This window comes from Streptomyces rubellomurinus, assembly GCF_000961885.1.
GTDB lineage: Bacteria > Actinomycetota > Actinomycetes > Streptomycetales > Streptomycetaceae > Kitasatospora > Kitasatospora rubellomurina.
This window is the reverse complement of the sequence record NZ_JZKH01000074.1, coordinates 1-42,418: the sequence shown is the minus strand read 5'-3', so window position 1 is coordinate 42,418 and position 42,418 is coordinate 1. Positions and strand designations below refer to the sequence as shown.

Below are 42,418 nucleotides of genomic sequence, written 5' to 3'. Positions count from 1 at the left end.
GGGCGGCGGGGGCGACGTCGGCGGGGGTGTCGCCGCCGGGGTCGTGCGTGGGGGCGTGCGTGGGGGCGCAGTGGGGTGCGTTGTGACCGGTCACAGAGAACACCGTCCAGGTCTGGGGAACACCCAAGGGCCGGGCCGGAGGGGCGACCGCATGATGGAGCCACTCGGGTTACCTGTTGGTAACAAACTTCCGCTGTGGAGGCAACAGTTGAGAACCCCACTTCTCCGCTTCTCCCCGACTCACCTGCGCCGGAGAGCCCGTGGCGCCCGGCGCGGTGCACTCGGCGGTACGGTCGGCGGCGCCCTCGGCGCGGCCGTGCTGGCCGGGGCGCTGCTGCTCGGCGCGGTGGCCGCCCCGGCCGGTGCGGCCACCGGGACCGCATCCGCCACGGCCGTGGCCGACGCCGGACTTCCGCCGGACGGGGACTCGGTGGCCTCGCCGCCCGGCGCCAACGACTGGAGCTGCCGCCCGACCGCCGCGCATCCCAACCCGGTGGTCCTGGTGCACGGCACCTTCGCCAACCGCTACGAGAACTGGCTGGCGCTGTCCCCGCTGCTCAAGGGGCTCGGCTACTGCGTCTTCGCCCTCGACTACGGGACCGTCCCGGGCATCACCTCGAGCGGCAGCGGCCTGCTGCTCCCGATCGGCGGGCTCAAGGCGGTGCCCGAGTCGGCGGCCCAACTCGCCCACTTCGTCGACCTGGTGCGCAGCGCGACCGGCGCGGCCAAGGTCGACATCGTCGGGCACTCGCAGGGCGGCATGCTGCCGAACTACTACCTGAAGTTCCTCGGCGGTGCGACCAAGGTCGGCACGCTGGTCGGCCTGGCCCCGTCCAACCACGGCACGACGCTCGACGGCATCACCAAGCTCGCGCCGTACTTCCCCGGGGTCGCCGACCTGATCTACACCGCCTGCCAGGCCTGCCGTGACCAGGCGGTCGGATCGGACTTCAACCGGGCGATGGCCTCCCGGCCCGACACCGTGCCGGGCGTGCGCTACACCGTGATCTCCACCGTGTACGACGAGGTGGTCACCCCGTGGCGGACGCAGTTCCTGAGCGGTCCGAACGTGGACAACGTGGTGCTGCAGGACCACTGCCCGGTCACGGTGGTCGAGCACGTGGCGATCGCCTTCTCGCCCACGGCGCTGCACCTCGTCACCAACGCCCTGGACCCGGCGAACGCCACGCCGGTGCTCTGCGGCTGAGCGGCCCGCGCCGCCCGCGCCGCCCCCGCCGTCCGCCGTCCAGGCGGCGGCGGGGGCGGCGCTGCGCCCGGCGGGGTCAGCGGCTCAGCTCGCGGTCGGGTGGAAGGCCACGACGGCCACGGCTCCCGCCCCGCTCCCGCCGTCCACCGGGAGCCGGAGCTCGTACCGGCCCGGCGCGTCAACCAACGCGGCGTCGTAGCGGGCGAGTTCGAGGCCGTCGAGGTGGGCGGCGCCGGCGAGGCAGACCAGCAGGACGGTCCCGGACGGCGGGACGTCGACGGTGGCGGACGTGGTGCGGACCACCTCGACGGTCGCTTCGACCCGCCCGCGCCGCGTCATCACGTTGAAGTCCACCACCGGTCCGCCCAGCAGTCGGCAGTCCGTGGTGGCGTCCCCCGGGAAGGCGAACGGGCGCAGCGGAGTGTCGACCGGCTGCTCGGTGCCGTCCACGGTGAGCACCATCCCGGCGCCCTCGACCAGGGTGATCACCCGGTCGATGCCCGGGAACACGGAGAACGGCCCGGCCGAGGCGACGTCCGCGAGGCTGACCCGCCAGTCGAAGCCGTCCAGCCCGGCCCCGGCCGGGAACCCGGCGACCTCCCTGGTCACCCCGCCCCCGTTGAGCCACGGGGAGGCCGGGCGCTCGCTCGCCCGCAGTACCTGGATGCGTCCGGAGGTCGTCATGGGGCCGCATCCTGCCACAGCCGGACGATCGACAGCGAACAACTGACAGATGATGAAAGTTGTTATCTGTTTGTTGTTGTCTGTTCGCCGTCGGTTGTCCGCTGTGATCCGTCGGCCCTCAGCAGTCGGCCGTCACCCCCTTCACCCGGCGCCGTCCGGTCGCGAGCCCGTCGCCGGGCCGCCACCGCGCCGCCGCCCCACCGCCAGCGGCAGCAGGGCCGCCGCCGAGGCGGCGACCGCGACCGTGGTCAGGGCGAGCGGCAGCCCGACCGCGTCGGCGAGGAAGCCGATCACCACCGGGCCGATCAGCATCCCGCCGTACCCGAGGGTCGAGGCGAGCGCGACGCCCTGAGGGCCGCCCGCCGCGCCGGCCCGGGCGATGGCGAGCGGGAAGAGGTTGGCGAGGCCGAGGCCGACCAGGACGAACCCGCCGATGGCCGGCGCCGCCGCCGGGGCGAGCGCGGCGAGCAGCATCCCGGCCGCCGCCAGCAGTCCGCCGAGCAGCATCAGCCGGGTCTGGCCGAGCCTGATGGACAGCCAGGTGCCGCCGACCCGCCCGCTGGTCATCGCGAAGGCGTACGCCGCGTACCCGGCGGCGGCCGTCCCGGCGCCCGTGTGCACGTCGTCGGTGAGGTGCAGCGTGGTCCAGTCGGCGATCGCGCCCTCGCCGTACGCGGTGCACAGCGCGGTGAGCCCGAGCAGCAGGACCAGCAGCCGGACGTGCCCCGCCCCCGTGCGCCCCGGGCGGCGGCCGCCACCCGGCTCCGCCGCACCGTTGTCCGGCGCGACCATCGGCGCGGCCGGGCTGCGCAGCAGGGCGGCGCCCGCGCCGGCGGTGACCGCCAGCCCCAGTGCCCCGCCGAGCGCGAGCGCCCAGGCGGTGGTCAGCCGGTCGGCGAGCAGCCCGCCGAGGCCCGCGCCGAGCAGTCCGCCGAGGCTGTACCCGGCGTGGAAGCTGGGCATGACGGGCCGGCGCAGCTGTGCGACCAGGTCGACGGCGGCGCTGTTCATGGCGACGTTGGCGCCGCCGTACCCGGCGCCGAAGAGCAGTAGCGCCGCGCCGAGCGAGGTGACGGAGTGGGCGTGCGCGGGCAGGGCGACGGCGAGGCTGAGGAGGGTGAGCGAGCCGACCGTCACCGGGCGCGAGCCGTATCGTAGGCAGAGCCGTCCGACGGCGGGCATGGTCAGGACGGCGCCGATGGACAGGCAGAGCAGGGCGAGCCCGAGGGCGCTGTGCGAGGCGTGGACCTGGCTGCGGACGTCGGGGATGCGCACGACCCAGGCGGCGAAGAGGAAGCCGTCGACGGCGAAGATCGCGGTGAGCGCGAGGCGCGCGGTGCTCCAGGGGCTGTCCGTCGCCGGGGGTGTGCTGCGAGACTGGGTCGGGGTCCGGTCGGGGCGGGAGAGGGGCCGGGGGAACGAGCAGATTTTGTTTCGAAGCGGCACAAAGTCACAATAGGGGCGTGCAGCTCTCACCTTCAAGCCCTCGGCCCGGCACCGGGAACGGCTCCGACGCGCAGCGCGACGCCCACCGCCGCGCGGCTCCCGACCGCGGCCGGACGCTGCTCGGCCCCGCGCTCTCGCTCATCCACACCGGCCAGGCGCCGACCCGCTCGGCACTGACCCGCGCACTGGACGTCACCCGGGCCACCGCCGGCGCCGTCACCGCCGAGCTGGAGGCGCTCGGCCTGATCACCGTCGACTCCCGCCCGGCCGGCGGCGGCCGCGGCCGGCCCTCGCACCGGCTGGCGATCGACCCGCAGGGCCCGGTCGTGGTCGCCGGGCAGATCCACGCGGACGGGCTGAGCGTCACCCTGGCCGGCCTCGGCGGGCTGCTCGACCCGCCCGTCCACCTGCCGCTGCCCGCCGCCACCGACCCGGTGCGGATGCTGCGCGCGGTCGCCCAGGCGGGCGCCGAGCTGACCCGCGCGACCGACCGCCGCTGCCTCGGCGCGGCCCTCGCGCTGCCCAACCCGGTCACCGAGCCGGACGGCACCGCGCTCGCCGCCCTGCACTTCGCCTGGCCGAGCGGCACGCCCGTCGCGGACCTGTACGACGTCGAGGTCGGCCGCGCGGACCACGGCCCGAACGCCCTGCACCCGCTGCCCGCCGCCATCGCCAACGACGCCAACCTGGCAGCGCTCGCCGAGTACCGGCACGGCGCCGGCCGCGGCGCCCGGCACCTGCTGCTGGTCACCTCGGGCCACCGCGGCGTCGGCGGCGCGCTGGTGATCGACGGTCACCTGCACACCGGCAGCGCCGGCCTCGCCCTGGAGGTCGGCCACCTGACCGTCGACCCGCAGGGCCGCCCCTGCAATTGCGGCAACCGGGGCTGCCTCAACTCCGAGACCGACCCGGACGCGCTGTTCGCCGCCGCCGGCCTCACCCTGGAGCCGGGGCGCCCGCTGCTCGACCAGGCGCGCGACCTCTGCCGGGCCGCCGCCACCGACGAACGGGCGCGGGCGGCGGTCGAGCACGTCATCGACCGGCTCGGCCTCGGCCTCGCCGGGGTCGCCAACATCCTCAACCCGGACCGGGTGGTCCTCAGCGGGCTCCACCTCGACCTGCTGGAGGCCGCGCCCGAGCGGCTGCGCGCGGTGGTCGCCGAGCGATGCCTGTGGGGGCGCAGCGGCCGGGTGCCGATCGTCGGCGCGGAGCTCGCGCACGGTGCGCTGGCCGGGGCGGCGGAGCTCGGCTGGGGGCCGTACCTGGCGGACCCGCAGTCGGTGCAGGCGTAGCGGGCGCCGGGCGGGTGCGGGGTGCGTCTCCCCGGCCCGCCCCCGGGCCCGCCCCCAGGCCCTGCCGGCGAGGTAATAAGCGGAAGCTGGGACTTCGAAAAAGGTCACTTATCGTGACTCTCCTATACTCGTAGTGAGCAAAAGGGGGGTTTCGACGAGGGAGAGCGACCATGAGCACCCAGCCGGGCGGCCAGCAGGACACGGACGGCGCGGTCGGAACGGACTCGGCGGGTGCGGTCGGAGGCACCGAGCCGACCGTCGACGTCGACCGCACGGACCCGCAGTACCGGGCCTGGCTCAAGGAGGCGGTGCGCAAGGTCCAGGCCGACGCCAACCGCTCCGCCGACACCCACCTGCTGCGCTTCCCGCTGCCGCCCGAGTGGGGCATCGACCTCTACCTCAAGGACGAGTCCACCCACCCGACCGGCTCCCTCAAGCACCGCCTGGCCCGTTCGCTGTTCCTGTACGGGCTCTGCAACGGCTGGATCCGCCCCGGCAAGCCCGTCATCGAAGCCTCCAGCGGCTCCACCGCCGTCTCCGAGGCGTACTTCGCGCAGCTGATCGGCGTGCCGTTCATCGCCGTCATGGCCAAGAGCACCAGCCAGGCGAAGATCGACCTGATCCAGTTCCACGGCGGCGAGTGCCACCTCGTCGAGCGCTCCGACGAGGTGTACGAGGCCTCCGCCCGGCTCGCCGAGGAGACCGGCGGGCACTACATGGACCAGTTCACCTACGCCGAGCGGGCCACCGACTGGCGCGGCAACAACAACATCGCCGAGTCGGTCTTCGCCCAGCTGCGCCTGGAGCCGCACCCGGAGCCGGCCTGGATCGTCGCCACCGCCGGGACGGGCGGCACCTCGGCGACCATCGCCCGGTACGTGCACTACATGCAGTACGACACCCGGATCTGCGTGGCGGACCCGGAGAACTCCTGCTTCTTCGACGGCTGGGTGAACCACGACCCGGACGCGGTCTGCGAGAGCGGGTCGCGGATCGAGGGCATCGGCCGGCCCCGGATGGAGCCGAGCTTCGTGCCCGGCGCGATCGACCGGATGATGAAGGTTCCTGACGCCGCCTCGATCGCGGCCGTGCGACTGCTGGAGGACGTGCTCGGGAAGAAGGCGGGCGCCTCCACCGGGACGGGCCTGTGGGGCGCGCTGCGGATCGTCGCCGAGATGCGGGCGGCGGGCCGGACGGGCAGCGTGGTCAGCCTGATCTGCGACCCGGGGGACCGCTACCTCGACAAGTACTACTCGGACGACTGGCTGGCCGGCGAGCGGATCGACATCGCGCCGTACCGGGCGGCCCTGGAGTCGTTCCTGGTGGGTGGCGCCTTCGCGGACTGACGCCGGCCCGGCCGGCCGGCCGCCGGGCTGCTGCTCACCGGGTGCGGCAGCCCGGCGGCTCCCGTTCTCTTTCCTGTCGGCGCTAGGAACGGGAACGACGACAGGTCGGTTCGCCGCTCGATTGTCTAGCGGTGCTAGGGTCTGGATATGTCGATTCATCAGCGCCGCGAGCGCGAACGCGCCGAGCGGCACCAACTGATCATCAGGACCGCCCGGGAGCTGGCCGAGGCCGAGGGCTGGGACGCGGTGACGACGCGCCGGCTGGCGGAGCGGATCGAGTACAGCCAGCCCGTCCTCTACAGCCACTTCGCGGGCAAGACCGAGATCGTCGCGGCCGTCGCGGTGGAGGGGTTCGCGGAACTGGCCGCGGGCCTGCGGACGGTGGTCGCCGCGGCGGACGGCCCGGCGGGGGCGTTCGCCGCGGCGGCGCGGGAGTACCTGGCCTTCGGCCTCGCCAACCCGGCGCTCTACGACGCGATGTTCACCCTCGTCACGGACCTGCCGTTCGGCCGGCCCGAAGCGCCCGCGTCGCTGCACGAGGCCTTCGAGGTGCTGGCGGGAACCTTCGCGGAGGCGGCGGGGGAGGAGGACCCGGTGGTGTTCACGGAGGTGGGGTGGGCGGCCCTGCACGGGCTGGTGACCCTGGCGCGCGGTGGCCGGCTGCAGTCGGACCTGGCGGAGCAGCGGGTGGACCTGCTGGTGCGGCGCCTGCTGGGGTAGCGGCCGGCCGGGGCGGCGGGCGACGGATGGCGGCTGACAGGTAACGACGAACAGCTAACAGATTCTGAAAGCTGAAAGTTGAAAGCTGTTATCTGTTATTTGTTCGCTGAAATCTGTTCGCCGTCATCCCTCGGCCCGCCGCCCGACCCCCGCCGTCAGTCATCGGACCGACGCCGGATCACCACCCGGCCGAACACGATGCCGATCCCGCCTCAACGCGCCCGCACAGCCAGCGAGTTCCGGGTGCCGCTGGCCGGTGCGAGCGGCTGGTCAGGGCAGCGGCGCGGTCGGCAGGTCGGCGGGGACGAGGAGCTGCAGTTCCTCGGTGGACGGGTCGGCGAGGTGCGCGACCCGGACGGCGTGGCGCTCGACCATGGTCTCGAACACCTGGCGCGCAGTGCGCCCGTTGCCGAAGTTGGGCCCGCGCTCCAGCCCGGCGAAGTGGCCGAGCAGGGCGCTCTCGGTCTCCTCGGAGAGCGCGTACTCGTGCTCCGCGCACTGCGCCCGGGCGATCTCCAGGAGTTCGTCCGCCGTGTAGTCGGGGAAGCTGATGGTGCGTGAGAAGCGGGACGAGACACCGGGGTTGGCGGAGAGGAAGCGCTCCATCTCGGCGGTGTAGCCGGCCACGATGACGACCACCTCGTCCCGGTGGTCCTCCATCAGCTTGACCAGGGTGTCGATGGCCTCGCGCCCGAAGTCCCGTGCGCCGTCCTCCGGTGCGAGCGCGTACGCCTCGTCGATGAAGAGCACCCCGCCGCGTGCCCGGTCGAAGGCGGCGGCGGTGCGGATCGCGGTGGAGCCGATGTGCTCGCCGACCAGGTCGACCCGGGCGACCTCCACCAGGTGTCCGCGCTGGAGCACTCCGAGCGAGGCGAGGATCTCGCCGTAGAGCCGGGCGACGGTGGTCTTCCCGGTGCCGGGGGCGCCGGTGAAGACCAGGTGCCGGCGCAGCGAGGGCGCCTTGAGGCCGGCCTGTCGGCGCCGCCGCCCGACCGAGATGAGGTCGATGAGGGTGCGCACCTCCTGCTTCACGGTGGCGAGCCCGACCAGCGCGTCGAGTTCGGCGAGCGCCTCCTCGGCGGGCCGGCAGTCCGGGATCGGTCCGATCGCCGCGGTCGCCGACGCACTGCCGCCGACGGCACCGACGCCGGTGGAAGCGGTTGCGGTGGCCAACGCGGCTGCGGCGGTGGTGAGTTGGGGAGACCGGGGCGCCGGCAGGTCCGAACCGCCCGCCCCCGCCCCGAAGCCCGTACCCGCGCTGGCCCCGAACCCCGCCCCCAGCCCCGGGGCCGTCCCGAAGGCCGCCCCGACGTCGTCCGAGGTACACCCCTCAGCGACCGGCCCGGGTTCGGAGAACTCGAACCCGGCCCGCTCGTTCTGCTCGGCCCGGCACCGGGTGAGCTGCGTGCGGCATCCGTCGATGATGTGGAACCCGAAGCCCTTGCCGTGCGAGACCCGGCAGTCCTCGAAGGTGCCCCGGCCCTGCGCCGAGACGTACACCCCGGCGTCGGTGCTGGCCCGGACGGTGCAGTCGCGCAGCACCGGGTCGGCGCCCTTGGTGACGATCACCCCGGTGGCGACGTCCGAGATCTCGCAGTCGGTGAGCAGCCCGCCGCTGCCGTGGTCGCGGAACCACAGCCCGGTGCCGGCCTCCTGGACCCGGCAGGCGGTGAGGGAGGCCGTCGCGCCGCCGCTCACCGAGACCGCCGAGCTGCGGATCCGGCTGAAGGAGCAGCCGGCGGCGGTGGCGGCGGAGTCGCGGTCGAGGACGAACAGGGCGTCCGGCAGGTCGTGCAGGGAGCAGTCGGTGAGGGTGAGCCGGGCGCCGTCGCTGACCCAGAGCGCCGGGTACTCGCCGGTGGAGCCGTGGATCTGGCAGGACTCGGCGACGGCTTCGGTGCCCTGGTCCCAGACGGAGAGCGCTCCGCGACCGAAGTCCCGGATGGTGCTGTGCGCGAGGTTGAGCCGGGCGCGTCCGCGCAGGTCGGCGCCGTTCTCCGGGACGTCGTGCACCCGGCAGCCGGTGAGCGCGAGTTCGGCTTCGCCGTCGAGGGTGAGCCCGTTGCCGGTGACGCGGTGGATCTCGCAGTCGACCAGCCGTCCGCCCGCGTGGGCGTCGGCCTGGACGCCGCTGCCGCGGATCTCGTAGATCTCGCAGCCGGTCAGTTCGGCCGCGCTGCCCGGGTCGGAGAGCAGCACCCCGGCGCCGGCGGCGTGGTGGATGCGGCAGCGGTCGAGCGCGGCGGTGGCGCCGCCGAGGACGGCGAGCCCGGCCTGTCCGGCGGCGGCGACCTCGCAGTCCTCGAAGGCGGCGGCGGTGCCTTCGCCGCGCAGCCGCAGGCCGAGTCCGGCCGGGTTGGCGACGACGCAGCCGCGCAGGGTGGGCCGGGCGCCGTCGCCGATCTCGACGCCGGTGGCGGAGCGGGTCTCGATCCGGCAGCCGCTGAACGCGGGCGTGGCCTGCGCGCCGGTGACCAGGACGGCGGGGGAGGAGCTGTCGGTGGCCTCGACGACGAGGTCGCGGACGGTCGCGGCGGCGGTGACGGTGAGCGCCACGCCGCCGGCGGGCTCGATCCGGACGGTGCCCGGTCCCTGGGCCGGGACGAGGGTGACCGCCTTGTCGAGCAGCACGTTCTCCCGGAAGGTCCCGGGCCGGACGGTCACGGTGTCGCCCGGTTCGGCGGCCGCGAGCGCCTCCGTGAGGGTGTCGTACTCGCCCGCGCGGCGACGCCAGCGGGATGCGCTGTCCTGGGTGACCCGGACCCTGTGCTCAGCCATGACGGTCTGTCGTCCCCACCTTCGTCACCTCGGTCGTCCCCACCTTCGTCGGACCCACTTTCGTCGGGCCCACCTTCGTCGGGCCGGCGAACGGGCCTGCGATCAGCGGACCGTCCGCGCGGGGGCGTGCCGGGCCGTCCGCCCACCGTAGCGCGCCCGCGCGGGTGCTCCGGCCGCCCGCCGTGGTGCGGGGGCCGGGCGGGCACGGGTGGCACCCGCCGCGGCCACAGGTTCCGACCACTTGCTTCAACGAGCGCGCACAGCCCTGGTTCCGTACCGGTCGGGGTACGGTCGCCGGTTCAGCGCCCGCCGCCGGGCCGACGCGCCCCGTCGCAGGTCGGAGCCGGTCGGCCCGGCCCGCAGCGGCCCGGCCTGCGTCAGCCCGGCCTGCGTCGGCACAGCATGCGTCGGCACGGCACACGCCGGCTCAGCGCGCCTCGGTCACCGGCCACTGCGCCCCGTCCTCCAGCACCTCGACCTCGTCGCCGAGCCGCAGCGTGCCGAGCACGTCGCCCTCGACGCCGGCCGGCCGCTCGGGGATCAGGTTCTGCCCGAACGCCGCCTTGCCGAGCAGCCGGTGGTGCCGGGCCAGGGTGCGCAGCGGCTCCTTGCCGCGTCGTTCGCCGGTCTCCTGGTCGGTGGTGGTGATGACGCAGCGGCCGCAGGGCTTGACGACCTTGAAGGTGAGCTCGCCGATCCGGATCCGGCGCCAGCCGTCCTCGGCCCAGGGCTCGGTGCCGGAGACGACGACGCTGGGGCGGAAGCGCTCCATGGGCAGGGGTTCGTGGCCGTCCGGGTTCTCGGCGGCGATCAGCTCGTTGAGGCGGTCCAGCGAGGCGGTGGTGGTGACCAGCAGCGGGTAGCCGTCGGCCATCGAGACGGTCTCGCCGGGTTCGCTGAAGTCGGGTTCGATCGCTCGGGCGCGCGGGTCGTCGAGGTGGACGAGGCGGTAGTCGCCGAGGTGTTCGGCGATCCAGGCGTGGGCCTTCTCGTCGGCTTCGGCGGCGTGGAAGTGGTCGCCCCAGACCTCGACGTCGGCGAGGGGTGCGCCGGTGGCGACGGTGGGGGCGGCGACCTCGATCCGGGAGCCGTCCGGGGCGGTGAGCTGGAGCGCGCCGCCGGGCAGCAGGTCGGGCCGGATCTGGCCGAGGGCGGTGTTCTCGCGCTGGCTGACGAAGCGTCCGGTCGGGTCGGCGAGCATCCAGCGCCGGTCTCCGGCCAGGCCCCAGGGTTGGACGTCGGCGCTCTGGGGGCTGAGGCGGTACATGGACTTGACGGGGTAGACGTGGAGTCCGGTGAGCTGCATTCCCCCATCCTGCCAGCCGCGTGCCCGCCGCGGGGAAGGGCCCCCTGGCCGCGGGAAGGGCCCCGGCTGCGGTGCGGCCGGCCGGCGGCGCGTTCGGGAGGGCTGCCGAGGCGCGTGGGAGTGCCCCCGTACGCGCACGGACCGCCCGGGTAGCCGTGAGGGGCGTACCGGGCGGTCCGTGGATGACCCGTTTCTCCGTTCGCCCGGCGTTCAGGGGGCGCCGGGTGGTGCTCAGGTGGTGCGGGTTCGGGCCGGTGGGGTCGGCCCTGGGTGTTCGGTCAGCGGCTCAGTAGCCCTGGCCCTGCGACTGGTAGCCGCCCGGCGCCCCGGTGGTGAACTGGCCGGGCTCGGCGTATCCGCCGGGCCGCTGCGGCTGCATCGGGCGGACGGGCGCGACCGGCGCCATGGCCGGGAGGAGCTGGGTGCTGCCCATGGCCTGGTCGCCGCCCGGGCCGGGGAAGCCGGGGCCGGCGGGCTGCGGGCCGCCGAAGCCCTGCGGGGTGCCGAAGCCCTGGGGCTGGCTGCCGGGCTGCGGGTGGCCGAAACCGCCCGGGCCGGCGGGCGGTTGGGCGCCGAAGGTCTGCTGGCCGCCCTGGCCGACGAAGGTGTTCTGGCCGCCGAAGCTCTGGCCGCCGGTCGGCTGGTAGCCGCCCTGGCCGAAGGAGGGCGCGGCGGGCTGCGGCCGCTGGTACGGCTGGGGGGCGCCGTAGCCGGGGAGGGACGGCTGCGGGGCGGCGGCGTACGCCGGCGCGGGCTGCGCGGGGATGTACGCGGTGGCCGGGCCGGCGGCGGGGGCGCTGCTCGGGCCGGGGCCCAGGGCGAGGCGGGCGGGCGGCAGCGCGGGGAGGTTGCTGCCGGCGCTCTCGTACCCGGCGCCGTACCGGTTGTCGTAGGACTGGCCGAGGCCGGATCCGTACCCGGACGACAGCGCCGGCGGCAGGGCGGCCGGCACGTTGATGGGTGCGATCTGGGGGACGCCGCGCTCAGCCACGAGGCTGTCGTAGATCGGCGTGCTGGAGGAGAAGGACGGAGAGGGGTAGCCGACTCCGTCGTAGGAGCGGGGCGAGGTCATGGGGCATACGGTAAGCCCACAATGCGCCTGCTGAGGAGAGCGGGAGGGGGAGCAGTTCGAGTGTTTACACAGTCTTCGCTCGCACAAAGGTTTCGAAAGTAGGAAGAACGGACAAACCGGCAACCAGTTCCGGACAACCCCGACGTAACGTCAGTGATCGAACAGCGCCCGGACGGCATCGCCGGAACCCCGTGGGGTGACCGGGCGGTGGACGGCAGTGGGCCCTCCGGAGAAACTTTTACGGACGGGGCGTGCGCCGGCGCATTCGAGCCCCCGCCGACCTGGCGACGGGGGCTCGTGAATGTTTCGGGGATAAGGTCCCCGTCAGCGCTTCGGAGCCGGCGTCGCACCCCCGGGTGGACCGTCCCTGACCTGCGCCGCAGCGGCGGCCCCGGCGGGGAGGACGTCCCCGGCGGGACGGGCGGCCCCGGCGCGGCCGGTCCCCCGGCCGGGCGTCAGCTGGACTGCAGCGCCTGGGACTGCGCGGGCAGCCCCGGCCGGGCGGCGACCTCCGAGGTGCAGAACGAGCAGCGGCTGGCCGCGGCCGGGATCGGGCTGAGGCACTCCGGGCAGTCGACCTTGGCGGCCGGTGCCGGCTTGTCCTTCTCGAAGCGCGCCTGCAGCTTGCCGACCGGCACCACCACGGCGAAGTAGATCACCGCGGCGACGAGCACGAAGCTGATCAGCGCGTTGACGAAGACGCCGTACGGGAAGTCGGTGCCCCCGATGTCGAAGGTCTTCTGGGTGAAGTCGCCGACCGCGCCGGTGGCGACCCCGATCAGCGGGGTGAGGAAGGCGGTCACGAACCCGGTGACGACGGCGGTGAAGGCCGCGCCGATCACGATGCCGACCGCGAGGTCCACCACGTTTCCGCGCAGCAGGAAGCTGCGGAATCCCTTGAACACCGGATGACTCCAAATCCGTACGGGGGAGGGGGAGATGGGGCGGCTCGGCGCGCGCCCCGGTCGGACATGGTGCCGAGGCCGCCGGGCCGAGGTCCAACCGCGTTCACCCGATCTGCGTAACCGGTCACCCGCCCCCGCCCGGCCGGGCCCCGGCCGCGCGCCCGCCCCGGCGCGTCCCGCCGGGCCGCGTGCGGGCCCTCCGCGTACCTGCCGATCCCGGGCCGCCGGCGGGGTGTCCGGGCGGGCGCGAGCCGGTCCTTGACGGGGCGCGCGGCCGGGCCGTCGGAGGCGCCGCGGCGCGATCGGTGACGTGTCGGGGCGCACGGCGGGCGCAACCGGCGCACGACGGCGGCAGATCGGCGCACACCGGGTGTACGGGCGCGGGCTTACGGGCCACCGTCAGGTTGCGCGAAGGGGCTGTAACGCGCGTTGCGCTGTGCCAAGGTCGGTCCATGCCCGACCATACGGCGGCCGAACCGGCCGGAACCCGCCCCCGCGTGCTGCACCTGATCAGTGACCAACGCCGCGGCGGCGCCCAGAACTTCGCCCGTGACCTCCACCGGGAACTGCGCCGCCGGGGCCAGTCCTCCGCGCTGTGCGCCCTCGCCCCGCACCCCGCCGCCGACGTCCGCGGCGGCGGACCGGACGGGAGCGGCCCGGCGGGCGCCGACCCGAGCGTCGTCGCCGTCGGCGCGGAGCCCGACCGGGCCACGGCCGCAGCCGACCGGGCCCCCGCCGTACCGGGCCCCGCGTCCGCCGCCGTCCTCGGCCCCGGCCGGCTGCGCCCCAGCACCCTGCGCGCGCTGCGCATCGCCGCCCGCTCCGCCGACGTGGTGCTCGCCCACGGCTCGCACACCCTGGCCGCCTGCGCCCTCGCCCTGGCTGGCACCCGCACCCCCTTCGTCTACGTCTCGGTCGGGCACCCCTGCTACTGGACGGCCAACCGGCTGCGCCGGGCGCGCGGCGACGCGCTGCTGCACCGCGCCGCCGCCGTCACGACGCTCACCGAGGAGGCCCGCACCGTCCTGGAGGAGCAGTTCCGGCTGCCTGCGGGCAAGGTCCGGGTGATCCCCAACTCCCGTGCGGCGGAGAGCTATCCGCCCGCGGACGGCCGGGCCGGCCGGCGCGCCGCCCGGCACGCGCTGGGCCTGCCCGCCGACGTCCTGCTGGTCGCCTGGATCGGCGCGATAGCTCCCGAGAAGCGCCTCGACCTCGCCCTCGACGTGCTCGACCGGCTGCCCGACGTCCGGCTCGCCGTCGCCGGCGACGGCCCGCTGCGGGAGACCCTGGCCCGCCACCCGGCCGCCGCCCGCGCCCACTTCCTCGGCCCGCTGCCCGACCCCGTCCCGCTCTACCGGGCCGCCGACGCCCTGCTGCTCACCAGCGACAGCGAGGGCGTGCCCGGCGCGCTGATCGAGGCCGCGCTGGCCGGGGTGCCCGCCGTCGCCACCGACGTCGGCTGGGTCCGCGAGGTGGTCCGGGACGGCGCCACCGGCGCGCTCGTCGCCCCCGGGGACCCGCTCGCGCTGGCCGAGGCCCTGGGCAAGGTGCTGGCCTGCAACCGCGACGGCCTCGGCGCGGCCGCCCGGGCGCACGCGCTGGAGCACTTCGAACTCGGCGCGGTGGTCGACGACTGGCAGCGACTGGTCGCCGAGGTGTGGGCCGGGTGCGAGGCGCCGCGCGGCTGAGCGCCGCGGAGGCCGAGCACCACGCGGCCGGACCCCGCCCGGAGTACGGCCCGGAGTACGGAGAACGGCCGGGCGCTGCGCCGATCGGGCGAATCCCGGCCCGGCCGTACCGTACCGACTCGCCGGTAACGGTTCGTCACCAGCACACTGCCCGGTGTGAACTCGAAGTCGCTGCTGCGCTCCACCGTCCTGCTCGCCGTCGCCGCCGGGATCGTCGCGTCCCCCGTCCAGGCGGGCGCGCTGAGCCGTCAACCCCCTGCCGAGGGCGTCCAGTTCGTCAAGCTCGACCACCCGCAGCCGGTGCGCGAGAGTGCCCGCACCGAGGCCGTCGAGTTCTTCTGGTACGACTGCAGTCACTCCCAGCAGCTCGAACAGCCGCTGGTGGGCTGGGCCGAGCGGCACCGCGCGGACGTCGCGCTGCGCCGCGTCCCGGCGATCTGGCCGGGCGCCGAGGAGGCGAACACCCAGCGCGCCCACGCCCGGCTCTTCTACACCCTCGACCGCCTGGGCCTGGTCGACCAGCTGCAGATCGCCGCCTTCCGCTCCATCCACACCGACCGGGCCGACCTCACCACCGAGGACGCCGCCACCGACTGGGCGGTGCGGCACGGCGTCGACGCGCTGCGCTTCCGCCAGACCTACCGCTCCGTCGAGGTGCGGCAGTCCGTCGACGAGGCCGCCGCCGAGTTCGTCCGCTACGGCATCAACGAGCTGCCCACGGTGGTCGTCCAGGGCGAGTACCGCACCTCGCCGACCAAGGCCGGCAGCGTCGAGGCGATGCCCGAGGTGCTGGACTACCTGGTGCAGCAGGAGCAGCTGCGCAAGCACTGAGCCCCGCCCGCTCCGAGGATGACGATCGGTCAGCTCGCTCCGGCGCACACCCTTGCCTAACCATTCAGATGCTGTTTAATGGTTAGCATGAGCGAGCTGACGATCCCGCACGTCCACCACCGCCACGTCGACCTCGACGGCCTGCGCGTCTTCTACCGCGAGACCGGACCGGCCGAAGCCCCCGTCCTCCTGCTGCTGCACGGCTTCCCCTCCGCCTCGCACCAGTACGCCCGCCTGCTCGACGCGCTCGGCACCCGCTACCGCCTGATAGCCCCCGACTACCCCGGCTTCGGCAACAGCGACAGCCCCGCGCCCGACGCCTTCTCGTACCGCTTCGAGACCCTCGCCGACGTGGTCGAGCGCTTCTGCCTCGCCCTCGGCCTCGACCGCTTCGCCCTGTACGTCTTCGACTTCGGCGCGCCCGTGGGCCTGCGCCTCGCCACCCGCCGGCCGGACTGGATCACCGGCCTGGTGGTGCAGAACGGCAACGCCTACGAGGAGGGACTGTCCGACCGGGCGAGGGAGTTCATCGCCCACAAGCGCGGCGTCCCGGGCGCCGAGGACGTCGCCCGGTCGATCCTCACCCTGGACGTCACCCGGAGCCAGTACGAGGGAGGCACCGGCGACCCGAGTCTGGTCGCCCCGGACGGCTGGACGCTCGACCAGCACTTCCTCGACCTGCCCGGCCGCAAGGACATCCAGGTCGAACTGGCCCTCGACTACTTCTCCAACCTCGAGCTCTACCCGGTCTGGCAGGACTGGATGCGCGCCAACCAGCCGCCCGCGCTGGTGCTCTGGGGGCTGGGCGACCCGTTCTTCACCGAGGCGGGCGCCCGCGCCTACCTGCGTGACCTGCCCGGGGCCGAGCTGCACGTCTTCGACACCGGGCACTTCGCGCTGGAGGAGAAGCTGCCCGAAATCGCCCCGCTGATCGACGACTTCCTCGCCAGGACGCAGAAGTAGCGGGCTCCGAAGGGGAATTCAGTCGCGGCGCAGCAGGTAGGTGACGAAGCCGAGGGCGCCCCGGTAGCCGTGCAGCCACTGCGCCCGGTGCCGGTCCGCGGCCTCCCGGGCGGCCCCGGCGTCGGGGTCCTCCGGGTGCTCCAGCGCCCACTCGGCCAGCGCGCCCGTCCAGCTGAACTCGTAGGCGTCCCACTCCGGTTGGGAGCTCACATGGCCGTCGACCGGAGTCCAGCCGGCCGCGATCACCCGATCGGTGGTGGTCGCGAGGCCGGCGTGGTCCTCCCGGGCCGCCGCCAGGGCGGTCAGTGCGGCCTCGGACGGCTCGCGTTCCCAGAACCCCTCGCCGACCAGCAACCGGCCGCCGGGGGCGAGGAGTTCGCGGGCCGCCGCCAGGGTCGGCAGCAGTCCGCCGAAGGCATGGGTGGCGCCGACGCACAGCACCAGGTCGAACGGCTCGCGGCTGCGGAACTCCCGTGCGTCCAGGTGGTGCAGGCCCAGCCGGCGCTCGACGCCGAGCGCCGTCGCGCTCTCCCGGGCCCGGGTCAGGCCGGCCGCGTCCAGGTCCACGCCGACCGCGCGCCAGTTCGGCTGCGCGGCCAACAGCCGTACCAGCCAGGCGCCTTCGCCGCAGCCGAGGTCCAGCGCGCGGCCACCCCCGGCGCCCGCCGCAGCCCGCTCCAGCAGACGGGCCACCGAGTCGTCCGACAGCGGCGCGGCGATCGGGCGGCGGGCGTGGGCGAGGCGGGAGATCCGTTGGCGGTCCATCCGCGCAGTATGGATCCGATCGGCCGGGCGTGCCAGGGGACGGGCACCGGTCCGACGGGCCGGCGCGGCTACCGGTGGGAGTACGTCCGGCCCTTCCAGGCCGCGCCCCGCCCGCGCCAGTGCTGCAGCGCCGAGTCCACCGTCATCAGCAGGTACAGCCCGGCCGTGAACGGCAGCAGCAGCGCGGCCCGGCTCGGCTGCCCGTAGTAGCGCAGCATCGGCCGGTACGTGCCGGTCATCAGCACCCACGCCGCCGCGCCCGCCGCCGTCACCGGCGCCGACCCCGCCACCACCCCGGCCACCGCCGCGACCGGCGGCACCAGGTAGACCAGCGCCAGCCCCAGCACCGTGCCGAGCAGCAGCAGCGGCGAGTGCCGCAGCTGGGCGTAGGCGCTGCGCGACACCATCCGCCACAGCTGCTCCAGACCCGGGTACGGGCGGACGCTGTCCACCGCGTCGGCCAGCCCCAGCCAGGTCCGCCCGCCGGAGGACTTCACCGCCCGGGCCAGCGACACGTCGTCGATCACCGCGCCCCGGATCGCCGCCACCCCGCCCGCCCGCTCCAGCGCCTCCCGCCGCACCAGCGAGCAGCCGCCCGCCGCGGCCGCCGTCCGGTTGCCCGGACGGTTGCTGCGGCGGAACGGGTACAGCTGGGCGAAGAAGTACACGAACGCGGGCACGATCAGCCGCTCCCAGCCGGTCTCCACCCGCAGCCGGGCCATCTGCGACACCAGGTCGAGCCCGTTGCTCTCGGCCGCGGCCACCAGCTCGGCCAGCGAGTCCGGGCCGTGCGCGATGTCCGCGTCCGTCAGCAGCAGGTACTCGGCGTCCGGGCCGGCCAGCTCCACCCCGTGCCGCAGCGCCCACAGCTTGCCCGTCCAGCCCGGCGGCAGCGGGGGAGGAGTGGTGACGGTCAGCTCCAGGCCGTCCACCGACCGCAGCTCCGCCGCCAGCGCGCCGGTGCCGTCCGAACTGTGGTCGTCCACCAGGATCACCCGCGCCCGCCCCGGGTACTTCTGCGCCAGCAGCGTCGGCAGGCTCAGCGGCAGCACCGCCGCCTCGTCCCGGGCCGGCACCACGACCACCGCCTGCGGCCAGCGGACGGGCGGGCGGCGCGGCGGCAGCCGGACGTCGGTGCGCCAGAACAGGCCGTGGCAGCACGCCAGCCAGAGCCAGACCAGCAGGGACAACGCGGCGATCCACAGCAGGACGGTCACTCCGGCAGTCTGCCGCAGAACGGGCCGGGCCGGGCGGATCGACTAAAGTCTTGCCCCGTGAAGATCGCACTGATGGACTCCGGAATCGGCCTGCTGGCCGCCGCCGCCGCGATCCGGGAGCTGCGCCCGGACGCCGACCTGGTGCTGTCCTCCAACCCCGCCTCCATGCCGTGGGGGCCGCGCACGCCCGAAGAGGTCACCGAACTGGCGCTCGGCTGCTGCCGGGCCGCCGCGGAGCTGGAGCCGGACGCCCTGGTGATCGCCTGCAACACCGCCTCGGTGCACGCGCTCGCCACCGTGCGGGCCGAACTGGAGCCCCGGATCCCGGTCATCGGTACCGTCCCGGCGATCAAGCCGGCCGCCGCGCTCGGCGGCCGGGTCGCCATCTGGGCCACCCCGGCCACCACCGGCAGCGCCTACCAGCGCGGGCTGATCCGCGACTTCGGCGGCACGGCCGAGGTCACCGAGGTCGCCTGCCCGGGCCTGGCCGACGCGATCGAGTACGGCGACGAGGACGCGATCGCCGCCGCCGTCGCCGACGCGGCCGCCCGCACCCCGGGCGGCACGGACGCCCTGGTGCTCGGCTGCACCCACTACGAACTGGTCGCCGACCTCATCCGCACCGCCGTCGCCCCGACCGCCTCCCCGGCGCTCACCCTGCTCGGCTCCGCCGACGCCGTCGCCGCCCAGGCCCTGCGCCGCATCGCCGACCCGGCCACCACCGGCACCGGCACCCTCACCGTCCTCCACGCCGGCGCCCCCGCCACCCTCCCCCCGGTCGCCACCCACTACCCCCAGGGCCGCGCCCTGACCGCCCTGACGGCCTGACCGGTTCCCGCAGGCCGGCTCCCCCTCGCTCCAGCCGCGCGCGAGCTCCTGCGCAGGAAGTCGACGAATTCGACTTCCTGCGCTTCCACGTCTCTACGAGCGGGTGCGCCGCCGGGCGCGGAATGCCGGCTGGCCCGGGGCCCTGGCGTGAGAAGTCGGCGGGCCAGGCTTCCCGTGCTGCCGCGCGTCCCCTGAGGGCCCCTGAGCGGCCTATCTCTGACGTGCGGGCGCCTGAACGGAGGCGTGGAAAGTCGGCGGGCCCGACTTCCTGTGCGATAGCTCGTCCCGCAGAGGTGTCTGAGGGGCGTCCTTCCCGCAGGTGGTGCCCCTGCGGGCAGCCCTGCTCGGGGAAAGGGCGGCTGGCGAGGTGCGGCATCGACCTCCGGCGCTTCCACCTCTGACGTGCGGGCGCCTGAACGGGGGCGTGAGAAGTCGGCGGGTTCGACTTCCTGTGCGGCAGCTCGTCCCGCAGAGGTGTCTGAGGGGCGTCCTTCCCGCAGGTGGTGCCCCTGCGCCCGGAGAAAGGGCGGCTGGCGAGGTGTGGCTCCGCGTGGGAAGTCGGCCGGTTCGACTTCCTGCGCTTCCACCTCTGACGTGCCGGCGGCCCGACTTCCCGTGCGGCAGCTCGCCCCCCGGGGCCCCATGTGTGGCACCCGGGTGGGCCGTGTGTGGGAAGTCGGCTCAGCCGACTTCCCACACACGGCCGCCCCGGGCGGGTGGTCAGGCGACGGCCTGGCGGCGCCAGCGGCGGTAGGCCGGTTCGAGGCCGGAGAGGATGGTGTCGAAGCGGCGGGTGCTGGTGGTGGAGTCGACCTGGAGGCGGCTGATCTGCAGGGGGCTGGTGGGGAGCCGGGGCCCCAGGCGGTGGTCGGAGAGGAACCCGAGCCGGTAGCCGAGTTCCTGCAGGACGGTCTCGGCGCGCGGGTCGTGCCCCCCGTCCGGGTAGGCGAAGGCGATCGGCGGTTCGCCGAGCCACCGGCTGAGGGCCTCGTGGGCGCCGGCGATCTCCGCCCGGACGGTCTCGTCGTCGCAGCGGCCGAGGCACGGGTGCCCCTGGGTGTGGTTGCCGATGGCGACGCCGCCGTCCCGGAGGGCGAGCAGGTCCTGCGGGGTGAGCTGTTCCTGGCTGGGCGGCCGCCGGTCGGCGCTGGCGCGCAGCTCGTGGAGGCTGCGGCGGCGGTCCGGGTCGGGCATGGCCTTGAGCCGGCGGAGCAGCTGGGAGGGGTGGCCGCAGTCGAGGGAGCGGGCGCGGCCGCCGTGGCGGGCGAGGAAGTCGGCCTCGTGCCACCAGAAGGGGCGCTCGGTGCCGATGAGTTCGGAGATGACGAAGGCGGTGGCCGGGATGCCCCGGGCGTCGAGGGCGGGCAGGGCGTGGGTGAGGACGCTCCGGTCGGCGTCGTCGAAGGTGACGAGGACGCTGCGGGGCGGCAACGGCCGGCGTTCGGTGACGGCCTGGAGGACGGAGGCGAGCGAGACCGGGGTGGCGAGTCTTCGGAGCCGGTCGAGCTGGGCTCCGAAGGTCCGGTGGTCGGTCACCCCGTGGTAGGCGAGCACGGCGAGCCGCTGGGCGGCGCGGGCGCGGAACAGCGGCTGGACGGGGGCGAACCGCAGCCATTCGCCCCGTGCGTCCTGCTGGTCCTCGCCGGTGGACGGGCGGTGCGGTCCGGCCGCCCCGCGCGGTCCGGTGCGTGCGCGGCCGACGCCCCCGTGGCGGTCGGCCGCGCAGGTGCCCGCCCCCGGTGGCGGTAGTGCGCGGAGGTTCGGTGCGGGCCGGGTGGGGGCCCGGGAGATCGACGTGGTGGACTGGGACTGCGGCACGGTTCCCCCTCGGTCGCCGAGCGGCGTGGCGGTACCGCCGGAGGACGGAGCCCGGCCTCCGACCCCAGGGTGCGGCGGTTCCGCCCCCTGGGAATTCCGGTTCGCGGTGGGGGGTGTACACCCTTCCCGCGAACGGCTCCCGGATCACTCGATGCCCATGAGACCGCTGCACCGGGTGGATGGTTGTACCGGGGGGACGAGGATTTTTCGTGGACTGATTGTGGAGTCGGAATGCACTCCTCCGCCTGCCGGGCCGGCGGTCGCCCGATTCCTGATCACCCTGCGGCCCCGTCGCGCGGGGTGATCGGCCGCTGACTGCGCGCGTGCTGCCCGCGGCGCCGGGCCGGGGTACCTTGGGCTCATGGCAGATGCGGACCGTGATCCCCTCCACCTGCACGGCGCGACCCGGATGGCCCGTGCGTGGAGCGGCTGCGCCCTGGTGACGCACCGGATTCCGCTGGCGGTGGTGGGTCTGGCCTGCCTGGCGCTGGGCATCGTCGTGGCGGTGGCGGTTCCGGACAGTGACGGGCCGGCGTGGGCGATGGCGGTGGCCGGGTGCCTGGCCGCCGGGGTTCTGCTGCTCGGTCGACTCGCGGTCGGACGGCTGCGCTGCCGCCGCCGCGCGGCGCTTTGACGGGGCGCGGACAAATTCCCGCCGGCCTTCGCCGACACCCATAGGACGAGTGGCCGACAAGGCGACGTCCGGCGCGCCTGGTGCGGAAGATCGAACGAAATTGGTCAGATCGACCGGATTCCGTACTGTCGGCCAATCTTCTTCGCTTCTCTTTCACCATTCCGGGGTACTGAGTACATCTCCTTCTTTCACTGAATGCGCATCTCCCCGGCGGCCGGACGCCGACCGCCCTCGGTAGGCTGCGCCGCATGGCCATCCCCGCGTTCCTCGCCGACCTCCGCGCCCTGGTGGGCACCCGACCGCTCTGGCTGAGCGCCGTCGTCGCCGTCGTCCGGGACGACGACGGCCGGGTGCTGCTCGCCCGCCGGGCCGACGACGGCCGGTGGGCCTCGGTCGGCGGGATCCTGGACCCCGGCGAGCAGCCGGCCGACGGCGTGGTGCGCGAGTGCCTGGAGGAGACCGGCGTGCGGGTGGTGCCCGAGCTGCTCGCCTCGGCCACCGTCACGCCGCAGGTGACCTACCCGAACGGCGATGTGACGCAGTACCTGGTGCTGACCTTCCGCTGCCGCGCGGTCGGCGGCGAGGCGCGGGTGAACGACGACGAGTCGCTGGAGGTCGGGTGGTTCCCGCTGGACGGGCTGCCGCCGATGATCGAGGCCGAGCACGAGCGGCTGCGCCACGCGCTGGAGTGCGCCGGCCCGGCGGTGTTCAGCTGGGAGGGCGTCGAGCGTCCCTGAACGGGCGTTCCCGCGGGCCCGGCTCAGCCCTTGTGCTGCCGGTAGGCCTCCTCGGCCGCGTCCAGCACCGCCGTCAGGTCGCCGCCCGCCGTGGCGGTCGCGGTGGCGGCCACCGCGCCCTCGACGAAGGGCGCGTTCGCGAAGCGGACCGGGAACGGCAGCCCGTGCTCGTCGGCGTCGGCCAGCAGCGCCCGGACGGTGGTGACCGCGCCGCCGAGGTCGGCGAGCACCACCACGCCGTGGCCCTGGTCGACCCGCCGGGTGGCGGCGGCCACCAGCACCGCGCTGATGCCCGGCCCGTCCGCCGGGTCGCCGCCGGTCGCCGCGACCGGGGCGGGGGAGTCGGAACCGGCCAGCGCGAGCGCGAGGGCCCGTACGGCGATGGCCAGATCCCGGCTGTGGGAGACCAGGACGACCCCGACGCGCCCGTGTCCGGCCGGCCGGGCCGGGGTGGGCCGGGGCAGCGGGGTGGGCACGGGTGGCGTTCGGGGCGCCGGGGGGTGGGCGGACGGGGCGTCGGAGATGGGGATGACATCGGCGCGGGTGCCGTCCCGGCGGCTCATCGGCTGCTCCCTTGGGCGATCACGGGCATGTCGCGGGCCTTGCACGGGTGTTCCGTACGGCCGCTGCGCGCGGGGGTCCGGCAGGGCTGTTCCGGGCGGGTGCCGTGCGCGGGATGCCGCGGGGGCCCGGCGGGCCCGCTGCCGGGCGCTCTGGCGCCACTCTGGCAGCTGCGGGGGTCGCGCGCCGGTCGGGACACGCCCTCGAGGGCTCTGCGGGCGCCCTCGGGCGGACGTCGGCCGCCCGCGCGGGGGAGACCTGGGGAACCCGCTGACCGGGGTCGTGGGCTGTGGCTAGGCTGGCCCTCGGAAAGCCGTCGGGAGGAGATCGATCAGTGGCAGTCAACAGCGGCACGGACGTTCAGGCGGGCGGGGCGGAGCCGGAGCTGGCGCCTAGCGGGAAGCCGAAGGTGGACTTCACCGGCGCGGAGTGGCTGTGCAGCAGCCAGGGTGTCGGGGATGTCCAGATCGCGTTCGTGGACGGGTACATCGGGATGCGGGACGGCCGCCAGGAGGACGGGCCGGTCCTGGTCTTCACCCCGGCCGAGTGGCGGGCCTTCGTGCTCGGTGCCCGGGACGGCGAGTTCGACCTGACCTGAGGGGCCCGGCCCGGGGCCTCGCCTGAGGCCTCGTCGGACCGGCAAGTCGGGGAACAGGGAGACCGGGAGACCGGGAAACACCGAGGAAGTGGAGCGGTCCCGTCCAACGGGTCCGCTCCGCAGGTGATTCCGGACACGAACATCACAACTGATGATCGATTGAGCGTGCCCCGTCAGAATTTCTGTTGACTGTTAGACAAACGCAGCTCAGAGTATGAGCACAGGCAGACGCCGTGCCCACCGCCCCCACGCGGCCAGACACGGCGCCTGCTGTGCGGCCCGGCAGCGCTGCCAGGCCATCCTCCCAGTCTTCCCCTGCGCACCGGGGGTGCGTCGGCCGGTCCCGGCCCACGAGGGGCCGGCAGTCGCCGGGAGGCTGGCGCCGAACCCGAGAGCGACTCGGACGCGGCACCTTCGCTCGGGACCCGCACGCCCCCACGCGGCGGCGTCCCGAGCAAGATCCACGGGAGCGACGGGCCGGGGCCCCGCGGATCTGGCTTGTGATGGTGGAACTGTTGGCTTGTGTGTGGTGCTGTGTGCTGCGACGACGAAGCTGGGTGCTCGGCGGTTCGGCACGACAGGTGCACAGTGAGGGATACGCGGGTAGGGCCGCGTTGCGACATGCCGTCCCCCCGGAGGGTGAACCCGGAAACGGCTGTCGTGCTGAACCGAACGTAGCCCGGACGGTTGCTCAGAGTCAACATTGGTCTCTGAGCGTCGATCTCCCGTCTGCCACCGGGGAGCCCTCCGACGGTGCCCCACCCACCTCGCGAGGCTGGTGTGCCGGACACGTACGATGGTCCCATGTCATTTCTCCGCCGTCGCTCCGGACAGCCCGCCGGCCCGGACTTCGACGTGCTCGCCATGGACCCGGGCGACTGGCCCGGCGACTTCGGCGCGGCCATGATGACCGGCCCGGACGGCTCCTGCCAGGGGATCTTCCTGCGCTACGACCTGTTCGGCGGCAGAGGCCCGGCGATGTTCATCGGCAACCTCCCCGAGGGCTCGCCCGCCCGGGAGACCGGCGACAACGTGCCCTTCGAGGTGCGGCAGCTGCTCGCGGCGCTGGAGAACGACGAGCCGGTCGAGTTCGTCTCGGCCGAGGACTTCCCGGTGATGCTCGGGGACGACCTGCTGATCGTGAAGAAGGTCAAGGTCAGCGAGGAGCGGGTGTTCTGCTCCCAGTTCGGCCGCAGCGACGGCGTGCAGGTGACCATCGCCTCCTGGGACCGACCGATTTCGGACGACCTGTATCAGCTGCTGAAGCCGCTCCCCGCGGACATGTTCCAGCAGGGCTGACCGGTCCGCGTCCGCCCCCCGGGCGCTGCTTGACGGTATCGATCAACCGTTCGTACAGTCGCGTACATGCCGTGCCGTCTCCCGCTGTTGACCCGTCGCAGGCACCTGGACCTGCGACGCACCGCCAGCGCGGCGTGTCCGGGTCGCTGAGGGGATCCGTCCCCGTGGCGGCGGGCGGCCGGCCGGACCGCGGCCGGCGCCGAACCCGGGGGCGGGCCGTGCGCTGACCCCCGGGGCCGCCGACCGGCAACCGCACGCCCGGACGACCGCTGGTCCGCCGGGTGCGCCGCCCGCACGTGTCGAACTCACGCTGCTCACGCTGCCGCCCGGAGGCACCAGCATCATGACGACCACCGCCGCCACCGACCGCCCCTCGAACGATCGTCCCTCGAACGATCGTCCCTCGAACGATCGTCCCCGAACGGGCCGTTCGACCCCGACGCCCGCCGCGCCCGTGCCCACGGCGGCCGACCGCGCGGCGGCCGACCGCTCGGCCGTCGAGGCCGCCCTGGCCGGGCTGCCCCGGGTGGTCGACCTGCTCGCCGCCCGTGCCGAGGAGCACGACCGCGACGCGACCTTCCCGTACCAGGGCATCGAGGCGGTGCACGAGGCCGGACTGCTCACCCTGACCGTCTCCCCCCGGTACGGCGGACCGGGCGGCACGCTCGCCGACACCGTCCGGGTGCTCGCCCAACTCGGCCGCGGGGACGCCTCGGTGGCCGTGGTCACCGCGTTCACCCTGCTCCAGCACGCCGCGCAGGCCCGCCGCGCGCTCTGGCCGGCGGCCGGCTACCGGCGGCTGATCACCGAGTCCCGGCGCGGGCCCGCGCTGGTCAACACGCTGCGGACGGAACCCGGCGACGGGCCGGGCGAACCGCCCCGGACGCTCGCCCGGCGGGACGGCGACGGCTGGCTGCTGACCGGCCGCAAGACGTACTGCACCGGCGCCGAGGCGCTGGCCTGGATGGCCGTCACCGCCCGGACCGACGAACCCGAGCCGAGGGTCGGGACGTTCCTGGTCCGCGGCGAGAGCGAGGGCCTGGAGATCGACCCGACCTGGGACCAGCTCGGCCTGCGCGCCAGCGCGGGCCACGACGTCGTGTTGGACCGGGTCCCGGTGCCGGCCGACCTCGCGCTCGGCCTGCGTCCCGTCGAGCCGGCCGGGACGGACGTGGCCGAGGGAGCCGAGGGGGCGGACCGGACGGAGGAGGCGGAGGAGGCCGAACTCGCCCGCGCCTGGCACGATCTGGCCCTCGCCGCGGTCGCCCTCGGCGTCGCCCGCGCCGCCGAGGCCTGGCTGGTCCGCTTCCTCAACCAGCGCACCCCGGCGAACCTCACCGAACCGCTCGGCACCCTGCCCCGCTACCGCTGTGCTCTCGGCGAGATCGAGGCCCAGCTGATCGGCGCCGAGGAACTGGTCGCCGGCCTGGCGCCCCGGGTGGACCGGGGCGAGCCGGACGCCGTCGCCCGGACCGGCCCCGCGCACCTGCTGGCCACCCGGGCCGCCACCGCGGCCGTCCAGCAGGCGGTGGCGCTCACCGGCAACCCCGGGCTGAGCCGGCGTCACCCGCTGGAGCGCTACCTGCGGGACGTGCTGAGCAGCCGGGTGCACCTGGCCTCCGAGGAGGCCGTGCTGGAGGCCGCCGGTCGGGCCGCCCTGGAGCGCGGCACCCGGCGCTGAGGCAGCCGGCTCCCGCGGCGCGGCCCGCCGGGCGCGCCGGAGGGCCGTCCGCCAGAAACCGCCAGCCCCGTGGCGGCCCGCCCCCGCGACCGTCCGGGAGACGGCTGTGCCCGCGCCTCCCGGACGGAAGGCGCGGGCACAGCCGTACGGCGGTTCAGCGGGTGCCGACCGCGGCCCGGACGGCCCGGCGGGCCAGCGCGGCGTCGTCGTAGAGCCGACGGATCATGATCCGCTGCTCCTCGCCCGCGCCCGGCACGTCGTACAGCCGGATCTCCCGCATCAGCACCAGCACCAGGTTCACCAGGAACGCGTCCCGGGCCATCGTGCCGCCGCTCTGGGCGAGTTGGCTGATCTGGCGGCGGGCGGCGGTGTCGCCGGAGAGCACGCTCCACAGCACCGCCAGGTCGTAGCCCGGCAGGTACCAGCCGGCCTGCTCCCAGTCGACCAGCACCGGGCCGGACGGCGCCAGCAGCATGTTGCTGAGCAGGGCGTCGCCGTGGCACAGCTGCAGCGGGGTGTGGCCGAGGCCGTGCAGCAGGCCGCGCAGGTCGCCGGCGTCCCGGTCGGTGAGCTGGCCCACCGAGTGGTAGCGGGCGATCTCCAACTGGTAGTCCAGGCGCGGCTGGAAGACGTCGCTCGGCGGCCGCCAGAGGTTCAGCGTCCGGACGGCGCCGAGCAGCGCCCGCACCTCGCCCGGGGTGGGCGCGTTGACGGGGTGGCGCTCGCGCGCGGCCGGCCGGCCGGGCACCCGCTCCATGACCAGCACGCAGCGGTCGTGGTCGGCCGCCACCAACCGGGGCAGCCGCACCGGCGGGCGGTGCCGGACGAACGCCCGGTACACGGCGACCTCGTGGTGGAAGTCGGCCACCAGCTGCTCGAAGTACTCACTCCGCACCGCCTGCGGCGCCAGGCACTTGGCCACCACCGGGGCGCGCCCGATGGTGCCCGCCACCAGGATGTGGCGGCTGCCCTCGCGCAGCACCTGGCGCGGGGTGAACGCGGGACATATCCGCGCGACGCTCGCCAGCGCGGCCCGTACCGCCGGGGTCTGCAGCGCGGACGGGTCGATCCGCTCGGCGCCGACCGGGGCGCCGGGCCGCATCGGACGCCGGATCAGCTGGCTGTCGGCCTGGCGGGCGAGCGGGAGGCGCTGCCCGGCGGGCACGGCCGTCTCGGGGGCGCGCAGCCCCAGCGCCGTACGGCCGACCGGGACCCGGGCGTCCGCGGACCGGCCCTCGGCACCGCGCGGCGCGACCGGTCGGACGCCCGGGGGCACCTGCTTGGGGCCGGGACGGCCGGCGGCTGCGGTGGGGGGGCGCAGCGCGGTGCGGGTCGCGGTGGGCGTCGGGGTGGTCGCTGAGGAGTACATGGGCTGAGGGTGGTCCCTTCCGGTCCGTCTGCGGGTGCGGCCCCGCTGGGCGGGGGAGGGCCGGCGCGCGTGCTTCCTGGGGGGCGCGCGACGGCGTCTCTGCTTCGGTCGGTGGGTGGTGCGCGGGCGCCGGGCACGGACGCGGGGTCGGAACCCCTGGGTGCGGTCGACCGGCCGTCCGCACCCTGGGGAATGCGGTCGGCCGGACTGCCGTGGCCGTGCCCGGCGCCCCCGCGCCACCCGGCCGCGCCACCCCCTCGGGTGAGGACCGGGAGCGTCCCGTGCCACGGTCGGGGGACTGCCCCGACGCCGGTGGGACGCCGCCCGACCCGGGGGCGAGGTGGCGCACTCCTACAAGACACCCGCGGCGCACTGGCTGAGTAGCCTGGCGGACCCTGGCGAACGGTAGCGAATGCTCGCCCGGCACATGCCGGACGCTCTAGCCTCGTTGCAGCCGAGGAACCTGGGGGCTTCATTTGAGCAGGGGACCCAACACCCGACTGGCGGACCTGTTCGTCCTGACCGGATGGTCGAAGGGCGAGCTGGCGCGGCTGGTCAACCGCCGGGGTGCCGCGATGGGGCAGCAGCAGCTGTCCACCGACACCTCGAGGGTACGGCGCTGGATCGAGCAGGGGGAGATCCCCCGCGATCCGGTGCCGAGGGTGCTGGCAGCCGTGTTCACGGAGCGGCTCGGCCGTGTCGTCACCACTGAGGACCTCGGTCTGGAACGACACCGGCCCACCAGGTCCGGAGCGGCGCCGTCCGCAGCAGTCCCGTGGTCGCCGGATCGAACAGCCGCGGTCCTCACCGAGTTCACGGGAATGGACCTCATGCTGAACCGACGTGGATTGGTGGGCGCGGGTGCCGCGCTCACGGCCGGGGCGGTCATCGCCGACTCGTTGAAGGGCTGGCTGGGCGGGGACGCCGTCGCGTACGCGGCCGCGGTCCCCGGGCCGCGACAGGTGGTCACCGGGGGCGGGGCGCGCCCGACGGTGGACGTGTTCGACGCGGGCCCGGTCGGGCCCGACGAGGTGGAGTCGCTGGAGCACTCGGTGCAGGTGTTCCGGGCCTGGGACGCGGCCCGCGGCGGCGGCCTGCAGCGCAAGGCGGTGGTCGGTCAACTCAACGAGGTGGGTGGTCTGTTGACCCACCGCCACGAGCCCGCGGTGGAGCAGCGGCTGTGGCTGGTCGCGGCCAACCTGGCGGTGCTGGCCGGCTGGATGTCGCACGACGTGGGCCTGGAGCCCACCGCCCAGCGGTACTTCATGATCGCGGCGGAGGCGGCGAAGGAGGCGGGCGACCGTCCGCGCGCCGGGGAGGCGATCTCCCGGGCGGCGCGTCAGATGGTGCACCTGGGGCGGGCGGACGACGCGATCGACCTGATGACGGCCGCGAAGGACGCCGGCGGTCGGCTGCAGCCCAGAACGCGGGCCATGTTCAACACCGTCGAGGCGTGGGCGCGCGCGTCGATCGGGCACTCGCAGGACACCTACCGGCTGCTCGGCGAGGCCGAGGAGCTGTTCTCCGAGGGGTCGCCGGAGCCGCCGCCGTCCTGGATGCAGACGTTCGACGAGGCCGAACTGCGCGGCATGCAGGCGCTGGTGCTGCGCACGCTGGCCGAGCACGACGCGACGGCGCTGCCGCAGGCCCGCCGGCACGCGGAGCGGGTGATCGCGCTGCGCGATGGCACCGGGCGGCTGCGCTCGGCGCTGTTCGACCGGATCACGCTGTCCTCGGTGCACTGGATCGCGGGCGATCCGGACGCGGCGGAGTTCCAGGCGAAGATGGTGCTGAACCTGATCGGCCAGAACTCCTCGCACCGGACCTGGGACCGGCTGCGCGAGATGTACCGGCTGACGGCGCGCTACCGGGGGGTGCCGGCGGTGGACGAGCTGCGGGCGGAGCTCGGGCGGCAGCTGCGGGTGGCGGACGCCAAGAACCGGCCGAGGCCGTCCTGACGGGCGGTCGGCCGCACGGGCGGGCGCACGGTCTGGCGGTCGGGCCGGCGCGGTGGCGGCGGAACGGGCGGAGCGCGCGCGACGGAAGGGGCGCGCGGGCCGGAGGCCGGCTCAGAGGTCGGGGACCGACCGGAGCAGCAGGCGCAGCGCGGTGACGGTGCCGTCCGCGCCGAGCACGGGCTCGCCCGCGCAGTCGACGCTGTCGTGGTGGCCGTCGGCCCGGCGGACGCGGATCGTGCCGGCGGTGGTGCGGCCGTGCACCAGGGCGTCGGTCATCATCCGGCGCAGCAGCGGCCGATCCGCCTCGGGGAGGCGGTCGGGCAGCCGGTCGAGGCTGAGCGGGGCGTCGGCGGGGTCGCAGCCGAGCAGCAGGTAGGTCTCGGCGTTCCAGCGGACGTCGTCGGTGAGGAGGTTCCATTCGGCGGCGCCGATGCCGTAGGGCTCGGTGTCGTGGTCGTGTCCGCCGGGGCGCCCGTTGAGGCCGGGGCCGGACGGCTCCTGCGCCGTGCCGTCCACTCTGTCGTCCGTTCCGGTGTCCGTGCCGTCCGCCTCCGGGCGGCCGCCGTCCCGGCCTTCCGTCGCGCCCGGTCGGGCGCCGTCCGCGGTGGCGGCGTCCGGCGGGCGGAGGGCGGCCGGGGAGCCTAACGGCATGGTCATGACGGGTCCATCGCTCGGGTGCGGCCTGCCGGGTGCGGGCCGTGGGGTGGTGAGAAGACTGTCGCACAGCGTCGTCATCCGTGCGGGCGATTTGGACAGAACGCAGGCAAAATTCCCGTGGCATATGCCACTGTGGCGGGGGCCTCCGTCGCCCTGTGTGCGGAAGCGGTCCCGAGGCGGTAACCTTCGGTGATTCCGGCGCCCGGGCGCCCACCGCAGTACCGACCAGAGACCCCGGCGACGGAAATCCCGTTGCCACTACGACCGCCGCAACGGATGCTGACCTCATGTTCGAGCCAGTGATAGCACCTAGTGCCAGCCTCCTCGGCCTCCTTCAGCGAGGCCGCGGTGACGGGCAGCTCCACGCGCTGGCCGCCGACCGTACCGAGGCCATCGCCGCCCTGGAGGAGTGCGTCACCAGAGATCCGCGAGCCGACTGGCAGGTCGAGAGCCGCTCTCTGTACTACGCCCGCATCTACATGGACCTCGAAGCGCCGCTCGACGGCATCGAGGACCACCTGCACTCCGCCGAGGACCTCGTCAGCGACGACGAGTGCCGCACCGGTCTCGCCCTCTCCGTCCTGGGCCACCTCGCCGCCTACGGCCGTCGCGACGCGCTGCTGATGCTGCGCGAGTACGCCGCCACGGGCGCGAACTGGGCCTGGGCCCTCGACGAGCTCGCCCTGCGCGACGACGACCGCGGCCTCCTGCTGCTCGGCACCGCCGTGCTGGACCGCTTCCCGCCGGGCCCCGAGGGCGACGCCGAGCTGCGCGAGTTCATCCGCAACGCGTACGAGCCCCGGCCCTGGCGGCTGTGGGCGGCCTACCACCCGAGAGTGGCGGCGGCCAGCGAACAGTCCCCCTTCGACCTCTGGCAGCGCCAGCTCAACCGCAGCGGCGTCACGCCCGGCTGGTCCACCGCCGACGTGCTGGCCTGGGCCGACCAGGGCGAGCTGGGCGGCCTAGGCGCCGGCGCCTTCCTCGCCCGGTCCGAGCAGCCGCGCCCCGCCGAGGACCCGTCCGCCCCCGACGCGGTGGACCGCCGCGCGGCCGCGGCCGCCCGCTGCCTGACCGCCGTCGTGCGGCCCGAGGACCGCCCGCTGCTGCTGGAGGCCGCCGCGGGCGGCCTGCCCGGCGCCCGCCGGGCCGCCCTGCGCCACCTCGTCGACCAGCGCGACCCGGCCGCCATCGAGCTCATCGAGGCCGCCGCCGCGGACGTGGACGACCGGATCGTGCGGGCCGCCCTGGAACTGCTCGGCCGGATGCGCGGCCCCGAGGTGCTGGCCCACGCCCGCCGCTGGGCCGATCCGGCCGGTGGCGCCGCCGACAGCGCGCTCGGCGAGGCCGCCGTCCGGCTGCTCGCGGACGTCGGCGAGCCGGCCGACGCGCCCCTGGTGGTCGCCGGCCTGCGCCGGTGGATCTCGGCCAAGGGCGTGACGGGCTGCGGGCTCGGCTCGCTGGTCGACGGTGCGGGGCGGCTGGCCGCCGCCGACGCCGTCCCCGTGCTGCGCCACATCTACGGGGAGGCCGCCTCCTCCGACCTGCGCGGCCGTGCCGCCCAGGCGCTCGCCGCCACCGATGTGCACTTCCCCGAGGGGCCCGCCGTCGAGTGCCTCTGGGACTGCGAGGAGTCCACGCGCGAGCTCGCCGCGCGCCATGTCGCCACCACGGGCGACGCGCGCGTGCTGGAGCGGCTGCGCAGGCTCGCCGCCGACCCGGCCGAGGAGGCCGAGGTCCACGCCGCCGTCCGGGGGCGGCTGACCAAGGCCCGGGAGTTCGGTCGCTAGGGCCGATCAGATGCGAGAGCGGTGGGCCGGGACGGGTGTCCCGGCCCACCGCTGTTCTCCGGGCCGGTCTCCTTGAAACGCTGTTCTACTTGATCGAGCCCGCGTCCGGCGCCAGGACGCCGCCCGCGACCAGTCCGATGATCAGGATGCCGAGCAGCACCCGGTAGACCACGAACGGCACGAAGCTGTGGTGCGAGATGTACTTGAGGAACCAGGCGATCGCCGCGTAGCCGACCACGAAGGCGATCGCCGTCGCGAGGACCGTCGGCCCCCAGGCGGGCGCCGGGCCCTCGCCGATCTTGAACAGCTCCAGCGCGCCGGAGGCGAGCACCGCCGGGATCGCGAGCAGGAAGGAGTAGCGGGCCGCCGCCTCCCGGCTGTAGCCGAGCAGCAGGCCCGCGCTGATCGTGCCGCCGGAGCGGGACACCCCGGGGATCAGTGCCAGCGCCTGGGCGAAGCCGAAGGCGCCGGCGTGCGGCAGGGTGAGGTCGGTGATCGGCCGGGCGTGCCGGACGGCGCGGGTGCGGTCGGCGAAGGCCAAGACCAGGCCGAAGACGATCAGGGTGGTGCCGACGATCCGCAGGTCGCGCAGGTGGGTCTCGATGCTGTCCTGGAACAGCTTGCCGAGGATGCCGATCGGCAGGGTGCCGATGATCACGAACCAGCCCATCCGGGCGTCCGGCTCGGAGCGCAGCGCCGGGCGGAACAGCGACAGCGCCCAGGTCCGGACGATCGCGGCGATGTCCCGGCGGAAGTAGATCAGCACGGCGGTCTCGGTGCCGAGCTGGGTGACCGCGGTGAAGGCCGCGCCCGGGTCGTCCCAGCCCAGCAGGGCGGAGAAGACCCGCAGGTGGGCGCTGGAGGAGACGGGCAGGAACTCGGTGAGGCCCTGGATCAGGCCGAGCACGGCTCCGTGGAACCAGTCGATCACCGGGCACCCGCCGCGGCTGTCGGTCGGTCGTGGTGCGGGTGCGGCATGGTCGGGTCCTCGCGGGTCGGGGGCGGGTGTACGGGCGTGCCGCTGCCCGTGCGACCCCCCGGCCGCGTGCCGGCCCGGCGCGCGGCCCGATAGTACGGGGTGAAGATGACAGTTCTTGGTTCACCCTTTAATCGGGCTTTGCGTACCGGGCCGTCGGGGCTCCCGGGGCTTCCGGGGCTCCCCGGGCGTCAGCCGGTCGGCCGGGCCCGGACCCAGACGCGGTCCTCGGTCAGGTGCGTCTCGATCCGCAGCCCGGCCTCCGCCAGCGCCCGCTCGAACTGCTCGTCGCTGAGCGGGCGGGACAGGAAGGTCTGCGTCCAGCGGCCGTCCGGGAACTCGTACTCGACGTGGACGGAGTGCACGCCGTCGCCGACCGGCGTGGAGGAGACGACCCGGGCCAGGCCGGCGCCGACCGGGGTCTCCCGGGGCACGCTCCGGTGCACGTCGGCGCCCTCGCGCTGGATCAGCACGCAGCCGTCCTCGGCGACGTGGCGGCGGCAGGTCTCCAGCAGCCCCTGGCGGACCTTCGCGTCACCGGCGTGCACCAGGAAGGAGGCGAGCAGGACGACGTCGAAGCGCTCGCCGAGGTCCAGCCGCTCGATCGGGCTGCGCACCGTGCGGACCTGCGGGCGCACCCGGGCCAGCATGTCGGCGGACTCGTCGACGGCCGTCACGGTGAAGCCGCGGTCGGCCAGCGGGTGCGTCATCCGGCCCACGCCGCAGCCGAGTTCGAGGATGTGTGCGCCGGCCGGCACCGCGGCCTCGATGACGTCCGGAGCGTCGCCCGCCGGGAGGCGCAGCCACATCTCGACGGCGCAGCCGTCCGGGGTGATCGCGCCCGGTCCGGTGCCGTCGTAGCCCGGGCGCCGCTCGTCGCTCGTGTGCGTGTCATCGCTCATGTCCGCCATCCGAACACGGGTGGTTCGGGGGCGGAAGCCCGCTGCCGCGGCGGGTTTCGGTCACTCTGCGGCGGGCTCGCCGAGCTCCGCCAGGGTGGCGTGCAGCCAGCCGAGTTCGGCCTCGCTGGTGGCGCGGGCGACCAGGAGCAGGCCGCGCCGGAACGGGTCGGCGAACTCCTCGGCGCCGAGCGGGCGTTCGCCCTCGTAGAAGAAGCTCGCCGGCTCGGCGAGGAAGGCCAGCCGGCGGCGCAGCACGGCGGCCTGGGCGGCGGGGTCGGCGAGGTGGCGCAGGAAGGCGAGCAGGGTGAACCAGCGGTTCTCGTCGCTGATGTCCAGCGGCTCGGGCTCGCGCAGCCGGTCGCGCAGGGCGGTGCGTCCGGCCTCGGTGAGGTGCAGGGTGTGCCGGGGTGCGGCGGCGGTGCCCGGCTCGGTCTCGCGGACCAGCAGGCCGGCGGTCTCCAGGCGTTTGATCGCGGGGTAGAGCGTGCCGTCGCTGATCGGGCGGACGTGGCCGGTGAGGGCGCTGAGGTGGCGGCGCAGTTCGTAGCCGTGCAGCGGTCGGTCGTACAGGAATCCGAGGATGGCGAGCTTCAGCATGGGCCCACTGTCGCAGATCCGTCCCTCGGCCTATGGGTATATCGCTACCGCTATACCTCGGCGTCGAGGTATGGTCGGGGGGCTTCGGGGCGGTCCCGGAGAACCCGGAGAAGGAGCCCCGCAGTGCGCGAAGCCCCCGTCACCCCGAACGGCGACCGGATCCGCTGGGTCGAACTGCCCGGCGCCGAACCGGCCCGGGTCTATCTGCACGGCCTCGGCGCGACCTCGCCCGCCTACTTCGCGGCCGCCGCCACCCACCCGCTGCTCGCCGGGCGCCGTTCGCTGCTGCTCGACCTGCTCGGCTTCGGCCTCAGCGACCGGCCCGCCGACCGCGCGTACACCCTGGAGGAGCACGCCGACACCGTCGCGGCGGCGCTCACCGCCGCCGGGGTCGAGGCCGCCGAGGTGGTCGGCCACAGCATGGGCGGGGCGGTCGCGATCGTGCTCGCCCACCGGCACCCGCGGCTGGTGGCGCGGCTCGTCCTCGCCGACGCCAACCTCGACCCGATCGCCCCGGCGCCCGCCCGGCCGGGCAGCAGCGGCATCGCGAGCTGGACCGAGGCGGAGTTCCTGGCCGGCGGGCGCGAGCGGGTCGCCGAGCGGGTGGGCCCGTTCTGGTGGTCCACGATGCGCCTCGCCGGCCCCGAGGCGCTGCACCGCAGTGCCGTCCACCTGGCCCGCGCGACCGTCCCCACCATGCGCGACATGCTGCTCGGCCTCGACCTCCCGCGCACCTTCCTCCACCCCCTCGCGGACGGCGAACCCCGTGACGCGGACGGGCTGCGCGCGGCGGGCGTGCGGGTGGTGGCGCTGCCGGACTGCGGGCACAACCTGATGATCGACAACCCGGACGGCTTCGCGGCGGCGGCCGCGGCGGCGCTCGCGGCCTGAACCGCAGGCCCTCTAGGCTGGCCGACCGGACCGTTCGAGAGGAGCCCGCCGATGCCCGTGGTCGTCCCGTCCGCGCTGGCGGCGTCGCTGGAGGAGTTCTTCGGCCCGGACGGGCGGGCCTGGTCCGCCCGACTGCCCGCGCTGGCCGGGGAGTTGCTGCGGCGCTGGGAGCTGCGCCCGGACGGCCCGCCGGCGCACGGCGCGGTCGCGCTGGTGCTGCCCGTGCGCCGCGCCGACGACACGCCCGCCGTCCTCAAGCTGCAGCCGGTGGACGAGGAGACGGCGGGCGAACCGCTCGCGCTGCGGGCCTGGGGAGGGCGCGGCGCCGTCCGCCTGCTCGCGCACGAACCCGCCACCGGCAGCCTGCTGTTGGAGCGCCTGGACGCCGGGCGCTCGCTGCTCGACCTGCCGGACGGCGAGGCCGCCCTGCGCGTCCTGGCCGAGCTGCTGCGGGACTTGACGCTCCATCAGGCACCGGCCGGGCTCCGGGACTTGGCGCAGGTCGCGGACCGGCTGCTGCGCGCCGCCCCCGGGGCGGTCGGTGCCCTCGCCGACCCGGCCGAGCGGCGGCTGCTCGCCGACTGCGCGGCCGCCCTGCGCGAGGTCCGCGCCGAGCCCGGCGACCGGCTGCTCCACTGGGACCTGCACTACGGCAACGTCCTCGCCCCGCTCCCGGGCAGCGGCCGTACGGAGCCCTGGCTGGCCATCGACCCCAAGCCGCTCGCCGGGCACCCCGGCTTCGAACTGCTCCCGGCACTGCGCAACCGCTGGGCGGACGTGCTCGCCGCCGACGACCCGGCCCGCGCCCTGCGCCGGCGCTTCGACCTGCTGACGGAGGTGCTGGAGCTGGACCGCGCGGCCGCTGCTGCCTGGACGCTGGCCCGGGTGCTGCAGAACGCGGTCTGGGCGGCGGGGGACGGCGCCGGGGCCGCGCTCGACCCGGCCCAGCGGGCGGTCGCCGAGGTGCTGTCGGGGCGGTGAGCCGCGGACAGGACTCAGCGGCTGAGCAGGGCCCGTTCGCCGACCCGGCGGACGGCGGGCGCGCTCACGCGAAGGCCTCGACCCGGATGCCGGCCGAGGCGAGGGCGCCGCGGATGCGCCAGGCGAGCTGGGCGGCGCCGGGGGTGTCGCCGTGGACGCACAGGGAGCGGGCGGCGACGGGGATCCGCTCGCCGCCGGCGGCCTCGACGGCGGCGTCCCGGGCGATGCCCACGGCGCGGGTGATCACCGACTCCGGGTCGTGCACGACGGCGTCGGGCTCGCGGCGCGGGACGAGGGTGCCGGCGCGGGTGTAGGCGCGGTCGGCGAACGCCTCGGCGACGACCGGAAGGCCGACGCCCTCGGCGACGGCGAGCAGCCGGGAGCCGGGCAGGCCGAGGACGGGCAGCGGCCCGTCGCAGACCGCGCCGGCCCGCAGGACGCCGGCGACCACGGCCTCGGCCTGTTCGGAGTCGTCGACGGTCCGGAGGTAGAGGGCGCCGTGCGGTTTGACGTAGGAGACCCGGGAGCCGGCGGCGCGGGCGAAGACCTGGAGGGCGCCGATCTGGTAGGCGATCTCGTCGGCCAGCTCCTCCGGGGGGACGTCCATCGCGCGGCGGCCGAAGCCGGCCAGGTCGTGGTACGAGACCTGGGCGCCGATCCGGACGCCGCGTTCGGCGGCGAGCGCGCAGACCCGGCGCATCGTCGACGGGTCGCCGGCGTGGAAGCCGCAGGCGACGTTGGCGCTGGTCACCACGGACAGCAGTGCCTCGTCGTCGGTCAGGGTCCAGCGCCCGAACCCCTCCCCGAGATCCGCATTGAGATCGATCACCGCATCGGCCACGCCCGTCCGCCTCCCAGCAGCTGTTGTGCCAGATGGTAGGGCCTGCGGATGAAGCCCGTGTTCCGTGACCCGACCCCCGCGCACGCACCGGCGTGCGGCGCCGCCCCCGCGCCCCGGGGCGGCGCCGCCGGGCCGATCGGCTCAGCTTTCGGCCAGTCGTGCCATGAAGGAACGTTCCAGCGGGCGGAGCGCCCGCAGCACCATCAGCAGCGGGATGGCGCCGAGGACGCCGAACGACATGTCGATGAATCGCCAGAGCACCGGGATCCCCCGCAGCGGCCCGCAGAACAGCGCCAGCGGGACGACGGCGCCGCAGGCGATCACCGCCCAGCGGATCACCCAGATGTTGCGGACCGGGTCCTTGATCGGCCCCCAGAAGGCGGCGGCGATCACCAGGTGGGCGAAGGCCAGCCAGTCGGTGCCGTACGCCAGGAAGGGGTACCGCTCGTCGGTCTCGACGATGCCCTGGTGGACCTGTTCGAACCAGGCCGTGACGGCCGGGAAGTGGTCGGTCACCGGCGCGGCCGGCCCCGAGGCGAACTCGACCAGCCAGCGGCTCTCGGTCTCCAGCGGGAAGGCGGTCAGCCCGCTGAGCACCAGGCACACCACGAAGAACCGGAGCCACCGCCGGGCCCTTCGCAGGATGACCGCGGGGTCGACGTCGTCCATCTCGCACACCTCCGGACGGGCACGCCGGTCGGGCGTGCCGGGAGAGCAGGACGGGCCTTGTGCCGCCTGCGCGGAACCGACTCTAGACCCTGTATTTGAACGCGTTCAACGCACCCCCTTGAACGCGTTCAACGAGATCCCTCGAACGCGTTCGGCGCGCGTTCAGCACACGTTCAGCACACGTTCGGAGCGGACCGGATCCCGTCGGGACCACGGTCCGGATCCGGCCGGAACCCCGCCCTCCGGCCGCGTCCGGAGCCGCCCGCAAGGTCCGTTTCGGTCGATGTCGGTGCGAACCTCTAATCTTGTCCACCGTGACCGCCATCGCAGACCAGCCCACCGAGCCCGGCCTCCGGCCGTCCGCCGGCGCGTCCGGCCCCGCCGGTGCCGTCGGCGTGCCCGCCCCGCGCCCCGCGCCCGGCCCCGCCGCCGACGAGGGCCTGGCCCGCCGGCTCAAGGCGCTGGCCTGCACCGCCCCGCTGCACGACCTGGACAACCGCAAGGTCAACCTGGCCGGCGAGTACGGCGGCTACGCGATGGCCGAGGTCGGCCTCGCCGCGATCGACCTGGTCACCCTGCACATGGACTTCGACACCGGGGCCGACCGCGACATAGTGCTCGCCCGGCTGCTGCCCCGGGTCGCCGCCCAGGCCCCGACCCGGCCCGCCGCCGAGCACGAGCGGGTCGCCCGCTGGGTGCTGGAGTCGATGATCAACGTCGGCAGCGTGGACCGCGGCTTCCGCGCCGTCTACGGCACCTTCGGCGCGGACGGCGAGTACGTGCGCCGCGACTACGACTTCAAGCTCATCGAGGAGGTCCCCGGCCCGGACGGCGGGGTCTACCTGCGCACCACCGACGAGGCGGTCAACGTCCTGGTCGGCGCGCTGGACACCGACGTCACCTCGGCCCAGATCGCCGCCGAGGTCAAGCTCGAGGTACTGATCCGCCGCGGCCGCCTGGCCGACGCCCAGCTCGCCGCCGAACAGGCCCGCTACCGCACCGTCCAGTACGCCGAGACGCTGCGCCGCGCCCTGGAGGCGACCCGCCGCAACGTCCGCGCCGTCGACTGGATGCGCACCATCCCCGACCTCATCGACGAGGCCCTGGACCACATCGCCGACCGCTACCGGCACGAGAACGCGATTCTCACCAACATCCGCAAGGCCCGCGACGAGGCCGAGCCCCACACTCCCGAAGGAGCGGAGCACAAGCGCCGCGCCGCCGAGCTGCTCGACATCGTCAAGGACTGCATCCGCCGCCACACGAAGCTGCAGACCCGCCTGCTGGAGGCCGGCCCGCTGTTCCGCGCCGAGCAGGACCGGCAGGCCTTCGCCACCCCCGGCGCCCGCAGCGGCATCGACCTGTACGGGCAGCTGCTCGCCCCCGTGCTGCGGCTGCCGGTAGAGCAGGCCGTCCGCCCCACCGGCGCCTTCTTCGCGCGCGGTGCCGGGCTGCGCACCCCCGTCTCCGTCCGGGTCGCCGACCTGGTCGACCTGCTGCTCACCCCGCCCGTCGAGCGCGAGCACCTCGGCGCCGAGCTGCCCGACCCGGACCTGGTCGCGACCCCGGACGACAGCCGCTTCTCCGAGGCCCAGCTGGAAGCCGCCCTGCTGCTGCTCGACCTGCCCGCGGACGCCCCCCGGCGGCTGTCCGGCCTGCTCGCCGAGGCCCGCACGCAGGACCCGGACCTGCCGTACCTGGTCGCCCTGCTCGCCGTGCACGCCGCCAGCCCGCCGGTCGGCACCGCCTACCGCCAGGGCGAGGAGCGGCTGCTGTTCGCCGTGGACGACGGCACCCCGCTGCGCGACCCGGAGTTCGGCGGCGCCGACCTGATCGTCGGCAGCGCCCTGCTCGACGCGGCCGGCATGGCCGCCGAGCGCAAGGACGCCGGCTGAGCCGCCGGGACGACCGAGTTGACGAACCACCACCACCGCGCCACCCCCGAGGAGCACCGCCCGTGACGACCCACCACGACACGTCCTGGGCGGCCGAGACCGAACCCGCGGCCCCCGCGCCGATCACCCCGGCCGACGTCGCCGACGCCGCCCGCCTGGTCTCCTTCGGCCTGCAGGCCAAGCTGCTGCCCGCCCGCGACGCCGAGTACGCCGAACTGGTGCGCCGCCACCGCGAGGACCCGCCGTTCGCCCGCCTCGCCGACGCCATCGCCACCGGCATGGGCCTGGTCGTCCTGGAGGTCTCGCCGCGCGCCGGCATGGCCGTCGCCGCCGCCGAGGACTCGCTGTTCGCCGTCCGGATGGGCGACTACTCGCGCCGCGCCGCCACCGAGTCCACCGACCGCTTCCTGCACGGCCTGGCCCACCTCGCCGTCGCCGCGATGGCCTTCCCCCGCCCCGAGGACCTCGCCGACGACGGCTACCTCGGCCGGATCACCGTCAACGGCGTCGACTCCTTCGTCCGCCAGGCCTGCCGCCGCCTGGAGGAGCAGGCCGACGCGGACGGCGCCAACACCGACCCGGCCTCCGACGCCCCCGGCCTGGAGGCCGCCTGGCGGGTGTGGTCCCGGCGCACCGCCACCGGCGCCACCAAGGACGCCCGCCGGCTCTCCGGCTCCACCACCGGCATCGTCGCCAAGGCCGTGCTGTTCCTGGTCGACTCCGGCTTCCTGCAGAAGGTCTCCGACGACTCCGGCGGCACCTACCGCACCACCGCCCGCTACCAGCTCCAGGTCCGCGACCTGGCCGGCAGCGCCGCCATGGCCGAACTGCTCGACCTCGGCGTCGTCCCGGTCTCGGACGGCACCGCCAGCCTGCTGCCGCCCGACACCGCCGACGACCTGGTCGCCGACGCCGGCCTGCCGTTCCACTCGCTCTGACACCCGCCCAACTCACGTAGACCGCATAGACCGCATAGACCGCACGGAGAACCGCCGCACATGTACGAGCTGAACCGGGTCCGCCTCTACTCGATCGGACCGGCCGGCGCCCGCTACGCCGACACGGTGCTCGACCTGCGCGGCGTCGGCGAGCCCGTCGCCGACCCGGCCCCGCAGCAGATCGGCCTGTTCGGCGAGGACCCGGACGGCCCGGTCCGCCGCCCCGCCCCGGCCGGCGTGCTGTTCCTGGAGAACGGCGGCGGCAAGTCCGTCCTGCTCAAGCTGATCTTCTCGGTGATGCTCCCCGGCCACCGCAACACCCTCGGCGGCGCCAGCTCCGGCGTGCTGCGCAAGTTCCTGCTCGCCGACGACTGCGGCCACGTCGCCCTGGAGTGGCAGCACACCGTCACCGGCGAACTGATCGTGGTCGGCAAGGTCAGCGAGTGGCGCGGCCGCCAGGTCTCCTCCGACCCGCGCAAGTTCGCCGAGACCTGGTACTCCTTCCGCCCCGGCCCCGGCCTCACCCTCGACTCCCTGCCGGTCGCCGAACGGGTCAGCCTGGCCGGCGACCAGAAGGCCCGCGGCCGCCGCCGCACCATGAAGGGCTTCCGCGACGCCATGGCGGAGGCCGGCAAGGCCCACCCGCACCTCGACCTGGTCTTCGAGGACGGCCACGACCGCTGGACGGAACACCTCGGCGAACTCGGCCTCGACCCCGAACTCTTCCGCTACCAGCGCGAGATGAACGCCGACGAGGGCGAGGCCGCCGGCCTCTTCGCGGTCAAGCACGACAGCGACTTCACCGACCTGCTGCTGCGCGCCGTCACCGACACCCGCGACACCGACGGCCTCGCCGACCTCGTCCACGGCTTCGCCGCCAAGCTCGGCCGCCGCGCCGAACTCACCGCCGAACGCGACTTCACCGCGGGCTCGTTGGACCTCCTGGAGCGCATCGCCGAGGCCACCGTCGCCCGCGAGTCCGTCCGCGAGGCCCACCGCACCGCCGAACGCCGCACCCGCCGCCTCGCCCAGGCCCTCGGCACCCGCGCCGCCGCCGAACGCGACCGCGCCCAGGACCTCGCCATCGAGGTCGCCGCCGCCGCGAGCGCCGTCACCGCCGCCGAGGCCGACCGCACCCGGCACAGCCTGATCGTCGACGAACTCACCTACCGGCACGCCTCGTTGGGCCTGGCCGCGGCCACCACCGACGCCGCCGCGCTGCGCCGCGAACTCACCGACGCCCGCACCCTGCACTCCGCCTGGCAGGCCGCCGAGGCCGTCCTGCGCCACCGCGCCGCCGCCGACCGGGTCGCCCGGGTCGCCGCCGCCATCCGCGAGGCCGAACTCGACGCCGCCCCCGCGCTCGCCGCCCGCGCCCGCGCCGCCAGCGCGCTCGCCCGCGCCCTGGAGGCCGCCGCCGCGGCCGCCGAGGCCCGCGCCGACACCGAGGAGCAGCGCGCGAGCGAACTCCAGGAGGACGGCGCCAAGGCGCAGTCCGACGCCACCGAGGCCGCCACCGCCGCCCAGAAGGCCCGCAGCGAGTCCGAGCACCTGCGCCAGCGCCTCGCCGAGGTCGAGCAG

37 protein-coding genes and 1 pseudogene are annotated in these 42,418 nt (G+C 75.1%); 21 read left to right on the top strand and 17 right to left on the bottom strand.

Going from position 1 to position 42,418, the window contains the following annotated elements:
- Positions 1–316 precede the first annotated feature (316 nt).
- Positions 317–1,207, top strand: coding sequence for an esterase/lipase family protein (locus tag VM95_RS28345; RefSeq protein WP_045701902.1), 891 nt, complete (start codon positions 317–319; stop codon positions 1,205–1,207).
- A gap of 84 nt (positions 1,208–1,291) precedes the next feature.
- On the opposite strand, the gene VM95_RS28340 is transcribed toward VM95_RS28345, so the two are convergent.
- On the bottom strand, positions 1,292–1,891 hold the full coding sequence (locus VM95_RS28340; RefSeq protein WP_063773576.1) for a HutD/Ves family protein: 600 nt from the start codon (positions 1,889–1,891) through the stop codon (positions 1,292–1,294).
- A gap of 141 nt (positions 1,892–2,032) precedes the next feature.
- Positions 2,033–3,337: an MFS transporter gene (locus tag VM95_RS28335; RefSeq protein WP_425265364.1), complete on the bottom strand. Its 1,305-nt coding sequence runs from the start codon at positions 3,335–3,337 to the stop codon at positions 2,033–2,035.
- A 17-nt stretch (positions 3,338–3,354) separates the two neighbouring features.
- Here VM95_RS28335 and VM95_RS28330 point away from each other — a divergent pair, with 17 nt between their 5' ends.
- The 3 genes from VM95_RS28330 (at position 3,355) to VM95_RS28320 (ending at position 6,695) form a co-directional block, all read left to right on the top strand.
- Positions 3,355–4,629, top strand: coding sequence for an ROK family protein (locus VM95_RS28330; protein WP_078860667.1), 1,275 nt, complete (start codon positions 3,355–3,357; stop codon positions 4,627–4,629).
- Positions 4,630–4,799: 170 nt separating this feature from the next.
- On the top strand, positions 4,800–5,975 hold the full coding sequence (locus VM95_RS28325) for a PLP-dependent cysteine synthase family protein (RefSeq protein WP_045701900.1): 1,176 nt from the start codon (positions 4,800–4,802) through the stop codon (positions 5,973–5,975).
- A 147-nt stretch (positions 5,976–6,122) separates the two neighbouring features.
- A complete protein-coding gene (locus tag VM95_RS28320; protein ID WP_045701898.1) occupies positions 6,123–6,695 on the top strand; it encodes a TetR/AcrR family transcriptional regulator in 573 nt (190 codons plus the stop codon).
- Between the two features lie 270 nt (positions 6,696–6,965).
- On the opposite strand, the gene VM95_RS28315 is transcribed toward VM95_RS28320, so the two are convergent.
- The 4 genes from VM95_RS28315 to mscL form a co-directional block, all read right to left on the bottom strand.
- Complete coding sequence (locus tag VM95_RS28315) at positions 6,966–9,473, bottom strand: right-handed parallel beta-helix repeat-containing protein (RefSeq protein ID WP_045701896.1); 2,508 nt, start codon at positions 9,471–9,473, stop codon at positions 6,966–6,968.
- Between the two features lie 427 nt (positions 9,474–9,900).
- The gene (locus VM95_RS28310) at positions 9,901–10,779 is read right to left on the bottom strand and encodes an MOSC domain-containing protein (RefSeq protein ID WP_045701894.1); all 879 of its coding nucleotides are present in this window, start codon (positions 10,777–10,779) and stop codon (positions 9,901–9,903) included.
- A gap of 286 nt (positions 10,780–11,065) precedes the next feature.
- Complete coding sequence (locus VM95_RS45705) at positions 11,066–11,851, bottom strand: DUF6643 family protein (RefSeq protein ID WP_052707630.1); 786 nt, start codon at positions 11,849–11,851, stop codon at positions 11,066–11,068.
- A 455-nt stretch (positions 11,852–12,306) separates the two neighbouring features.
- Positions 12,307–12,756 carry a large conductance mechanosensitive channel protein MscL gene (mscL, locus tag VM95_RS28300; RefSeq protein ID WP_045701893.1) on the bottom strand — a complete coding sequence of 150 codons (450 nt, stop codon included), beginning with the start codon at positions 12,754–12,756 and terminating at the stop codon, positions 12,307–12,309.
- A 452-nt stretch (positions 12,757–13,208) separates the two neighbouring features.
- Here mscL and VM95_RS39205 point away from each other — a divergent pair, with 452 nt between their 5' ends.
- The 3 genes from VM95_RS39205 to VM95_RS28285 all read left to right on the top strand — a co-directional run bounded on the left by VM95_RS39205 (position 13,209) and on the right by VM95_RS28285 (position 16,238).
- Positions 13,209–14,444, top strand: a complete 1,236-nt coding sequence (locus tag VM95_RS39205) for a glycosyltransferase family 4 protein (protein WP_078860665.1) — start codon at positions 13,209–13,211, stop codon at positions 14,442–14,444.
- A gap of 156 nt (positions 14,445–14,600) precedes the next feature.
- Complete coding sequence (locus VM95_RS28290) at positions 14,601–15,275, top strand: thiol:disulfide interchange protein DsbA/DsbL (protein ID WP_045701892.1); 675 nt, start codon at positions 14,601–14,603, stop codon at positions 15,273–15,275.
- 87 nt (positions 15,276–15,362) lie between these two features.
- A complete protein-coding gene (locus VM95_RS28285; RefSeq protein WP_045701891.1) occupies positions 15,363–16,238 on the top strand; it encodes an alpha/beta fold hydrolase in 876 nt (291 codons plus the stop codon).
- An 18-nt stretch (positions 16,239–16,256) separates the two neighbouring features.
- Here the strand turns inward: VM95_RS28285 and VM95_RS28280 are convergent, their stop codons facing one another.
- Both VM95_RS28280 and VM95_RS28275 read right to left on the bottom strand, forming a co-directional pair.
- The gene (locus VM95_RS28280; protein ID WP_045701890.1) at positions 16,257–17,003 is read right to left on the bottom strand and encodes an SAM-dependent methyltransferase; all 747 of its coding nucleotides are present in this window, start codon (positions 17,001–17,003) and stop codon (positions 16,257–16,259) included.
- Between the two features lie 68 nt (positions 17,004–17,071).
- Positions 17,072–18,220, bottom strand: a complete 1,149-nt coding sequence (locus VM95_RS28275) for a glycosyltransferase (protein ID WP_208615546.1) — start codon at positions 18,218–18,220, stop codon at positions 17,072–17,074.
- A gap of 57 nt (positions 18,221–18,277) precedes the next feature.
- Here VM95_RS28275 and VM95_RS28270 point away from each other — a divergent pair, with 57 nt between their 5' ends.
- Complete coding sequence (locus tag VM95_RS28270) at positions 18,278–19,048, top strand: glutamate racemase (protein ID WP_045701887.1); 771 nt, start codon at positions 18,278–18,280, stop codon at positions 19,046–19,048.
- A gap of 720 nt (positions 19,049–19,768) precedes the next feature.
- On the opposite strand, the gene VM95_RS28265 is transcribed toward VM95_RS28270, so the two are convergent.
- Positions 19,769–20,866: a polysaccharide deacetylase family protein gene (locus tag VM95_RS28265; protein ID WP_244178977.1), complete on the bottom strand. Its 1,098-nt coding sequence runs from the start codon at positions 20,864–20,866 to the stop codon at positions 19,769–19,771.
- A gap of 361 nt (positions 20,867–21,227) precedes the next feature.
- Here VM95_RS28265 and VM95_RS42825 point away from each other — a divergent pair, with 361 nt between their 5' ends.
- Both VM95_RS42825 and VM95_RS28255 read left to right on the top strand, forming a co-directional pair.
- On the top strand, positions 21,228–21,500 hold the full coding sequence (locus VM95_RS42825) for a hypothetical protein (RefSeq protein ID WP_052706564.1): 273 nt from the start codon (positions 21,228–21,230) through the stop codon (positions 21,498–21,500).
- A gap of 248 nt (positions 21,501–21,748) precedes the next feature.
- Complete coding sequence (locus tag VM95_RS28255) at positions 21,749–22,237, top strand: NUDIX hydrolase (protein WP_045701885.1); 489 nt, start codon at positions 21,749–21,751, stop codon at positions 22,235–22,237.
- Between the two features lie 23 nt (positions 22,238–22,260).
- Here the strand turns inward: VM95_RS28255 and VM95_RS28250 are convergent, their stop codons facing one another.
- Entirely contained in the window at positions 22,261–22,800 is a 540-nt protein-coding gene (locus VM95_RS28250; RefSeq protein WP_078860661.1) for a PTS sugar transporter subunit IIA domain-containing protein, read from the bottom strand.
- Positions 22,801–23,183: 383 nt separating this feature from the next.
- Between VM95_RS28250 and VM95_RS28245 the strand changes: the two genes are divergently transcribed.
- The 4 genes from VM95_RS28245 (at position 23,184) to VM95_RS28235 (ending at position 26,376) form a co-directional block, all read left to right on the top strand.
- Positions 23,184–23,396, top strand: a complete 213-nt coding sequence (locus VM95_RS28245) for a DUF397 domain-containing protein (protein ID WP_031071451.1) — start codon at positions 23,184–23,186, stop codon at positions 23,394–23,396.
- 804 nt (positions 23,397–24,200) lie between these two features.
- The gene (locus tag VM95_RS28240; RefSeq protein WP_045701883.1) at positions 24,201–24,695 is read left to right on the top strand and encodes a hypothetical protein; all 495 of its coding nucleotides are present in this window, start codon (positions 24,201–24,203) and stop codon (positions 24,693–24,695) included.
- A gap of 66 nt (positions 24,696–24,761) precedes the next feature.
- A complete protein-coding gene (locus tag VM95_RS45700; protein ID WP_350526312.1) occupies positions 24,762–24,845 on the top strand; it encodes a putative leader peptide in 84 nt (27 codons plus the stop codon).
- A 304-nt stretch (positions 24,846–25,149) separates the two neighbouring features.
- Entirely contained in the window at positions 25,150–26,376 is a 1,227-nt protein-coding gene (locus tag VM95_RS28235; protein ID WP_052707628.1) for an acyl-CoA dehydrogenase family protein, read from the top strand.
- Positions 26,377–26,530: 154 nt separating this feature from the next.
- On the opposite strand, the gene VM95_RS28230 is transcribed toward VM95_RS28235, so the two are convergent.
- The gene (locus VM95_RS28230; RefSeq protein WP_425265365.1) at positions 26,531–27,562 is read right to left on the bottom strand and encodes an aminoglycoside phosphotransferase family protein; all 1,032 of its coding nucleotides are present in this window, start codon (positions 27,560–27,562) and stop codon (positions 26,531–26,533) included.
- A 659-nt stretch (positions 27,563–28,221) separates the two neighbouring features.
- Here VM95_RS28230 and VM95_RS28225 point away from each other — a divergent pair.
- On the top strand, positions 28,222–29,703 hold the full coding sequence (locus VM95_RS28225) for a DNA-binding protein NsdB (protein WP_045701881.1): 1,482 nt from the start codon (positions 28,222–28,224) through the stop codon (positions 29,701–29,703).
- 111 nt (positions 29,704–29,814) lie between these two features.
- On the opposite strand, the gene VM95_RS28220 is transcribed toward VM95_RS28225, so the two are convergent.
- Entirely contained in the window at positions 29,815–30,360 is a 546-nt protein-coding gene (locus VM95_RS28220; RefSeq protein ID WP_045701879.1) for a PAS domain-containing protein, read from the bottom strand.
- A 287-nt stretch (positions 30,361–30,647) separates the two neighbouring features.
- Between VM95_RS28220 and VM95_RS28215 the strand changes: the two genes are divergently transcribed.
- Positions 30,648–32,147: a hypothetical protein gene (locus tag VM95_RS28215; RefSeq protein ID WP_045701877.1), complete on the top strand. Its 1,500-nt coding sequence runs from the start codon at positions 30,648–30,650 to the stop codon at positions 32,145–32,147.
- A gap of 85 nt (positions 32,148–32,232) precedes the next feature.
- Here VM95_RS28215 and VM95_RS28210 read toward each other — a convergent pair whose 3' ends face one another.
- From VM95_RS28210 to VM95_RS28200, 3 genes are all read right to left on the bottom strand, one after another.
- Positions 32,233–33,075 carry an undecaprenyl-diphosphate phosphatase gene (locus VM95_RS28210; RefSeq protein ID WP_045701908.1) on the bottom strand — a complete coding sequence of 281 codons (843 nt, stop codon included), beginning with the start codon at positions 33,073–33,075 and terminating at the stop codon, positions 32,233–32,235.
- 239 nt (positions 33,076–33,314) lie between these two features.
- Positions 33,315–34,025 carry a class I SAM-dependent methyltransferase gene (locus VM95_RS28205; protein WP_045701874.1) on the bottom strand — a complete coding sequence of 237 codons (711 nt, stop codon included), beginning with the start codon at positions 34,023–34,025 and terminating at the stop codon, positions 33,315–33,317.
- Between the two features lie 60 nt (positions 34,026–34,085).
- Positions 34,086–34,622, bottom strand: coding sequence for a PadR family transcriptional regulator (locus tag VM95_RS28200; protein ID WP_045701872.1), 537 nt, complete (start codon positions 34,620–34,622; stop codon positions 34,086–34,088).
- Positions 34,623–34,745: 123 nt separating this feature from the next.
- Here VM95_RS28200 and VM95_RS28195 point away from each other — a divergent pair, with 123 nt between their 5' ends.
- Positions 34,746–35,513 (top strand): alpha/beta fold hydrolase, encoded by a 768-nt coding sequence (locus VM95_RS28195; RefSeq protein WP_045701870.1) that lies wholly within the window; start codon positions 34,746–34,748, stop codon positions 35,511–35,513.
- Between the two features lie 51 nt (positions 35,514–35,564).
- Entirely contained in the window at positions 35,565–36,494 is a 930-nt protein-coding gene (locus VM95_RS28190; protein WP_045701868.1) for an aminoglycoside phosphotransferase family protein, read from the top strand.
- A gap of 64 nt (positions 36,495–36,558) precedes the next feature.
- Here the strand turns inward: VM95_RS28190 and VM95_RS28185 are convergent, their stop codons facing one another.
- Together VM95_RS28185 and VM95_RS28180 are read right to left on the bottom strand one after the other, a co-directional pair.
- Positions 36,559–37,335 (bottom strand): LamB/YcsF family protein, encoded by a 777-nt coding sequence (locus tag VM95_RS28185; protein WP_244178976.1) that lies wholly within the window; start codon positions 37,333–37,335, stop codon positions 36,559–36,561.
- 141 nt (positions 37,336–37,476) lie between these two features.
- Positions 37,477–38,004 (bottom strand): hypothetical protein, encoded by a 528-nt coding sequence (locus VM95_RS28180; protein ID WP_045701866.1) that lies wholly within the window; start codon positions 38,002–38,004, stop codon positions 37,477–37,479.
- A gap of 395 nt (positions 38,005–38,399) precedes the next feature.
- On the opposite strand from VM95_RS28180, the gene VM95_RS28175 reads away from it, so the two are divergent.
- The 3 genes and pseudogenes from VM95_RS28175 to VM95_RS28165 all read left to right on the top strand — a co-directional run.
- Positions 38,400–39,899 carry a hypothetical protein gene (locus tag VM95_RS28175; protein ID WP_045701904.1) on the top strand — a complete coding sequence of 500 codons (1,500 nt, stop codon included), beginning with the start codon at positions 38,400–38,402 and terminating at the stop codon, positions 39,897–39,899.
- A 62-nt stretch (positions 39,900–39,961) separates the two neighbouring features.
- Positions 39,962–40,837 carry a hypothetical protein gene (locus VM95_RS28170; RefSeq protein WP_045701864.1) on the top strand — a complete coding sequence of 292 codons (876 nt, stop codon included), beginning with the start codon at positions 39,962–39,964 and terminating at the stop codon, positions 40,835–40,837.
- A gap of 60 nt (positions 40,838–40,897) precedes the next feature.
- Positions 40,898–42,418 (top strand): annotated as a pseudogene (locus tag VM95_RS28165) (hypothetical protein); the annotation flags it as partial.

What these genes read in the sequence shown, in the direction of transcription:
- VM95_RS28340 (WP_063773576.1), bottom strand. Translation starts at nt 1,891, where the DNA reads ATGACGACCTCCGGACGCATCCAGGTACTGCGGGCGAGCGAGCGCCCG.
- VM95_RS28325 (WP_045701900.1), top strand. Translation starts at nt 4,800, where the DNA reads ATGAGCACCCAGCCGGGCGGCCAGCAGGACACGGACGGCGCGGTCGGA.
- VM95_RS28320 (WP_045701898.1), top strand. Translation starts at nt 6,123, where the DNA reads ATGTCGATTCATCAGCGCCGCGAGCGCGAACGCGCCGAGCGGCACCAA.
- VM95_RS28315 (WP_045701896.1), bottom strand. Translation starts at nt 9,473, where the DNA reads ATGGCTGAGCACAGGGTCCGGGTCACCCAGGACAGCGCATCCCGCTGG.
- VM95_RS28310 (WP_045701894.1), bottom strand. Translation starts at nt 10,779, where the DNA reads ATGCAGCTCACCGGACTCCACGTCTACCCCGTCAAGTCCATGTACCGC.
- VM95_RS45705 (WP_052707630.1), bottom strand. Translation starts at nt 11,851, where the DNA reads ATGACCTCGCCCCGCTCCTACGACGGAGTCGGCTACCCCTCTCCGTCC.
- VM95_RS39205 (WP_078860665.1), top strand. Translation starts at nt 13,209, where the DNA reads ATGCCCGACCATACGGCGGCCGAACCGGCCGGAACCCGCCCCCGCGTG.
- VM95_RS28285 (WP_045701891.1), top strand. Translation starts at nt 15,363, where the DNA reads ATGAGCGAGCTGACGATCCCGCACGTCCACCACCGCCACGTCGACCTC.
- VM95_RS28280 (WP_045701890.1), bottom strand. Translation starts at nt 17,003, where the DNA reads ATGGACCGCCAACGGATCTCCCGCCTCGCCCACGCCCGCCGCCCGATC.
- VM95_RS42825 (WP_052706564.1), top strand. Translation starts at nt 21,228, where the DNA reads ATGGCAGATGCGGACCGTGATCCCCTCCACCTGCACGGCGCGACCCGG.
- VM95_RS28255 (WP_045701885.1), top strand. Translation starts at nt 21,749, where the DNA reads ATGGCCATCCCCGCGTTCCTCGCCGACCTCCGCGCCCTGGTGGGCACC.
- VM95_RS28250 (WP_078860661.1), bottom strand. Translation starts at nt 22,800, where the DNA reads ATGAGCCGCCGGGACGGCACCCGCGCCGATGTCATCCCCATCTCCGAC.
- VM95_RS28240 (WP_045701883.1), top strand. Translation starts at nt 24,201, where the DNA reads ATGTCATTTCTCCGCCGTCGCTCCGGACAGCCCGCCGGCCCGGACTTC.
- VM95_RS45700 (WP_350526312.1), top strand. Translation starts at nt 24,762, where the DNA reads ATGCCGTGCCGTCTCCCGCTGTTGACCCGTCGCAGGCACCTGGACCTG.
- VM95_RS28220 (WP_045701879.1), bottom strand. Translation starts at nt 30,360, where the DNA reads ATGACCATGCCGTTAGGCTCCCCGGCCGCCCTCCGCCCGCCGGACGCC.
- VM95_RS28215 (WP_045701877.1), top strand. Translation starts at nt 30,648, where the DNA reads ATGTTCGAGCCAGTGATAGCACCTAGTGCCAGCCTCCTCGGCCTCCTT.
- VM95_RS28205 (WP_045701874.1), bottom strand. Translation starts at nt 34,025, where the DNA reads ATGAGCGATGACACGCACACGAGCGACGAGCGGCGCCCGGGCTACGAC.
- VM95_RS28200 (WP_045701872.1), bottom strand. Translation starts at nt 34,622, where the DNA reads ATGCTGAAGCTCGCCATCCTCGGATTCCTGTACGACCGACCGCTGCAC.
- VM95_RS28190 (WP_045701868.1), top strand. Translation starts at nt 35,565, where the DNA reads ATGCCCGTGGTCGTCCCGTCCGCGCTGGCGGCGTCGCTGGAGGAGTTC.
- VM95_RS28180 (WP_045701866.1), bottom strand. Translation starts at nt 38,004, where the DNA reads ATGGACGACGTCGACCCCGCGGTCATCCTGCGAAGGGCCCGGCGGTGG.